Below are 57,671 nucleotides of genomic sequence, written 5' to 3'. Positions count from 1 at the left end.
ACGGCGCTCGCGACCGTGCCGCGGACCCGCTTGGCCAGCAGCGCGCCGCGCGCGCCCTCGGCCTCGCCCGCGTCGATCAGTGCCGAGGCCTCGTCGAGCGCGCGCCGCCCGGCGGACAGGGCGGTGTCCACCGCGCCGAGGTGCGCGAGCAGGTGCGGGTCCTCGCGGCGGGCGGCCGCCCGGGCCAGCGTCGCGGCGACGCCACGAGCCCCGCCGAGCCAGCAGGCGGCCACGCCGATCCCGCCCCAGCCGAAGCCGGGTCGCGAGAGGTACCAGCCGGGAGCGCCGACCTCCTGGGCGCGCGCACCGGCGAAGCGCACCGGCCCGCTCGGGATCTCGGTCAGCCCGCGGGGGTGCCAAGCGTTCTCCTCCGGGGTCGCGGTGCCGTCGCCGAGGCGCACGGCGAAGAGGCGGCGCTCGCCGGAGCCCTCGCCGACGTGCGCCGTGATCAGCGCCGCGTCCAGGCGGCCGGCCAGCGAGCACCAGGGCTTCACGCCGTCCAGCCGCCAGGCGTCGCCCTCGGGAGTCGCGACGAGCGGCTCGTCGCCGCCCTCCGCCGCGAAGACGCCCCAGACCGCGTCGTCCTGGACGCCGAGGTCCGCGGCCGACAGGCCCGACTCGCCGAGGATCGCGAGCGCGTCGAGGTGCGGCTCGATCGCGCGGGCGACGCCGAGGTCGTGCCGGGCCAGACGCTCGAGCAGGCCGTGCAGCTCGGCGGTGCGGCCGGTGCCGGGCCGCGGCGGATCGGCGGAGAGGGTGCGGGCGAGGGCCAGAGCGCCGTCGACGTCGCCGGGAAGGGAGGCAGGAGCGAGCGATTCCATCCCCCTGGACGCTACGCGGTCGGCGCCGCGCCCGCCCCGGATTGTCCGGGGGAGGGCTCGGTGGTAGCGCCGCGCATGTCCAGGGCGGTGATGCGGCGCAGGAGGACGGCGAAGAGCTCGACGTCGCCCGCGTCCCAGCGGCGCAGCTCCTCGTGCATCAGCGCCTGGCGGGAGCTGCGGATCGCCCGCATCCGCTCGGCGGTCTCCGGCGGCACCGAGAGGATCGTCGCGCGCCCGTCGTCCGGGTCGGGGGAGCGCTGCAGCAGACCGAGGCGGTCGAGTGCGGAGATCTGCCGGCTGATCGAGGACTTGTCCGTCTCGAGCAGCTCGGCCAGGGCGCCGGAGTGCATCGGGCCGCGCCGCTCCAGGGTGGCGAGCGTCCGGTACCCGGCGGTGCTGAGGTCGGGGTGCAGGCGCTCGGCGGCCGAGCGCATCGCGTCGCGCACCCGGTTGAAGAGGGTGCTCAGCTCGCCCTCAACGGCGGCGATCGCGGCGTCGGTCGCGCTCACGGTCTCGCGGTCGCCTTCGGCGTGCCCGCCGGGCTCGGGGAAGGAAGGGGAGGACGGGCCGGTCATCCCTCCAGCATCCCGTGTCGATCCGACTTGCGCACGGCGCCGTCCACGTCGTACGCTTCCCGAAGCCAAAGACCGCCGGTTTCCGGTGTGCGCACGAGCAGGGCCCAGGCCCAGCGGATCGCCGCCGGACGAAGGATTCGCGAAGCGAATGGCCCGCGCAGGTGTGCAAGAGATGTGTTCCGCGTTCATCGCGTTCCCCAGGCTCCCGCGCCCCTGCGCCGGAGCCTTTTTCTTTGCGTGCCTTCGGGCTACCGGCACGAGAATTCACAGGAGTAGCCATGGCGAACAAGGAAGCCTCGGTCGCCGAACTCACGGAGAAGTTCCAGAGTTCGACCGCCGTTCTGCTGACCGAGTACCGCGGTCTCACTGTTGCTCAGCTCAAGACGCTGCGCAAGGACATCAGTGAGCACGCGACCTACGCCGTGGTGAAGAACACGCTGACCAAGATCGCGGCGAACAACGCCGGGATCTCGTCCTTCGACGCCGAGCTCGCTGGCCCTTCGGCCATCGCGTTCGTGCACGGCGACCCCGTCGCCGTCGCGAAGTCGCTGCGTGCCTTCGCCAAGGCAAACCCTCTCCTCGTGGTCAAGGGCGGTTACTTCGACGGTAACCCGCTGACCGCGGAAGAGGTGGGAAAGCTCGCCGACCTCGAGTCCCGTGAAGTGCTGCTCGGCAAGCTCGCCGGCGCCTTCAAGGCCTCGCTCTTCGGTGCCGCTTACCTGTTCCAGGCGCCGCTGTCCAAGGCCGTTCGCACGGTCGAGGCACTGCGCGAGAAGCAGGAGTCCGCGAGCTGACGCTTCCCTCCGGGAGGCAGTGCGCACGCGGTTCGTAGACAAGAAACAACAAGGAGAAAAATCATGGCAAAGCTCACGCAGGACGAGCTCATCGAGGCCTTCAAGGAGCTCACGCTCATCGAGCTCTCTGAGTTCGTGAAGAAGTTCGAAGAGGTCTTCGAGGTCACCGCCGCCGCGCCCGTCGCCGCTGCTGGTGTCGCCGGCCCGGCCGCCCCGGCCGAAGAGGTCGAGGAGCAGACCGAGTTCGACGTCGTGCTCGAGGCCGCCGGCGAGAAGAAGATCCAGGTCATCAAGGAGGTCCGCGCGCTCACGAGCCTCGGCCTCGGCGAGGCGAAGGCTGTCGTCGACGGCGCCCCCAAGGCTGTCCTCGAGGCCGTCAACAAGGAGACCGCCGAGAAGGCCAAGGCCCAGCTCGAGGCCGCCGGCGCGACCGTCACCGTCAAGTAATCCCCTCGCACCCGTCAGGGTGCACGGGGCCTCCCTCGGGCGGGCCCACCGGCGCAGGGCGTCGTCTCCTCGGAGGCGGCGCCCTGCGTCGTTCCCGCTCGTCGTCTCCCTGTTCTCCCTGCGCTGTCGTCGCCGCCCCGGCGTCCCCGACCGGGGGTGACCGGCCTCCCCGGTGCCGCGCGACGCAGCCTCTAGAATCAGCGGGTGACTGCTATCGATCCGCTCGCAGGCCTGCCGGCCCGCGACGTGCCGCCCAGCGAGGTGTCGCTGAGCGAGCTGCTGAGCGACTTCGTCTCGGTGACGCACCGGATCACCCGCCTCGCCGCGCAGGCCACCGACAATCAGGAGTCGCAGGCGGTCTGGCGCACCCTCTCGGTGCTGCTGTCGATGGGGCCGATGCGCCTGGGTGAGCTGGCGACCCAGAGCCGCGTATCGCAGCCGACGATGACCAAGATCGTGAAGAACCTCGTCGAGACCGGCTGGCTCGACCGCATCGCAGACCCCGCCGACGCGCGGGCCTGGCAGATCCGCCTCGCCCCCGACGGCGCCGCGGCGCTCAGCGCGTGGCGCACCCAGCTGGGCGACGCCCTCACGCCGATCTTCGCCGACCTCCGCCCCGAGGACCGACGCGTCCTCGAGCGCGCCGTCGAGATCATGCACGAGCGCCTCGTCGTCGCCCCGCGCGACTGATCTCGCCCTCTCCCTGCTGGTCGAGTAGCCCCGGAGGGGCGTATCGAGACCCGCGGTCGTCAGCAGTGAGTGCCGACGGTGGTGGATCTCGATACGCCCGCTGCGCGGCCTACTCGATCAGCATGGCGGGCCGGCGTTCGTCCGACGGCGCACGTGCGCATCCATGCTGGTCGAGTAGCCCCGGAGGGGCGTATCGAGACCCGCGATCGTCAGCAGTGAGTGCCGGCGGTGGGCGATCTCGATACGCCCGCTGCGCGGGCTACTCGATCAGCATGACGGGCTGCGCCGCTCCGGACCGGGTCGGCAGGGGGTGCAGGATGAGCGCGTGCAGATGCGACTCGAACTCGTCCCCGTGCCCGTCTCCGATGTCGATCGGGCGCTGGCGTTCTACGCGGACGTCGTCGGCTTCCACGTCGACCACGACGTCCGGCCCTCGCCGTCGATGCGGGTCGTCCAGCTGACGCCGCCCGGCTCCGCGTGCTCGATCGTGATCGGCACCGGCATGGGGCCCGGGCCGGAGGACGGCGTCGTCCGCGGGCTGCACCTCGTCGTCGACGACATCGATGCCGCCCGTGCCGAGCTGGTCGAGCGCGGTCTCGAGCTGTCGGACGTCCAGGACATGGGCGGCGTGAAGTACGCCCACTTCGCCGACCCGGACGGCAACACCTGGTCCCTGCAGGAGATCGGCTCCCGCACTCCGCCCGCCTGAGCGGCGGCGCTCGCTTCCATGCTGGTCGAGTAGCCCCGGAGGGGCGTATCGAGACCCGGCGTCGTCAGTACGGCGGGTCTGCAGACTCCTGTTCTGATGCTGGTGGATCTCGATACGCCCGCTGCGCGGGCTACTCGATCAGCAAAGAAGCGCGCGCTGCGAGGCGCGTCGGCATGAGGGCGCGCGCCGTGAGGCGCGTCGGCAGGGGGTGCGCGCACCGCCGGACGCGTCCGCCCCGCGTCAGTCCTCGGGCCAGCGGACGCGGGCGCCCGAGTCCGGGTGCTTGCGGAGCCAGGCCGCGATGAAGGGGCAGCGGGGGACGACCGTGCCGCCCGCCTCCGTCACCGCGAGGACCGCGGCGCGGGCGAGCACGCTGCCGAGGCCGTGCCCCTCCCAGGCGTCGTCGACGACGGTGTGGGTCAGCACGACCTCGTCACCCTGGCGGACGTAGGCCGCGAAGCCGGCCGTCTCGCCGCCGACGGAGATCTCGAAGCGGGAGCGCTCGGGCGCATCGCGGACGACGGGGGAGGGGGACTCGGAGTCGCTCATGCTCCGATTCTCGCGCCCCGCGGCGCCGACGTGCTGGTGCGGATGACGAGCGAGGCGGGGATGGTCGTGTGCCGGGCGGGCGGCGGCGCCTCGCCCCGGGCGATCGCGGCCAGCGCCTCCAGCACGAGGGCGACGGCGAGCTCGCCCTGCTGCCGCGGGTCCTGCCGGATCGAGCTCAGGCCGAACAGCTCGGCCAGCGGGTGGTCGTCGATCCCGATGATCGAGACGTCCTCCGGCACCGAGAGCCCGAGCTCGCGCGCGGCGAGGATGATCCCGATCCCGATCTCGTCGGAAGCGGCGAAGATCGCGGTCGGCCGGGTCCTCGGATCGCCCAGCACCTGACGTCCGGCCCGGTGCCCGCCGGGGATGTCGAACCGGGTGGGCACGAAGTGGCCGGCTCCGCGCTCGAGTCCCGCCGCGGCGAGGGCCTGGGAGAAGCCCTCGTGGCGCTTGGTGTGCACGTGGAAGTCCATCTCCTCCTCCGCCAGCCCGCCGATGTGCACGATGCGCTCGTGCCCGAGGGAGAGCAGGTGCTCGGTGGCGAGCCGGGCAGCGGCGACGTCGTCGATGCTGAAGGTCGGGATGCCGGGGAGCGAGCCGCCGATCCCGACGATCGGCTTGCCCAGGGCGAGCAGCGCCTCCGTCTCGTCGGGCGAGATCTCGAGGGTCACGGCGACGATCGCGTCGACGCGCTTGCGGACGAGGTAGTACTCGAAGACGCTGCGGCGCGCGTCGTGGTGCTTGTCGATGTTGTAGAGGAGCAGGTCGTAGCCGGCGGCGAGCAGGGCGCGCTCGATGCCCTCGATGATCCCGCCAAAGAACCACTGGTTGATCACCGGGATGATCACCGCGACGTTGTTGCTGCGGCCGGTGACGAGGCTCGAGGCGTTGGCCGACACGACGTAGCCGAGGCTCGACGCGGCGTGCTCGACCCGCTGCTTCGTCCCGGCGGAGACGTAGCCGCGGCCGCTCAGCGCGCGCGAGACGGTCGCCTTCGACACTCCCGCGAGCTCGGCGACCTCTTCGATGCCTGGCACGGCGTTCCTCCCGGACCGTCCGGCGTCGGTGCTGGAAACGGTTCCAGAAAGTTATACCCCGCGCGCGGGGCGGCCGGAGCATCGAGATCGATCTCCAGCCGTCCGCCGGCCCGGATTCCCGCGGTTCGTCGCCGGATCGTTATCTCAGAGAGCGCTCTATCACCGCCGTTGTGCTTTCATCGATCTTGTGGAAAGGTTTCCCTCCGTGGAGGCCCGAGCCACACGAACCCGGTGTTCCGCTCGGAGAGTCTCCGCACGGAACCACCAACAGCATCCGAGTCGTCGCAGCACCTGCTTCGAGTCGCCTCAGCCCGCCGGCCTGCCGGACGGCACCGGCCCTCGGCTGAACCACCACTCAATGAGGAGGAACCATGCGGTCATCCCTGCACCGCCGTATCACCCTTCCCGTCGCCGTTCTCGCAGCGGCCGGGATCGCCCTCGCCGGCTGCTCGAGCAGCAGCGACCCGAACGACCCGAACGCGGGCGGCGGCAGCTCCGCCGGCACCGTGGGCACCGCCGACGGCGTCGTCAACATCTACGGCACCATCAACGGCGACGAGGCCACCCTTCTCGAGCAGTCCTGGGCGGACTGGGAGAAGGAGTCGGGCATCGACATCAAGTACACCGGCGACAAGGAGTTCGAGAAGCAGATCGGCATCAAGGTCCAGGGTGGCGACACCCCCGACCTCGCGATCTTCCCGCAGCCGGGTCTGCTCGCCGACACCGTCGCCTCGGGCAAGGTCCAGGAGCTGCCCGAGGGCGCCCTGACCAACGTCCAGAACAACTGGTCCGAGGACTGGCAGAAGTACGGCCAGGTCGACGGCACCCAGTACGGCGCGCCGCTGATGGCCTCCGTCAAGGGCTACATCTGGTACTCGCCGAAGAAGTTCGCCGAGTGGGGCGTCTCCGTTCCCACCACGTGGGACGAGATGGAGGCGCTGGGCAAGACCATCGCCGAGAAGACCGGCGGACCGTCCTGGTGCGCGGGCTTCAACTCCGGTGAGGCGTCCGGCTGGCCGGGCACCGACTGGATCGAGGACGCCGTCCTCCGCGAGGCCGGCCCCGACGTGTACGACTCCTGGGTCGCGGGCGACACCCCGTTCACCGACCCCGAGATCAAGGCGGCCTTCGACAAGGTCGGCTCGATCCTCCTCGACCCGACGCTGGTGAACGCCGGCTACGGCGACGTCTCCTCGATCAACTCGACCGCCTTCGGCGACGTCGCGCAGAACGTCGCCAACGGCACCTGCGCGCTGACCCACCAGGCCTCGTTCTTCGAGGGCTTCCTGATCTCGGCCGGCGCCAACGTGGCCGAGGACGGCGACGTCTGGGCCTTCCTCACCCCGCCGGCGGAGGCGGGCGACGCCCAGGCCGTCACCGGTGGTGGCGAGATGGTCGCCGCGTTCTCGAACGACGAGGACACCGCGAAGGTCCAGGAGTACCTGGCCAGCGCCGACTGGGCCAACAGCCGCGTCAAGCTCGGTGGCGTCATCTCGGCGAACACCGGCCTCGACGCCGCCAACGCCGGCAGCGACATCCTGAAGGACTCCATCGGCATCCTCCAGGACCCGGAGACCACCTTCCGCTTCGACGGCTCGGACCTCATGCCGAAGTCCGTCGGCGCTGACAGCTTCTGGAAGGGCATGGTCGACTGGATCGACGGCTCGAGCACCGATCAGGTCCTCGAGGAGATCCAGGCCGGCTACACCTCCTAGCAGTCGCGGAGAGGGCCGTCGCTCCCCGGAGCGGCGGCCCTCGACCGATGCCCGTCCGGCCGGATCGCACCCGCGGTCCGGCCGGACCGGGCCTCACCAGAGTTCAGAGTCGCACTCGAAAGGGCGTCCATGTCCGGCTTCTTCCAGTGGCTGGCGAGCATCCCCCCGCTCGCGCAGATCCCCATCATCCTTCTGGCGTTCGCGGCGGTCGTCGCGATCATCCTCTTCTTCGTCGAGATCGCCCCGCGGCGCGGCACCGGCTACACGATCCTCCGCCTCGCCGTCACGGTCCTCCTCCCGGTGGTTCTCCTCCTCGCGTTCGGCCTCTACAACTCGGTGATGTGGGTCGCGGTCGTCGCGGCGGTCATCGGCGGCATCCTCTTCCTGCTCGACTTCCGGTCCCGCAAAGGCGCGGGCTACGGACTGCAGCTGATCGCGTTCATGGCCCCGGCCGCCTTCTTCATCCTGATCGGCCTGATCTACCCGACGATCACGACCGCGCTGAACGCCTTCATGAAGAACGACGGCTCGGGATTCGCCGGCCTCGACAACTTCATCTGGGTCTTCACCAGCCCCGACGGCGTGACCGCCTTCCTCAACACCGTGGTCTGGGTGCTCCTCGCCCCGATCACCGCCACCGCGATCGGACTCGCCTACGCGGTCTTCATCGACAAGAGCCGCGGCGAGAAGTTCTTCAAGCTGCTGGTCTTCATGCCGATGGCGATCTCGTTCGTCGGCGCCTCGATCATCTTCAAGTTCTTCTACGACACCCGCCAGGGCGAGCAGATCGGTGTCCTCAACGGCATCCTCACCGCGTTCGGCGGCGCTCCCGTCGACTGGCTGGGCCTCGAGCCGTGGAACACCCTGTTCCTCGTCGTCGTGCTGATCTGGACGCAGGCCGGCTTCGCGATGACGGTCCTCTCGGCCGCCATCAAGGGCGTCCCGTCCGAGCAGCTGGAGGCGGCGTCGCTGGACGGCACCAACGCCTGGCAGTCGTTCTGGAACGTCGTCGTCCCGGGCATCCGCTCCTCGATCGTCGTCGTGCTGACCACGATCTCGATCGCGTCGCTGAAGGTCTTCGACATCGTCTCGGCGATGACCGGCGGCCGCTCCGACACCACCGTCCTCGCCTTCGAGATGGTGCGCCAGTTCCAGCTCGGCGCCCGCAGCGGCTACAGCGCGGCCCTCGCGGTCATCCTGTTCCTGCTCGTGCTCCCGATCGTCGTCTACAACGCCCGCCAGCTCGCCAAGCAGAGGGAGATCCGATGAGCGTCACGCCCACTCCGATCCAGGTTCCGGTCGACCGCAGCACCGAGCGCGCGCTCGCCCGCGGCGAGTCGAAGATCGAGGCGGCCAGCGGCAAGGTCCGCAAGGCGACGACCTCGCGCGGAGCGACCCTCGCGGCCGCGATCATCGCGGCGATCTGGACCATCCCGACCCTCGGGCTGTTCATCTCGTCGTTCCGCCCCGCGAACGACATCAAGACGACCGGCTGGTGGACGATCTTCGCCAACCCCGGCTTCACCCTCGACAACTACGCGAACGCGCTCAACTCAGGAGACAGCCTGACGCTGGGCAAGGCGTTCGTGAACTCGCTGGTCATCACGCTGCCCGCGGCGCTGATCCCGATCACGATCGCCAGCCTCGCGGCCTACGCCTTCGCGTGGATCGACTTCAAGGGCCGCAACACGCTCTTCGTTCTCGTGTTCTCGCTGCAGATCGTGCCGATCCAGATGGCCCTCGTGCCGCTGCTGCAGCTGTTCTCGGACGGCCTGCGCATCGGCAACCTCTACATCCTCCCCGGACTCGGGGTGAACGGGTTGGACGGCTCGTACGCGAAGGTGTGGATCGCGCACACGATCTTCGCGCTCCCGCTCGCGATCTTCATGCTGCACAACTTCATCTCGGAGATCCCCGGCGAGGTCATCGAGGCCGCCCGCGTGGACGGAGCCGGCCACGGCCAGATCTTCTTCCGCATCGTGCTGCCGCTGTCGGTCCCGGCGATCGCCTCGTTCGGCATCTTCCAGTTCCTCTGGGTCTGGAACGACCTGCTGGTCGCGACGGTCTTCACCTCCGGGCAGGGGCTGCCGATCACGAAGGCGCTGCAGGACCTCTCGGGCTCGTACGGCCAGTCGTGGGAGCTCCTCACGGCCGGCGCGTTCATCTCGATCATCGTCCCGCTGATCGTGTTCTTCGCCCTCCAGCGCTTCTTCGTCCGCGGCCTGCTGGCGGGTGCGACGAAGGGCTAGACGCTCTCACCGGAGGCCCGGGTCCTGCTCACGCGGGGCCCGGGCCTTCCGCCGTCCCAGACATGCTGATCGAGTAGCCCGCGAAGCGGGCGTATCGAGATCCACCACCGTCAGAACGCGAATCTGCAGACCCGCCGTGCTGGTGACGTCGGGTCTCGATACGCCCCTGCGGGGCTACTCGACCAGCATGGGTCGGCAGGACGCAGCCCGGTGAGGCGGGGTCTCGATACGCCGCCTGCGGGGCTACTCGACCAGCATGAGTGAGGGCGCTGGCCCGGCGGTGGACCGATCGGCGGGATGCGAACGGTCGGCGCTCCATGCTGGTCGAGTAGCCGCGGGACGCGGCGTATCGAGACCCGGTGAGTCGAGTCCGCGAACGCGGCCCGTCATGGCCGGCAGGGTCGCCGCCGAGGGCCCGCCGCTGAGCACATCTTCGCCGTGGGCGGAAGCCGCGGGCGGTGTCGGCGGCCGGGGTTATGGTCGAGCGATGAGCAGGATGGGTGACGTCGCGAGCGGCGGCGGGATGCGCGCGGGCGCGGTGCGCGGGAAGATCTCCAGCAGCGACCCCGACGCCCAGCGGCGGAAGAACTCCGACGCTCCGAGGATCGACCACCTCTTCTCGCGGATCGCCTCGCTCTTCCGCGCCCACCGCACCAAGCTCACGCTCACCGTCGCCCTGGTGCTCGTCGGCGCCGCGCTCACCGTCGTGCCGCCGCTGCTCACCCAGCTGGCCTTCGACCGCGGGCTCTTCCCGCCCGGCGGCCGCCCGAACCTCCCCGTCCTGCTCGAGCTCGTCGGCGTGATGGTGCTGATCTGGGTGGTCTCCGCCGTGCTCGGCGTCTGGCAGACCTTCCTCACCGCCACGGTCGGCAACAGCGTGATGGGCGAGCTGCGCATCCGGCTGTTCCGCCACCTCCAGGCGATGGAGCTCGGCTTCTTCACCCGCACCCGCACCGGCGTCATCCAGTCGCGCCTCGCCAACGACGTCGGCGGCGTGGCCAGCGTCCTCACCAACACCGTCTCGAGCGTGCTCGGCAACACCGTCACCGTGATCGCGGCCGTCGTCGCGATGCTCCTGCTCTCCTGGCAGATGACGATCGTCGCCGTGGTGCTCACCCCGGTGCTCGTGATCGCGCAGCGCCGGGTCGGCCAGGTCCGCGCCCGGATCGCCACGAAGACGCAGGAGTCGCTGTCCGAGATGACGGCGATCACGCAGGAGACGCTGAGCGTCTCGGGCATCCTGCTCGCCAAGAGCTTCGGCCGCCAGGAGTCGGAGGTGACCCGCTACGCCGACGAGAACGGCCGGCAGATCGACCTCCAGGTCCGCCAGCAGATGTCCGGGCAGTGGTTCTTCGCGACCGTGCAGATCTTCCTCTCGGTGATCCCCGTGGTCGTCTACCTCGTCGCCGCCTGGCTGATCCTCGGTGGGACGACCGTCACCGCGGGCACCGTCGTCGCCTTCACCACCGTGCAGGCGCGGCTGATGTGGCCGCTGCTCGGGCTGATGCGCGTCGCGCTCGACCTGCAGACCGCCGGCGCGCTCTTCGCCCGCATCTTCGAGTACCTCGACCTGCGGCCCGCCATCGCCGATCGCTCGAGTGCCCGCGACGTCGACGGCGAGCTCGGCCGCGTCGAGCTGGACGAGGTCGTCTTCCGCTACCCCGACCAGACCGACGACGTCCGGCCGACCCTCGACCACGTCTCGGTCTCGATCGCGCCGGGCGAGTTCGTCGCCTTCGTCGGTCCCTCCGGCGCCGGCAAGACGACCATCTCCTACCTCGTGCCCCGGCTCTACGACGTCACCGAGGGCTCCGTCCGCTTCGCCGGCACGGACGTCCGGGAGCTGCGGCAGGAGTCGCTCGTCTCGCACATCGGCATCGTCAGCCAGGAGACCTACCTCTTCCACGCGACGATCGCCGACAACCTCCGTTACGCGCGCCCCGGCGCGACGCAGGAGGAGCTGGAGGCGGCCGCGCGGTCCGCGAACATCCACGACACGATCGCGTCCTTCCCCGACGGCTACGACACCCTCGTCGGCGAGCGCGGCTACCGGCTCTCCGGCGGCGAGAAGCAGCGCCTCGCGATCGCGCGGGTGCTGCTGAAGGACCCGGCCGTCCTCATCCTCGACGAGGCGACCAGCGCGCTGGACACCGTCTCGGAGCGGATCGTGCAGACCGCCCTCGACGACGCCGCCCGCGGCCGCACCACCATCGCGATCGCGCACCGCCTCTCGACGGTCGTCTCGGCCGACGTCATCCACGTCGTCGACGGCGGCCGCATCGCCGAGTCGGGCACCCACCTCGAGCTGCTCGAGCGCCGCGGCCTGTACGCCTCCCTCTACGCCCAGCAGGTCGAGACCGCCCTCAGCTCCTGACGACGCCGTCGGGCGTCCCGTCGCTCCCTCTGTCGCATCCGGCCGAGAGGACTCGCAGCGGCGTCAACTCTCGGTCGTCTCGCCGCTGAGACACCGGTCGGCTCCGTCTCAGCCGTGAGACGGACCGAGAGGGGGGATCACCCGGTCGTAGTGCGGGGTGATCGTGCAGAACATCAGCTGAGACGGTTTCTCATCACCGATGGCGGATGAGCACGGTTCTCCGCTGACGTTCTGCACGCAGGACGCCGGTCAGACCGCCGGGCGGTCGGCGAGCATCTGCTCCATCAGGGAGATCTCGGCCTCCTGGGCCTTCACGACGGAGGAGGCGAAGTCGGTGGCGACGGTGGCGCGGCTGCGGGCGAGCAGGGCCTCGGCCATGTCGATCGCGCCGCGGTGGTGGGCGATCATCAGCTCGAGGAACCTGCGGTCGAAGTCGCGGCCGGTGAGCGTGCTCAGCTCGGCGATCTGCTCGGGCGTCGCGAGGCCCGGCATGCTCTCGGGGACGACGTCCTCCTCGGTGGACATGCCCATCGACGAGTGCTCGTCGGCGGCGCCGGCGAGGGTCGGCCGGCCCATCCAGGTCATCGACGGCTCGGGGGCCGCCTGCGGGAGGCCCCAGGAGTTCAGCCAGCCGAAGAGCTGACCGGCCTGCTGCTGCTGGGTGAGCAGGATGTCCTTCGAGACGGTGAGGACCTCGTCGTCGGCGCTGCGGTCCCGCGCGATCATCGCCAGCTCGGCGCCCTGGAGGTGGTGCACCTGCATGTCGCGGGCGAAGCCGGCCTCCGCGCTCGTCGTCGACGGGGTGGCCGAGGACGAGAACGGGGCGAGGGCGCCGAAGAGGTAGCCGCCCGCCGCGCCCAGGAGCAGGGCGACGACGGCGACGGCCGCGACGAGGAGGCGGCCCCTACTGCTTGCCGGGCGCATCGATGCCTCCGGTGCACGGGGCACCGGGCTCGGGCGCGGTCGAGGACTGCCAGAAGCGCTCGATGAACGCGTCGATGCGCGGGTCCTCGGGGGAGTCGATCGCGACCTGGGCGTCCCAGGCGCTGAGCACGATCGGGGAGTCGAGACCCTCGTAGGGCGAGACGACCGCGTAGGTCTCGGGCATCGCGGCGATCAGGGCGTCGACCTCGCTCTGCGGGAGGGACGGGTCGTAGGTCGCCCAGACGGCGCCGTGCTCGAGGTCGTGCACGGCGTTCTCGTTGGGGACGGGCTCGTTGTAGACGCCGCAGTTCATCCAGACGGCGTTGTGCGGGCCGCCCGCGGGAGGGGTCTGCTCGTAGTCGACGGTGCCGGCGACGTGGGTCGCGTCGTTCTCGAAGGTCTGCAGGCCGTCTATCTGCCGGGCCTCGACGATCTGCTGGTTGCCGAAGACGGTGACCGCGACGATGCCGCCGATCGCGACGACGGCGAGGGCCGAGAGCGACCAGATCCAGATCCGGCCGCTGCGCTTGCGCTTGGCCTGCTCGCGCTTGTAGGCCTCGACCTTGTCCTGGCGGGCGCGGTTCTTGGCGGACATCGTGTCTTTGGGCACGGTGGCGTCTCTCGTTCTGATCGCGGGGTGGCGCGCCGGGGGAGGCGCAGGCGCCTGAGAGGCGCTCTCAGAGGATAACGAGCGAGGCTCCGGATCGGATCAACGCGGGGTGGGAGTGCTTCGGTGGGCGGGTCTCGATACGCCCCTCCGGGGCTACTCGACCAGCTTGCAGCGCCGGGCGATCGAGCCGCCCTCGCAGAGGGCGTCGCCTCATGGTGATCGAGCCGCCCTCGCGGAGGGCGTCGCCTCATGGTGATCGAGTAGCCCTCGGAGAGGGCGTATCGAGATCCGCCGTTCTGCAGGGGGCGGGTCTCGATACGCCCCTCCGGGGCTACTCGACCAGCATGTTCCGCTTTCATGCTGATCGAGTAGCCCTCGCAGAGGGCGTATCGAGATCCGCCGGGCTCAGCCGGTGAAGGTCAGCCAGAGGAGCAGGCCGTTCAGGACGATCAGGAAGAGGGCGGCGAGGATCGCGCCGAGGGTGGTGAACCAGCGGTTCGCCTGGTCGCCCATCAGGGCGCGGTCGCGGGTGAGGGCGACGAGCGGCACGAGCGCGAACGGGATGCCGAACGAGAGCACGACCTGGCTGAGCACGAGCGCGCGGGTGGGGTCGAAGCCGATCCCGAGCACGATCAGCGCCGGGATCAGCGTGACGAGGCGGCGGGCGACGAGCGGCACGCGCAGGTTCAGCAGCCCGTGCATGATCTCGGCCCCGGCGTAGGCGCCGACCGAGGTCGAGGCGAGTCCGGAGGCGAGCAGCCCGACCGCGAAGAGCGTTGCCACGACCGGGCCGAGGGCCGCGCCGATCGCGGCGTGCGCGCCCTCGAGGCTGTCGGTCCCGGCGACGCCGGACAGCGAGTGCGCGGCGAGCAGGAGGATCGCGAGGTTCACGGTGCCGGCGATCGCGAGCGCGACGGTGACGTCGATCCGAGTGGCCGTGAGGATCCTCCGGCGGGCGGTCACCCCGTCGACGCGGCCGAAGCGGTCGCGCGCGAGAGCCGAGTGCGCGTAGATCGCGTGCGGCATCACGGTGGCGCCGAGGATCGACGCGGCGAGGAGCACCGACTCCGAGCCGTCGAAGCGGGGGAGGAGACCCGCGGCGGCGGCGCCCGCGTCCGGCGGATCGACGACCACGCCCACGGTGAAGCCGACGGCGATGACCACCATCAGCGCCGTGATCACGCGCTCGAACGGCTGCGCGCCGCCGCGGGTCTGGATCACCAGCAGCACCAGCGAGACGGCCCCGGTCACGAGCCCGCCGGCGAGCAGCGGCAGCCCGAACAGCAGATTCAGCGCGATCGCGCCGCCGATGACCTCGGCGAGGTCGGTGGCGATCGCGACGGTCTCGGCCTGCAGCCAGTAGGCGCGTCGGCCCCAGCGGCCGCGCAGGCGCTCGCCGAGCAGCTCGGGCAGCGACTTGCCCGTCATCAGGCCGAGCTTGGCCGAGAGGTACTGGATCAGCCAGGCCATCAGGTTGCCGAGGACGACCACCCAGACGAGCAGATAGCCGAAGCGGGCGCCCGCCGTCATATTGCTGGCGACATTGCCCGGATCGAGGTAGGCGACTCCGGCGACCATGGCGGGGCCGAGCAGTCTGAGCAGGCGCGCATCGGCCGGACCCCGCGTCGTGGCGGTGATCGGAGGGGTCATTGCAGGCGGTGTCCGTTCCGGTCGGCGGTGACGCGAGGACCCCCACGATAGGGCACTCGTCTGCGCTCGACCACTCTCCCGCGGACCGCGCAGGGGCCGCGTCCGGGGGTCTCGGCGACCCCCGTCATCCGCCGATCCGCGGTTGATACGCTGGCCGCATGACCCTCGATCGAGCCCTTCCCGCACGCCCGGACACCGGGATGGCGTACGCCGATTCGGTGCTCGACCTGATCGGCGACACCCCGCTCGTGAAGCTCGGCCCGGTCGCCTCCGGCGTGCAGGCCACCGTCCTGGTCAAGGTGGAGTACCTCAACCCCGGCGGCTCGTCCAAGGACCGCATCGCGACCCGCATCATCGACGCGGCCGAGCGCGACGGACTGCTGAAGCCCGGCGGCACCATCGTCGAGCCGACCAGCGGCAACACCGGCATCGGCCTGGCCCTCGTCGCGCAGCAGCGCGGCTACCGCTGCGTGTTCGTCCTGCCCGACAAGGTCGGCGAGGACAAGCGGAACGTGCTCACCGCGTACGGCGCCGAGATCGTCGTCACCCCGACGGCCGTCGCTCCCGAGGACCCCGACTCCTACTACTCCGTCTCGGATCGGCTGGCGCGCGAGATCCCGGGCGCCTTCAAGCCCAACCAGTACGCGAACCTCAACGGCCCGCTCAGCCACTACGAGACCACCGGTCCCGAGATCTGGCGCGACACCGCCGGCAAGCTCACCCACTTCGTGGCGGGCGTCGGCACCGGCGGCACCATCAGCGGCGTCGGCCGCTACCTCAAGGAGGTGTCGGAGGGCCGCGTGCAGATCGTCGGCGCCGACCCGGAGGGCTCGGTCTACTCCGGCGGCGGCGGGCGCCCGTACCTCACCGAGGGCGTCGGCGAGGACTTCTGGCCGAGCGCCTACGACCCGAGCGTGGTCGACCGGATCATCGCCTCGAGCGACGCGGAGTCGTTCGCGATGACCCGCCGCCTCGCCCGCGAGGAGGGCCTGCTGGTCGGCGGCTCGAGCGGCCTCGCCGTCTCGGTCGCGCTCAAGGCCGCCGCCGAGCTCGGACCGGACGACGTGGTCGTCGTGCTGCTGCCCGACGGCGGGCGCGGCTACCTCGGCAAGATCTTCAACGACCGCTGGATGCGCTCCTACGGCTTCCTCGAGCACCGCGAGGAGGGCACCGTCCGCGACGTGCTCTCGGCGCGGGCCGCGAACCCCAGCACGGGCGACCTGCCGGCCCTCGTGCACGTGCACCCCAGCGACACCGTCCGCGACGCGATCGAGATCATGACGACCTACGGCGTCTCGCAGCTGCCCGTCCTCACCGCCGAGCCGCCCGTGGTGATGGGCGAGGTCGTCGGCGCGGTCGACGAGCGCGAGCTGCTCGACCGCGTCTTCAGCGGCGCGACCTCGATGACCGATCCGATCGGCGCCTCCGCCGGCGACGCGCTCCGGCTCATCGGCCTCGGCGAGAGCATCACGGCGGCCCGCGCCGCGCTGAGCGAGGCGAACGCCCTGCTCGTCACCGACGAGGGCAAGCCCGTCGCCGTGATCACCCGGCAGGACCTCCTGTCGTTCGCGACCGCCTGAGCGCCGCTCCCTCCCCTTCTTCTCCACCCCCTCGACCAGGAAAGCCCCGCGATCATGCCCAAGAAGCAGCACTTCGACACCCGCGCCATCCACGCCGGTCAGGAGTTCGACCCGACCACCGGCGCGGTCGTCCCGCCCGTCTACATGACGTCGACCTTCGTCCAGGACGGGATCGGCGGCTTCCGCGGCGGCTACGAGTACGCCCGCTCGGCGAACCCGACCCGCGACTCGCTGCAGGAGCTGATCGCCTCGCTCGAGGGCGCCGACGTCGCCTACTCGTTCTCCTCCGGCCTCGCCGCCGAGGACACCCTGATCCGCGCGGCGCTCGCTCCCGGCGACCACATCGTGCTGGGCAACGACGCCTACGGCGGAAGCCACCGCCTGATCGACCGGGTGCACGCGGCGTGGGGCATCAGCAACACCGCGGTCGACATGTCGAACCTGCGCGAGGTGCAGCACGCGATCCGCCCCGGTGAGACCAAGATGCTCTGGGTCGAGACGCCGTCGAACCCGCTGATGACCATCAGCGACATCGCGGAGCTGGCCGACCTGGCGCACGCGCACGACCTGATCGTGGTCGTCGACAACACCTTCGCCTCCTCGGCGCTGCAGCAGCCGCTCGCGCTCGGCGCCGACGTGGTCGTGCACTCGACGACGAAGTACCTCGGCGGGCACTCGGACGTGGTCGGCGGGGCGCTCGCGCTGCGCTCCGGCCCGCTGGCCGAGAAGGTCGCCTTCCTGCAGTTCGCGGTCGGCGCGATCTCCAGCCCGATGGACGCCTGGCTGACGGTGCGCGGCATCAAGACGCTCGCGATCCGGATGGAGCGGCACTCGAAGAACGCGCAGGCGGTCGCTGAGTTCCTGGCCGGGCACTCCGCCGTGACCGCCGTGCACTACCCGGGGCTGCCCTCGCACCCGGGCCACGAGCTGGCGAAGCGCCAGATGTCGGGGTTCGGCGGCATGCTCTCGGTCGAGCTGGCGACCCCGCGCGCGGCGCGCAAGTTCGCGGAGTCGACCGAGCTGTTCCAGCTGGCGGAGTCGCTGGGCGGCGTGGAGTCGCTGATCGGCTACCCGAGCGAGATGACCCACGCGTCGGTCAAGGGCACGCCGCTCGAGGTGTCGGAGTCGCTGGTGCGGCTGTCGGTCGGCATCGAAGACGCGAGCGACCTGATCGCGGACCTCGCGGCGGCGCTGCCGAAGAAGTAGCGGCGCAGCCGGGTCGGCCTCCGTTCGGCGCAGCCTCGGCGTCTGCTCGCACCTCCGGCTCGCGGAATCGCCTCCGGCTCGCAGGAGTCGGCGCATTCCGCGAGCCGGAGGTGCTTTCGCGTGCCGGAGGTGCTTCAGCGAGCCGGAGGTGCGCTCGGCGCTCAACCGGGCATGTTCGGCTCGTGGTTCGCGGTTCGGCTCGCCGGATCCGGTTGTTTCCGCGTGCCGGCGGTCGTTCCGCGTGCCCGAGGTGGCCGACGGCTGGCCATATTCGCGCGAGGGTTGGCAGTTCTTCGAGGGGCGCGGTGATCCTGCCACTGGCACGATCGGAGGCATGACCTCCTCCGCGCGCCGCCTCGTCGACCTCAGCCACACCGTCGCGGACGGGCTGGTGACCTACCCCGGGCTGCCCGCGCCGCGGATCCGGCCGCACCTCACCCGCGAGGAGTCGCGCGCCGCCTACGCCCCGGGCACCGAGTTCGCGCTGGACGTCATCGAGATGATCGGCAACACCGGCACCTACCTCGACAGCCCGTTCCACCGCTACGCGGGCGGCACCGACCTGGCCGGGCTCGACCTCGAGACGCTGGTCGACCTCCCCGCCGTCGTCGTCGATGCGCGGGCGGCCGACGGGCGCGGGATCGACCGCGACGCGTTCGACGGCGTCGACGTCTCCGGCGCCGCGGTCCTGCTCTCGACGGGCTGGGACGCGCACTTCGCCACGCCCGAGTACGCAGCCGGCGCGCCCTTCCTCACCGCTGCCGGGGCGCAGGCGCTGATCGACGCCGGCGCGGTGCTCGTCGGCATCGACTCGCTCAACATCGACGACGTCGAGGGCTCGCGCGAGCGGCCCGCGCACAGCCTCCTCCTCGCCGCGGGGGTGCCCGTCGTCGAGCACCTCACGGGCCTGGACGCCCTGCCCGCGACCGGCGCCCGCTTCACCGCGGTGCCGCCGAAGGTGCGCGGCTTCGGCACCTTCCCGGTGCGGGCCTTCGCCGTCGTGGGCGGCCGCTGACGCCCCCGGGTGCTCGAGCGCGCCGAGCCCGTCCGGGAGGGACGCGCACGACGCCCCGGACGCCGGCGCCCTCCGCGTCAGGCCGGGACGGCCGCGCGGGCCAACAGCTCCGCGATCCGGCCCGTGCAGCCGCCGCAGCCGGTGCCGGCCCGAGTGGCCGCGCCGATGCAGGCGACGGTGTCGTGGCCCGCGGAGGCTGCCTCGGCGATCGCGCCCGCCGAGACGCCGTTGCACCAGCAGACGGTGGCGTCGGGAGCGAACGGGTCGCCGGTCGGGGCCGCTCCCGCGTCGGGGGCGTCGAGGCGCAGCAGGCTCGAGCGGTCGGCCGGCAGCTCGGAGCCGCGCTCGAACAGCAGCGTCAGCTCGGCGCCGACCCGCGGCAGGCCGACCGAGACGAAGCCGCGCAGCACCCCGCCGACCGTCACGAGCTTGGCGTACCCGCCCCGTGCGGGGTCGGCCCAGACGGTGACCTCGGGGTGCGGGGCGCCGTCGCAGGCGTCCCAGGGCTCGGCCGTCGGATCGCCGCCCGCCACCAGGTCGACGCCCTCGGCCTTCAGCATCACCACGGCGGGGCGCGCGGCCGGCATGCGCTCGTCGGCGAGGCGGCCCGCCGCCTCCGCCGCGATGCGGGCCGCGAGGCGGTCGGCCTGCTGCCAGCCCGGGCCGATCAGGCCGCTCGGCCCGCCCGGCACCCGCCCGTCCGGCAGCGCCGAGCCGCGGGCCGCGACGTGGGCGCAGTCGCCGATCGCGAAGACGCGCGGGTCCGTCCAGCTGCGCTGGTGCTCGTCGACGAGGATCCCGGTCGACACGGCGAGGTCGGCGCTCGCCGCGAGCTCGGTGCGCGCCCCGACACCGCAGGAAAGCACGAGCAGATCGCCCTCGATCTGCTTGCCGTCCGCGCAGACCAGCGCCTGGAAGTGCGCGCGGCCGAGGTCGTCGTGGGCGAGCAGGATGCTCTCCGAGCGGGCGTGCGACACCATGTCGACTCCGGCGGCGCGGGCGGCCGCGGCGAGCATCCGCCCGCCGCCGTGATCGAGGTTCCGCCCCATCGGGATGTCGCCGTGGTAGACGACCACGACGTCGGCGCCCTGCTCGGCGGCGGCGAGCGCGAACTCCACCCCGAGCACCCCGGCGCCGAGCACCACGATGCGGGAGCGGGCGCGCACCGCGTCGAGCACCACGTGCGCGTCGTCGAGGTCGCGCAGGGCGACCACGCGCTCGGGCAGCGGGCTCGCGCCCTGATCGAGCGTCGCGGGCAGCGCCGAGCGCACCCGCCGGTCGCGCCGCGAGCGCTCCATCCCGGCGAGGGTCGGCACGTTCGCCCGGGCCCCGGTCGCGAAGACCAGGCGGTCGTAGGGGAGGCGCTCGTCGTCGTGCAGGCGGACGACTCCGCGCGCGCGGTCGAGGCCGACGGCGGCGGCACCGAGCCGGAAGACCACGCCGGCCGCCTCGGCCGTGGCGCGGTCGCCGAGATCGAGGCGCTCGCGGGTCGCCCGCCCGACGGCGTACTCGGCGAGCAGCACGCGGTTGTAGGCGTCGGCCGGCTCCGCGCCGACCACAGTCAGCGCGACCGATCCGGCGCGGACGGCCGGCAGCAGCTCCTCGACGAAGCGCGCGCCCACCGGCCCGTAGCCGAGCAGGACGACCCGCTCGGGCGCGGCGATCCCGTTCTCGGCCGTCATCGGCTCAGACATCGAGCACCCCTTCCGCGCGGATCCAGACCCGCGTCCGCTTGAACTCCGGCATCGAGGAGATCGGATCGACGACCGCCTCGGTCAGCAGGTTGGCGCACTGCTCGCCCGCGTAGTGGAACGGCAGGAAGACCGTGTCGTGCCGGATGTCGGCCGTGACGCTCGCGCGCGCCCGCACCACTCCGCGCGCGTTGCCGACCGAGACCGGTCCGCCGTCGCGGACGCCGAGCCGGGAGGCGGTGGCCGGGTGGATCTCCAGCCGCGCCTCGGGCCGCGCCGCGTCGAGCTCGGCGACCCGCCGGGTCTGCGTGCCCGACTGGTACTGCTGCAGGTAGCGGCCGGTGATCAGCGTCAGCTCGGCGCCGACGTCGACCGGCGCCGGGGGAGCGGTGCTGACGGCGACCATCCTGGCCCGCCCGTCGGGGTGGCCGAAGCACTCGCCGAAGAGCCGCGGAGTCCCGGTGCTGCCGACTGGGTACGGCCAGTAGGCGGCGACCCCCGTGTCGAGCAGCGCGTGCGAGAGCCCGGAGTAGTCCGCGACACCGCCGGCCGAGGCGCGGGCCAGCTCGTCGAACACCTCCGCCGGGTCGGTCGACCAGGTCGACGGCGCGGCGAGGCGGCGGGCGAGCTCGCTCAGGATCCACAGCTCGCTGCGGACGCCGGCGGGCGGATCGAGCGCGCGGCGGCGGCGCAGGACGCGGCCCTCGAGCGAGGTCATCGTGCCCTCCTCCTCCGCCCACTGCGGCACCGGCAGCACGATGTCGGCCAGCGCCGCGGTCTCGGAGAGGAAGAAGTCGCAGACGACCAGCGTGTCCAGCGCGGAGAGCCCGGCCCGCACCGCGTCGACGTCGGGTGCCGAGACGACCACGTTCGAGCCGTGCACGAGCAGGCAGTGCACCGAGCGGCCGAGCTCGGCGAGCAGCGCGACGGCCGGCAGCCCGGGTCCGGGGATCGTCGACGGGTCCACGCCCCAGACGCCGGCGACGTGGCGCCGCGCCTCCGGATCGCGGATCGAGCGGTAGCCCGGCAGCTGGTCGGCCTTCTGCCCGTGCTCGCGGCCGCCCTGGCCGTTGCCCTGGCCGGTGAGGGTGCCGTAGCCGGAGCCCGGCCGCCCGACCAGCCCGAGCACGAGGGCGAGGTTGATCGCGGCGGTCGCCGTGTCGGTGCCGTCCACGTGCTGCTCGACTCCGCGGCCGGTCAGCACGAAGGCGCGACCGGCGGCGAGGCGGCGGGCGGTGCGGCGGAGCAGCTCGGCCGGCACGCCGGTGATGGAGGCGGTGCGCTCCGGCCACCAGGACGCGACGCTGCGGCGCACCGCGTCGAACCCGGTCGTGCGCGCGGCGAGGTAGTCGCGGTCGGCCAGCTCCTCGGCGAGCACGAGGTGGGTGAGGCCGAGCAGCAGCGCGAGGTCGGTGCCCGGCGCGGGCTGCAGGTGCAGTCCGGCGCCGTCCTCGGTGAGCCGGGCGGTGGCGGAGCGGCGCGGATCGACGACGATCAGCCCGCCGCGCGAGCGCGTCCCGGCCAGGTGCGCCAGGAAGGGCGGCATGGTCGCCGCGACGTTCGAGCCGAGCAGGAGGATCGTGTCGGCCTCGTCGAGGTCGGTCACCGGGAACGGCAGCCCGCGGTCGACGCCGAAGGCCCGGTTGCCGGCGGCGGCGGCCGAGGACATGCAGAACCGGCCGTTGTAGTCGATCCGCGAGGTGCCGAGCGCGATCCGGGCGAACTTGCCCAACTGGTAGGCCTTCTCGTTGGTCAGCCCGCCGCCGCCGAAGACCGCGACCGCGTCGGCGCCGTGCCGCTCCTGGGCGGTCGTGACGGCCGCCGCGACCGCGTCGAGCGCCTCGTCCCAGGAGACCTCGACGAAGGTGCCGTCCGAACCGCGCATCAGCGGCGCCCGCAGCCGCTGCCCGCTCGCGAGCAGCTCCGCGGCCGTCCAGCCCTTCGCGCAGAGCCCGCCCCGGTTGGTCGGGAACTCCCGCCCCGCGATGCTCACCGGCGTCGGGTCGTCGACCCGGGTCAGCGTCATGGCGCACTGCAGGGCGCAGTACGGGCAGTGCGAGTCGGTCGGGGCGGGAGCGGCGGTCATCGTCAGATCCGGGTCCCGGTCTTCGCGGCCAGGCGGAGGTAGACGCCCGCCGTGATCGCCAGCATCACCGCGTAGGCCGCGACGAACCAGCCGAGCGCCGTCGTGTAGTCGCCGAAGGTCGTCTTCGAGTAGCCGAGCAGCTGCGGGATGACGAAGCCGCCGTAGGCGCCGATCGCCGAGATCAGGCCGAGGGCCGCGGCCGCGGTGCGCTGAGCGCCGACCCCGTCGTCACCCTTCTGCCGGGCGCGCAGGGCGAAGACGGTCGGGATCATCCGGTAGGTCGCGCCGTTGCCGATGCCCGCCGAGGCGAACAGCACGAGGAAGCCGACGAGGAAGAGCCAGAAGCTGCCGAGCGGCAGCGTCGCGATGACGAAGAGGATGCCGGCGCCCATGGCGACGAAGGCGGCGATCGTCACGGGTGCCCCGCCGAAGCGGTCGGCGAGACGGCCGCCGTAGGGCCGCGAGAGCGAGCCGACCAGGGCGCCGAGGAAGGCGAGCGTCAGCGTCGCGGAGCCGACGGAGAACTGCGAGAACTCGGGGAAGGTGTCGGCGATGAGCTTGGGGAAGACGCCCGCGAAGCCGATGAACGAGCCGAAGGTGCCGATGTAGAGCACCGCCAGCAGCCAGAGGTGCGGCTCGCGCAGCGCGGCGAGCGAGGCGGCGACATCGGCTTTCGCGGTCGAGAGGTTGTCCATCCGCTTCCAGGCCCCGATCATCGCGACGATGATCAGCGGCACCCAGATCAGGCCGGCGAGCGGCAGGTTGACCGTGGCCGCGGCGCCGATCGTGACGGCGATCGGCACGATGAGCTGCGCCACCGAGGCGCCGAGGTTGCCGCCCGCGGCGTTCAGGCCGAGCGCGTAGCCCTTCTGGGCGTGCGGGTAGAAGAAGGTGATGTTGGCCATCGAGCTGGCGAAGTTGCCGCCGCCGAAGCCGGCCAGCGCCGCGACGAGGAGCATCACGCCGAAGGGCGTGTCCGGGTTCCCCACCGCGAGCGCGAGTCCGATGCTCGGGATGAGCAGGAGGCCGGCCGAGACGATCGTCCAGTTCCGCCCGCCGAAGCGGGGGACCATGAAGGTGTACGGGATCCGCAGCGTCGCGCCGACGAGGCTCGGCATCGAGATCAGCCAGAAGATCTCGCCGGTGCTGAAGTCGAAGCCGGCCGCGGGCAGCTGGACGACCACGACCGACCAGAGCTGCCAGACGACGAAGCCGAGGAACTCGGCGAAGATCGACCAGCGCAGGTTGCGGCCGGCGACCTGTCTCCCCTCCGCCTGCCACTGCGCGGGGTCCTCGGGGTTCCAGCCGTCGATCCAGCGGCCGGGGCGGCGGGTGATGCCCGACGGGGTGGTCGTCGCGGCGCTCGTGGTGGCGGGGGCGGTGGTGGGCGGTGCAGCAGTCATCGGATCCTCCGGGGAGTGGGCGCGGGCGCGCCGAAGAGAGTGCGGGGAGAGAGAGCAGGGAGAGAGCGGGGCGAGCGGCCGGGCGCCTAGGCGCTGCGGCCGAAGAGCTCGGAGACGATGTCGACCAGCTCGCGCGCGGGCGGGTCGACGGCGGTGAGCAGCGGGGCTGTGGCGAGGTCGGCTCCCGCCGAGGCGGCGAGCGAGGCGAAGTAGCCGGGGGCGAGGAGGTAGGTGGAGACGAGCACGCGGGCGCCGGGGTGGGTGGCGCGCTCGGCGGCCACCGCCTCCGGGACGCGCGGCTCGGCGGCGGAGATGAAGGAGACGGCGACCTCGCGGCCGAGCTCGGCGGCCAGGAGGCGGCCGGTGGCCCAGCAGTCGGCGACCGCGCCGGCGTCGCTCGAGCCGGCCGCGGCCAGCACGACGCGGTCGCCGTCGGCGAGTCCCGCCTCGCGCAGCCGGCGGGCCAGCACGCGGGCGAGCCGCGGATCCGGGCCCAGGGCGCCGGTCACGCGGACGGGGCGCTCCGCCTCCGCCGCGGCCTCGGCGAGGTCGACGTGCACGTGGTAGCCGGCCGAGAGCAGCAGCGGCACGACGACGGCCGGGCGGTCGGGCTCGAGGGTGCCGAGGGAGGCCGGCACGTCGGGTTGCTGCACGTCGACGAAGGAGTCGAGGACGTCCGCCGCGGGGTTCGCCTCGCGGACCGCCTGGACCAGCGCGGCGACCGCGGTGCGGCCGTCGTCGTCGGAGGTGCCGTGCGAGGCGCAGACCAGCGCGGTCCGCTGGGCGACCTCGATCACTCCGGCCGTCTCCCGCACGCTCCAGGTGGCGAGGTGCAGCCGCGGCGAGGTGTAGCAGACGCCCGTCTCGAGGTCGAAGACGTCCTTGTGCAGGGGCGAGGCGATCGTCGCGCGCTGCACGCCGTCGACCGCGCGGGAGCCGACGATGCCCCGGGAGAGCACGGCCGCACCGGTCGCCGGGTCGAGGTTCGAGACGGCGAAGACGCGGCCGTCGGGCAGGAGGAACAGCGCGAGCTGCACGCCGCCGACGAGCGCGGCCTCGCCCCAGAGCGGCTCGAGCTCGAGCCGGTTGCAGACGGGGACCCAGGTGCCGGCCGGAGCGGTGCGGGCCGTCGCAAGGCCTGCGGTGACGTGCTGATCGAGGAGGGTCATCGTCCCGCCTTCCGAGAGGAGTGCTGCCCGCGGCCGGTCGGCGGCGGTGAGCCCCACGGTAGAGAGCGCAGGTTTCGCGGGAGCACCCCTCCGGAGTCACGGGCGTAACGAAGCCCTCACGATGCCGGTCCGCTGTCGTGAGAGGTCGGTCACACGACGTTACGCAGGGGCAACGGGGGCGAAACCGCGCCTGCCTACGGTGGAGCCCATGACATCCCGAGGTGCGATCCCCACCGGCCCCCGACGCGTGCTCGTCGTCGGCGCCGGCCCCGCCGCCCACCGCCTGGTCGACGCGCTCGTCGCCCGCGCCGGCGCCACCGCCCTCGCGATCACCGTCTTCGGCGAGGAGTCGCACCACCCCTACGACCGCGTCGCCCTCTCCAAGCGCCTCGAGGGGATGACCGACCTCACCCTCGGCGACGTCGCGCTCTGGGAGTCGGCGACGCTCGTCACCTCCTCCCGCGTCGTGGCGCTCGACCCGGAGCACTGCCGCGTGCAGCTCGCCGACGGCCGCTGGTTCGAGGGCGACGAGATCGTGCTGGCCACCGGCTCCTCCGCCACCGTGCCGCCGATCGAGGGCGCCGAGCACGGCCGCGTCTACCGCACCCTCGAGGACGTCGACGGCCTCGTCGCCGACCTCGCCGCCTTCCGCGCTCGCCGCGGCCGCCCGGCGAGCGTCGTCGTGGTCGGCGGCGGACTGCTCGGCCTCGAGGCCGCGGGCGGCGCGCACCGGCTCGGCGCGCGCACCGCGCTGATCCACTCCGGCCGCTGGCTGATGAGCGCCCAGCTCGACGAGGGCGCGGGGCAGGCGCTCGGCCGCATCATCGCGGCGCAGGGCGTCACCCTGCACCTCGGCAACCGCCCCACCGCCGTCCTCACCTCGCCGCAGGGCACGGTGCTCGGCGTCACGATGACGGACGGCACCAGCATCGGCGCCGACATGGTCGTCTTCTCGATCGGCATCACGGCGCGCGACGAGCTCGCCCGCGCGGTCGGCATCGAGGTCGCGCCCCGCGGCGGCGTCGTCGTCGACGAGGCCTGCCGCACCAGCCGCCCGCACGTCTGGGCGATCGGCGAGGTCGCCGCGATCGACGGCCGCACCGTCGGCCTCGTCGCCCCGGCCAACGCGATGGCCGAGGTCGTCGCCGACCGCCTGCTGGGCGGCGACGCCACCTTCCCCGGCGTCGACGACGCCACCAAGCTCAAGCTCTCCGGGGTCGAGGTCGCCAGCTTCGGCGACGCGCTCGGCGCGGGGGAGGGAGCGCTCGAGGTCGTCTACGCCGACCCCGCCCGCGGGCTCTACCAGAAGATCGTCGTCTCGGACGACGCGCGCACCCTGCTGGGCGGCATGTTCGTCGGCGACGCAGGCCCCTACTCCTCGCTCCGCCCGCTGCTCGGCCGCGAGCTTCCCGCGGAGCCCAGCGCCTACCTCGCGGCGGCCGGCGGCGAGGCGCCCTCGGGCGACCTGCCCGACGACGCTCAGCTCTGCTCCTGCAACAACGTCTCGGTCGGCGACGTCCGCCACGCGATCGGCGAGGGCTGCACCGAGCTCGGCCCGCTGAAGGCCTGCACCCGCGCCGGCACCCAGTGCGGCTCCTGCGTGCCGCTGGTGAAGAAGCTGCTCGACACCGAGCTGACCCGCGCCGGCGTCGAGGTGTCGCGCGCGCTCTGCGAGCACGTCTCGCTCAGCCGCAGCGAGCTGTTCGAGTCCGTCCGGATCCTCGGCCTGTCCTCGGCCGAGCAGGTGATGGAGCGCTTCGGCTCGGGCCTGGGCTGCGACGTCTGCAAGCCGGTGATCGCCTCCGTGCTCGCGACCCAGACCAACGGCTACATCCTCGACGCCGGCCAGGCGCCGCTCCAGGACACCAACGACCGCGCGCTCGCCAACATGCAGAAGGACGGCACCTACTCTGTCGTCCCGCGGGTGCCGGGCGGCGAGATCACGCCGGCGAAGCTCAAGGTGATCGCCGAGGTCGCCGAGCAGTACGGCCTCTACACGAAGATCACCGGCGGCCAGCGGATCGACATGTTCGGCGCGCGCCTCGAGCAGCTCCCCGAGATCTGGCGCATCCTCGTCGACGCCGGGATGGAGTCGGGCCAGGCCTACGGCAAGTCGCTGCGCACCGTGAAGTCCTGCGTCGGCTCGACCTGGTGCCGCTACGGCGTGCAGGACGCGGTCGGCATGGCGATCTTCCTGGAGGAGCGCTACCGCGGCCTGCGCTCGCCGCACAAGTTCAAGCTCGGGGTCAGCGGCTGCGCCCGGGAGTGCGCCGAGGCGCGCGGGAAGGACATCGGCGTGATCGCGACCGACACCGGCTGGAATCTCTACGTCGGCGGCAACGGCGGCTACCAGCCCGCCCACGCCCAACTGCTCGCGCAGGACCTCGACGACGAGACGCTGGTGCGCTACATCGACCGCTACGTCATGTACTACGTCCGCACCGCCGAGCGGCTGCAGCGGACCGCACGCTGGCAGGAGGACCTGCCCGGCGGCCTCGACCACGTCAAGGAGGTGGTCTGCGAGGACTCGCTCGGGATCGCGGCCGAGCTGGAGGCGGCGATGGCGACCCACGTCGACACCTACGTGGACGAGTGGGCGGCGACGCTCGCGGACCCGGACCGGCTGCGGCGCTTCCGCTCCTTCGTCAACGCGCCCGACACCGCGGATCCGCGGGTGAGCACCGTGCGCGAGCGCGGGCAGAGCCGGCCGGCGGGGCGCGACGAGCGCTCGGACGGGCCGGTTCTCGTGGCCGGGACGTCGATCCCGATCGGGCCGGGAGCGGTCTCGGTCGTGGGGCCGTCGGCCTCGGTGCCGGCGCCGGCGACGCTCGCGCCGTTCGCTCCCACCGGCTCCGCTGGGTCCTCCGCCTCCTCCGCCTCCTCCGCCGCCTCCGCCGCCTCCGCGGTGCCCGGATCGGAGGCGTGATGCAGCTCTCCGTCGATCTCACCGGCCGCCGCGTCCTCGTCGTCGGCAGCGTCGCCGGCACCCGCCGCGTCCTCGCCCGCTACCGCGCGGCCGGCGCGCGGGTCGAGCGCTGGGACGCGGACGACGCGCTGTGCCTGCGCCTCGCCTCCGCGTCGCTCCTGCCCGCGGCCCGTCCCGCCCTGCTCGCCTGGGTCGAGGGGGCCGCGTCCCTCCGCTCGGCCGCGGCCGCGGAGGCCTCCCGCCACGGCGTCTGGGTCGTCGACGAGGCGCCCGCCGCGCAGCGCCCCGTCGGGCACGTGAGCATCGTCGGCGGCGGACCCGGCGACCCCGAGTTGATGACCGTCGCCGCTCGCCGGGCCCTCCGCGAGGCCGACGTCGTGCTCTTCGACCGCCTCGGCCCGCACGACGGCCTCGCCGACTGGGCGCCCGGCGCCGAGCTGATCGACGTCGGCAAGACCCCCGGCCACCACGCCGTGCCGCAGCACGAGATCGAGCGGCTGATGGTCTCCCGCGCCCTCGACGGGCTCGACGTCGTCCGGCTGAAGGGCGGCGACCCGTTCGTCTTCGGCCGCGGGTCGGAGGAGGTGCGCGCCTGCCGCGTCGCCGGCGTTCCGTTCACGATCGTCCCCGGCGTCACCAGCGCGATCTCGGTCCCCGCCGCCGCCGGCATCCCGGTCACCCACCGCGAGGTCAGCCGCGCGTTCACCGTGGTCTCGGGCCACGCGCCCTTCAGCGAGGTCGAGCTCGGGCACCTGGCCGGGCTCGGCGGGACCCTGGTCGTGCTGATGGGCGTGAACACGCTCCCGCACCTCGTCGCCGGGCTGCAGCGCGCCGGGATGCCGGCCGACATGCCGCTGGCGATCGTCGAGCGCGGCTGGTCGCACGCCCAGCGCACCACGATCTCCTCCGTCGGCGGGGTGCTCGGCCTGCTCGCCGAGCTGGCGCCCCGCTCGCCCGCGGTCATCGTCATCGGCGAGGTCGTGCGCCAGGCGGCGTGCGATGATGCTCAGGATCCCGAGAGCATCGCCCGCGCGGTCGATGCCCTCACCCTGTGACCGCCCGAGGGGGCCGCTGATGACCGGCACCGACGCGAGCGGCGAGCCGACCGGCGCTGTCGCGAGCGCTGCTGCCGCGACCGGTGCCGTCGTGACCGCGACCGCCGCGTCCGGCGCCGACGGGCCCGACGCCGACGCCGCGTCGCCCGGCTTCCGGCCCGACCAGCTCGTCGGCTTCCGCATCGGCGTCACCTCCGACCGCCGCTCCGAGGACCTGATCGCCGCCTTCGAGCGCCGCGGCGCCGACGTCACCCACGCCCCCACCATCCGTATGCGCGGCGTCGACACCGAGGGCGTCCTCGAGGCGGAGACCCGCGCGATCGTCGCCGCCCGCCCCGACGTGCTGCTCGCGACCACCTCCTACGGCATGCGCCGCTGGCTCGAGGCGGCCGACGCCGCCGGCCTCGGCGACGACCTGACCGACGCGCTCTCCGACGCCCGGATCCTCGTCCGCGGCCCGAAGGCGCGCGGGGCGATCCGCGCCGCCGGCCTCGACGACCACGGCATGAGCGAGCGCGAGACCACCACCTCCCTCGTCGACCTGGCCCTGCGCGAGGGCGCCGCCGGCCGCACCGTCGCGGTCCAGCTGCACGGCTTCACCGACCCGGCGCAGCTGCAGCGCCTCACCGACGCCGGCGCGACCGTCCTCACCGCCGCCCCCTACCGCTGGAGCGCCCACGAGGACTCGGCCCGCGTCCTCCGGCTGATCGAGGCGATCTGCTGCGGCGGCCTCGACGCCGTCACCTTCACCAGCGCGCCGGCCGTCGAGGCGCTGTTCACCGTCGCGGAGGCGGCCGGCCGGCTCGACGAGCTCCAGGCCGCCTTCCGCGAGACCGTCGTCGCGGCCGCCGTCGGCCCGGTCACCGCCGCCCCGCTCGTCGAGGCGCAGATCCTGCCGATCGTCCCCGACCGCTTCCGGATGGGCGCGCTCATCCGCCTCACCTGCGAGCACCTCGAGCAGTCCGCCCCCCGCATCGACACCGACTACGGCCCCCTCGAGCTGCGCGGCCGGCACGCCCTCCTCGCCGGAACCCGTGTCGCCCTCACGCCCGTCGCCCTCGCCCTGTTCCGCACCCTCGTCGCCGCCGAGGGCGCCACCGTCGCCCGCGCCGTCCTCGCCGCCGCCGCCCCGGAGCCCCTCGACGACCACGCCGTCGACGTCGCCATCAGCCGCCTCCGCCAGGCCCTCCCGGAGCCGCGCCTCGTCGCCACCGTGATCAAGCGCGGCTTCCGCCTCGCCACCCCCCTGTAGGCCCGCGCGCCTCCGCACGGCCGCCTGCGGCGTTGTCGTCGGGCGCGATACCGCCGGTATCGCTTCCTCCTCCGCCTTGCATCCGACCGCGCGGAGCCCCGCGGGTCGGTGGGTGTCCGCACGGCGATCCGCGGCGTTGTCGTCGGGCGCGATACCGCCGGTATCGCTTCCTCCTCCGCCTTGCATCCGACCGCGCGGAGCCCCGCGGGTCGGTGGGTGTCGGCACGGCGATCCGCGGCGTTGTCGTCGGTTGCGATACCGCCGGTATCGCGCCCTCCTCCGCCTTGCGGCTCACCGCGCGGAGACCCGCGGGCGGTTCGGCTTACGTGTGGCCGTCATTCGGCACTTTCTGCTGGAGTGCGGGGGGCGAAGCAACGGAAAGTGGCGAACGGGTCAGGGGTCCGGGCGCCAGCCCGCGTCGAGGAGGCGGGCGCGGACGCGGGCGGCGCAACCTGCGGGGTCGCGCAGGAACGAGGCCCCGGCGATGCGGACGATCGAGAAGCCGGCGGCCGCGAGGCGCTCGTAGCGGATCAGGTCGCGGTCCCACTGCACGCGGTCCGTGCGGTGCTGGTCGCCCTCGTACTCGCCGCCGACCTTCCAGCGCGGGTAGAGCGTGTCCAGCCGGCCGATGAAGCCGGCCGCGTCGTGCACCGGGACCTGGAGCTCCGGCTCGGGCAGGCCCGCCTCGAGGAGCGCCAGCCGGAACTCCGTCTCCTTCCGCGACTCCGCACCTGAGCGGACGAGGGTGAGCGCCCGCCTGGCCGCGGGAGCTCCCGGTCCGCGGTACGCGCCGACGCGAGCCTCGAGGGCGCCGCGGGCGACCCACGGTCGACGGTCGCCCGCGGCCTGGCGGAACGGCTCGCGGAGGAGCGCGTCGCCGACTGCCACCAGGTCCACGAGCCGGAGGATCGGCGCGAGGTGGCAGAACAGGCTCGCGCCGTCGGTCAGGCGGAGCCCGTGCCGGACCACGGCGCGCACCTCCGGATCGGCGATCGAGTGGCCGATCACGCCGCGGCGCCTCGGCGCTCGCCCTGGGTGGCGGACGGCCACGTGGAGCGGCTCGTCGTCCTGTTCGCGCGGGAGCTCGAGCGGCCAGAGCCTGGCGGCGGTGAGGTGACTGAAGACGAGGCCGTCTCCGAGCACGGTCGAGAGCGCCCGCGCCCGCGCCGCGACGGTCGTCGCCGATCCTCGCGGCACGCGGACCCCCGAGAAGGGAGCCTCGAGGTCCGCTGCTCTCAGCCGGGCGCCCGATACCCCTTCCGTGCCGGCGCGAGCGGTCGAGAACGGCCGTCCTTCGAGCTCGCGGGGGAGAGGTGCAGGTCGACGCATCGCAGCAGAGTGCCCGGTCCCGGGCCCTCCCCGCTCGAGTTCTCCACAGGCCGACCCATGAGCGCACCGCTGCCAGACTGGAGCGCATGAGCAGCGGAGCCCAGAGAGTGATCATCGCGCCCGACTCCTTCAAGGGGTCGGCGACGGCCGTCGAGGTGGCGGAGGCGCTCGCCGAGGGCTGGCGCGGCGAGCGGCCGGACGACGAGCTGGTGCTCGCGCCGATGGCCGACGGCGGCGAGGGCACCGTCGACGCGTTCGCGGTCGCGGTGCCGGAGGCGGAGCGCCACGCGCTCACCGTGGTCGGGCCCGACGACCGCCCCGTCGAGACGTCCTGGCTGCTGCTGCCGGACGGCACCGCGGTCGTCGAGCTCGCCTCCGCGAGCGGCATCACGCTGCTCGATCCGCTGCGCCCGCTCACTGCGCACACCCGCGGCTTCGGCCGGGCGATCGCCGCCGCGCTCGACGCCGGCGCGCAGGCGCTCCTGCTCGCGATCGGCGGCAGCTCCTCGACCGACGGCGGAGTCGGGGCGCTGCGCGAGCTCGGCGCGCGCTTCCTCACCGTGTCCGGGCACGACCTCGGCGACGGCGGCGGCCCGCTGCACGAGCTCGCGGTCGTCGACCGGCACGCGCTGCGCCCCGTCCCCGTCGGCGGTGCCCGGATCCTCAGCGACGTCACCAACCCGCTGCTCGGCGACTCCGGGGCAGCGCACGTCTTCGGACCGCAGAAGGGCGCGAGCCTCGACGACGTGCTCCGCCTCGACGACGGCCTGCGCCACCTCGCCGCGCACCTCGACGCCGACCCGGAGGAGGCCGGCACCGGCGCGGCCGGCGGCACCGGCTTCGGCCTGCTCGCGTGGGGCGCGCGGCTGGCTCCCGGCTCGGCCGCGGTCGGCGAGGCGCTCGGGCTTCCGGCCCTCGTCGCGGGCGCGGACGTGGTCCTCACCGGCGAGGGGCGCTTCGACGCGCAGTCGATGGCGGGGAAGGTCCCCTCCTACCTGCTCGGGCTGGCGGAGGCGGCGGGCGCCCGCACGATGCTGGTCGCGGGGGCGATCCAGGCGCCGGTCACCGCGTTCGCCGCGGCGGGCTCGCTCACCGAGGCGGCGGGGTCGGCGGCGGCGGCCATCGCCGATCCGCTGCCGCACCTGCGGGCCGTCGCGGCGGAGCTGGCGCGCCGCGCGTCCTGACGGCGCGTGGCGGCGGTGTCGGCCCTGCCGGTGCGGCTGCCGGAGGGCTCGGGGCGGTGCGTGGCGGCTGCGTGGAGACCCCGCCGCGGCCACTCCGACGGCGTCCGCCCGCACCCGCGGGTGTCGGTGGTCGGCCGTAGCGTCGAGCCATGGACCTCGCAGCACCCCGACCCCTAGATGTAGTGGTCGGCGTGCGTCCCGGCACCCGCATGTCGGGCATGCCGACACGCCGGGGAGCGTTGTACCCAGGGAACGGATCGCGACTGTCCACAGCGGTGGATAACTCCGGAAGATCCGCGTCCTTCCGCGGGTCCGCGGGCCCCGGCCTGTGGATGGATCGGGGGAGGACCGGTGGATAACTACACGGATGTAACTACTACTCCTAGTGGGCTCCCGCCGGGCCGCCCACTATATGTAGTATTGCTGAGCAGGTCGGGCCGAGAGGCCCATCGGCACCGTCGCTCGGTCTCCGAGCGCCCCGCACCACTCCACATCAGAACTCCCCACGACCGTCTCCCCGCCCGCCCGGACCCCCGGCGCGGCACCGGATCCGGCCCTCGGGACACCTCCTTCCGAAAGGACGACACCCATGGCTGTGACGGTCTACACCAAGCCCTCCTGCGTGCAGTGCACCGCGACCTACCGGGCCCTCGACAGCAAGGGCATCGACTACGAGATCTTCGACCTCTCCGTCGACGAGAAGGCCCTCGACGCCGTCAAGGCCCTCGGCTACCTCCAGGCGCCGGTCGTCATCACGGACGACGATCACTGGTCCGGCTTCCGCCCCGACAAGATCTCCGCTCTCTGAGGCGTCTGAACGGCGATCTGCGGCGTTGTCGTCGGGCGCCGTAGCGCCGCTACGGCTTCCTCCTCCGCCTTGCAGCTCACCGTCCAGCCGCCTCAGAGCAGGTGCTGACGGAGATGCGGCGGCAGGAGCAGAGCACACAGCTTCGCCGGTCCGGGTGCGCAGGTTCTGCCCCGGGCCGGCGGAGGATCCGCGGGAGCGGGTCCGCAAGCGCCCGCGAGGGCGGACGACGGAAGGACGGGGGAGGCGCGCGATGAGCGGACTCGTGTACTTCTCGAGCAGCTCGGGCAACACCCACCGCTTCATGCAGAAGCTCGGGCGGCCCGCGCAGCAGATCCCCCTGCACTCCCGGCGGGACGGTGCCGCGGTCGACACGCTCCACGTCGATGAGCCGTACGTGCTCGTGCTCCCCACCTACGGCGGGGGCAACGGCGGGGGAGCGGTCCCCAAGCAGGTCATCCGCTTCCTGAACGTCCCGCGCAACCGCGCCCTGCTCCGCGGCGTCATCGGCGCCGGCAACACCAACTTCGGCGAGGCCTACTGCCTCGCCGGCGACATCATCGCCCGCAAGTGCGAGGTGCCGCATCTCTACCGTTTCGAAGTATTCGGCACACCCGACGACGTCCGCGCCGTCGACGAAGGATTGGACTCGTTTTGGACGCAGCAGTGATCGACGCCCCCCGGGACGCCGCGCAGATGGACTACCACTCGCTCAACGCGATGCTGAACCTGTACGGCCCGAACGGGGAGATCCAGTTCGACAAGGACCGCGAGGCGGCGCGCGAGTACTTCCTGCAGCACGTCAACCAGAACACCGTCTTCTTCCACTCCCTCAAGGAGCGCCTCGACTACCTGGTCGAGAAGGAGTACTACGAGAAGGCCGTCCTCGACCAGTACTCGTTCGACTTCATCCAGGAGCTGAACGACCTCGCCTACTCGAAGAAGTTCCGCTTCGCGACCTTCCTCGGCGCCTTCAAGTACTACACGTCGTACACGCTGAAGACCTTCGACGGGAAGCGCTACCTCGAGCGCTTCGAGGACCGCGTCGTCATGTCGGCCCTCGGCCTCGCCCAGGGCGACGAGAAGCTCGCGATCGCCCTCGTCGAGGAGATCGTCGCCGGCCGCTTCCAGCCCGCGACCCCCACCTTCCTCAACACGGGCAAGGCGCAGCGCGGCGAGCTCGTCTCCTGCTTCCTCCTCCGCATCGAGGACAACATGGAGTCGATCGCCCGCGGCATCAACTCCGCGCTGCAGCTCTCCAAGCGCGGCGGCGGCGTCGCCCTCTCGCTCTCCAACATCCGCGAGGCCGGCGCCCCGATCAAGCAGATCGAGAACCAGTCCTCGGGCATCATCCCCGTGATGAAGCTCCTCGAGGACAGCTTCAGCTACGCGAACCAGCTCGGCGCCCGCCAGGGTGCGGGAGCGGTGTACCTCTCGGCGCACCACCCGGACATCCTGCGCTTCCTCGACACCAAGCGCGAGAACGCCGACGAGAAGATCCGCATCAAGACGCTCTCCCTCGGCGTCGTCGTGCCCGACATCACGTTCGAGCTCGCGAAGAACAACGAGGACATGTACCTCTTCTCCCCGTACGACGTCGAGCGCGTCTACGGCCTGCCCTTCGGCGACATCTCGATCTCCGAGAAGTACCGCGAGATGGTCGACGACCCGCGCATCAAGAAGACCAAGATCTCGGCGCGCGAGTTCTTCCAGACCATCGCGGAGATCCAGTTCGAGTCGGGCTACCCGTACATCGTGTTCGAGGACACGGTGAACAAGGCGAACCCGATCAAGGGCCGCATCAACATGTCCAACCTGTGCTCCGAGATCCTCCAGGTCAACACCCCGACGACCTACAACGAGGACCTCTCCTACAACAGCATCGGCAAGGACATCTCCTGCAACCTCGGCTCGCTGAACATCGCGCTGACGATGGACTCGCCCGACTTCGGCCGCACCATCGAGACCGCGATCCGCGGCCTCACCTCGGTGTCCGACCAGTCGCACATCACCTCGGTGCGCTCCATCGAGGACGGCAACGACAAGTCGCACGCCATCGGCCTCGGCCAGATGAACCTGCACGGCTACCTCGCCCGCGAGCGGATCCACTACGGATCCGAGGAGGGCATCGACTTCACCAACATCTACTTCTACTCGGTGCTCTTCCACGCCCTGCGCGCGTCGAACAGCATCTCCATCGAGCGCGGCACGACCTTCGAGGGCTTCGCCGACTCGAAGTACGCCTCGGGCGAGTTCTTCGACACCTACACCGAGAAGGAGTGGGCGCCCGCCACCGAGCGCGTCTCCCGCCTCTTCTCCGAGGCCGGCATCGCCGTCCCCACCCAGGACGACTGGCGCGCGCTCAAGGCCTCGGTCATGGAGCACGGCATCTACAACCAGAACCTGCAGGCCGTCCCGCCGACCGGCTCGATCTCGTACATCAACAACTCGACGTCCTCGATCCACCCGATCGCGTCGAAGATCGAGATCCGCAAGGAGGGCAAGCTCGGCCGCGTCTACTACCCGGCGCCGTTCATGACGAACGACAACCTGGAGTACTACCAGGACGCGTACGAGATCGGCTACGAGAAGATCATCGACACCTACGCCGCGGCGACGCAGCACGTCGACCAGGGCCTCTCGCTGACGCTGTTCTTCAAGGACACCGCGACCACCCGCGACATCAACCGCGCGCAGATCTACGCCTGGCGCAAGGGCATCAAGACGATCTACTACATCCGTCTCCGCCAGCTCGCGCTGGAGGGCACGGAGGTCGACGGCTGCGTCAGCTGCATGCTGTAACGTCCCCCGTCGATCCCCCGACAGTCTCGAACGACCTATCCGCACGAAGAAGAGATCATGACTCCCCCTGAGAAGCTCAAGCTGGTCAGCCACGTCGACGCCATCAACTGGAACCGCATCCAGGACGACAAGGACGTGGAGGTCTGGAACCGCCTGACGAGCAACTTCTGGCTGCCCGAGAAGGTCCCGCTGTCCAACGACATCCAGTCGTGGAACACGCTGACCCACGACGAGCAGCAGCTCACGATGCGCGTGTTCACGGGCCTGACCCTGCTCGACACCATCCAGGGCACGGTCGGCGCCGTCTCGCTGATCCCCGATGCGCTCACCCCGCACGAGGAGGCCGTCTACACGAACATCGCGTTCATGGAGTCGGTGCACGCGAAGTCGTACTCCTCGGTGTTCTCGACCCTGTCGAACACCCAGGACATCGACGAGGCGTTCCGCTGGTCGGTCGAGAACCCGAACCTGCAGAAGAAGGCGTCCATCGTCATGGACTACTACCGCGGCGACGACCCGCTGAAGCGGAAGGTCGCCTCGACGCTGCTCGAGTCTTTCCTCTTCTACTCGGGCTTCTACCTGCCGATGTACTGGTCCTCGCGCGCCAAGCTCACCAACACCGCGGACCTGGTGCGTCTGATCATCCGCGACGAGGCCGTGCACGGCTACTACATCGGCTACAAGTTCCAGAAGGGACTCGAGCTGGTCGACCAGGCCAAGCGCGACGAGATCAAGGACTACACGTTCTCGCTGCTCTACGAGCTCTACGACAACGAGGCGCAGTACACCCAGGACCTCTACGACCAGCTCGGCCTGACCGAGGACGTCAAGAAGTTCCTGCACTACAACGCCAACAAGGCCCTGATGAACCTCGGCTACGAGCCGATGTTCCCCAAGCAGGTCACCGATGTGAACCCCGCGATCCTGTCGGCCCTCTCGCCCAACGCGGACGAGAACCACGACTTCTTCTCGGGCTCCGGCTCCTCCTACGTGATCGGCAAGGCCGTGAACACCGAGGACGAGGACTGGGACTTCTAGGCGTCGACACCACGTCCCGGCCTCCACGGCGAACGGCTCCTCCCCTCCCGGGCGAGGAGCCGTTCCTCGTTTCACCGACTGAGAAGCATGACTAGAGTTACTCGCAACATCTTGTAGAGGGAAACCGGAACTTGGAGGACGAATCGTAAACGAGTAAAAGTTACTATAGAAAACCGGCACCAAAGGCGCTAGATTTCGGTCGTGACTCACTCTCTCGACTCTTCGAACGCCTACGTATTATCACCCGGGCGCGTAGGTATTGGCAGCGGCGCCACCCCAAGTGCTCGGGATCTCTTAAATTTCTTAGAGACAGAAGCACGCTTGACGCTCTGCCTGCTACTTCCTTTGGCACTTGAGGGATCACAATGTTCTGTCCGAGTGCCCCTGAGATCGGGGTACGGATCGTACATAACGGCCCTCGAGGGCCTTCGGGAATCTTACCCATGGGATACTTCAGTCAAGAATTTGCTTGATAAGCAGATTGCTGCGTCGGGTGTAAGCCTCGGAGGCAGAACCATTTACGAGTTGCGGAACTATCTCAGTCATGGGGGAATTACGCCGCGCGAGCAGGACCTGAATTTTTCGCTACTTTTAGGTCTTGTCGAGGGGATATACTCCGATCTTTCTCTAGTCATTAACACGTCGTTCGCCATTACTCATGAAGTCGGTAGTTTTCCAGAGGTTGCGTTCGACGGCATCGGCGTCGTCAACCCGTTGATCGCTGTAGCAAACGGTATTATTGGCTTCCTTCAGGACGTCGTCAATGAATCTGGGCAGATTGTCGTCACATACTGTATTTTGGATCAGGAAAGTCCTGAGATGGTGCAAGAGTTGTCAACAGAGGAGAGTACGTTGCTGCGATCATATGTCGCGAGTAACTCGCCCCCTCAAGACCCTGCCGTGAAATATTTGAGGCAATCGCTAATTGAAGATATTCGCGCGTTCTCAGAAGCGGATTCAGCAATAACCTTTGATGTCGCTTCTTCGATAAGTCCTGTCGTAGTTAGTTGGAAGCGTCGGACGAGCGAAGGTTTTCAAGATCGAGTTGACATATTCCGGATATCTTCCACAGACCATGCTCGCCAGTGGGCAAAGGAGGGTCAACAACTCGAGTACTCTTCGTATAGTAACTTTCTTAAAGAAATTTCAAATTGGGATATTCTAGTTCCAAGACTTGTTGCGCTACTCGATAATCAGATTACGAGAAAAAAGGCGTGGGATCTCCAAACATTCGGACAACTCTCGCTCGACGCTGCGGAAATTCCTGCGGTTCCACGCGTCCGTGAACTGGACGCCCGAGGGGAAAGTTTTCGCATGCGACAGACCACCGGGGGCGACGGGTTGGCCGAACGGTTGGATGAATCGGTATCCGAGCACTCGGGAGTGTCTCAGATCTTCTTTTTCTCCGGCGAAGCGGGTGTGGGAAAAACCCATGGCCTTCTTGAAATGACTCGGGCGCGGATGTTGTCCGTAATTGGTCAAAACTCGGACCGTCCACTGTTCGTCTACTTCGATTGTGCCAATGTTCGGCTTTCTTCGATCAAAGAGGCTATTGACGCCGCCGTCGCCGGCACGTTCTTACTTGATGCAGATAGAATAGCTGCGCTGTGTAGAAACGGCCTAATGGTTTTAGTTATTGATGGTTTCGACGAATTGCTTGGCGGAGCGGGTTACTCGGACGCCCTTCAGACGCTCAAGCCAATTCTCAGTAGGTTGAGGCATAGAGGTACCCTTCTTATTTCTGCGCGCTCTTCCTATCTTGCGAATCAATACAGGGAAAGTCTTAATCGCGGCGAAAATCCCCTCGATACGCCCGAGCATTTACTGCTCGAGATGGAACGTTGGCCTGGTAATGTTGTAGAAAGCTTCTTCCGGGAAAGCAGCGAATGGTCGCAGTACCGATCGCTTCTAAATGCTCAGGATTTGGACCTCTTGAGGTTGCCCTTCTTTGCACGTGTATTCGATAGCTTCGTGCGTGAAGCAGGAGACTTCAACCCTGCGAGGGGGCGGGTCGATCTTGTGCAGATGCTTCTGAATGCATACATCGATCGAGAACTTGAAAAGATCCATCAAGTTACTCAGGGTGAGGTCACAAACGAGCAGCTTCGTGAGTTGCTAACGGAGAGCGCTGGTTCGATGTGGGTCGTCGGCGAGCGGGAGTTAGCGCAAAACGATTTCCTAGAACTTGCGGGCGTCATTTTGGACCGCGATCTTCTTGGCGGGCAGTATCGGTACCTCGGTGACCGCCTTACCGTTCTTTGCGGAGTGGCGGTAAGCAGTGGCGAGAATGAAGCCGTCAAGTTTGCGTTTGATCATGAGAAATACTTCGATGCATTATTGGTCGATTATTTATGGGAGCGTTACTTTAGTCGAGCGGATAGTGAATCATCCGCCACGGCGTTCGAAAAGGAAGTTTTTGCGGAAGCTATCTTCAGGTCGCTGACGCTCCGGGATCCAGGTAACTTGATGCGCACACTGGGCGAGCTTGGCGGTTCAGGTGTGTCGCTCGGTTCAAATATTTCTTCAAACCTTGGAGCCCTAGCGTGTCAGTTGGCGGCAGAAGAATACTGGCCGAATGGCGGAGTGGCACTTGTCGGTCTTCAGCTGAATAAGCTTGACTTCAGTCGATCTGCACTTGGGTCAACGCAATTCTCGAATTGCCACATCGCGGAGCTAACAGTAGGATCGACAACGACAGGGTCGCTAACGCTAGACCAAACACACATTGACCTTCTAAGGGTGATCCGGTCGGGCGCAGCGGAGAGCCCGAGGCTAGTTTTTGCAGCCGACCGGGGTTTCGATGTGGGTGAGCTTCACGTTTTGTCTGAGGATGGAACCTCGGTGGTCGAAGTCGTGGTGGGGCGAGCTGACGTCGTCGATGCTGTGATCGGCGCAGGCTACTTAGGGCTAGAGGCTTTGGTTGAGTCCAATACCGGCATGTCTGAGCTGGAGGAGTTCGCAATCGAGGTGCTGTATCGGTTTGTCGGACGAAGGGCGATGACCTTCGTAATTGAGGATCGAACGTCAGTTCCTGGCCAGACTGCTTCCAACTGGATGCCGCGCGCTAACGACTCAAGCTGGGCGCAGTTTGTGCACTCACTTGTAGCTGCTGATCTCGCAAGACGTTCCCGAATAACGGCCGCCGGACCGGCGAAGGCGCAGATTTCATTTGTGGTGACCCCATCGTTGATTCTCGGTGAAGAGACAGGCGACGTTCGGATTGCAGACTTCTGGGAGCGGATCAGAGACTAACGAGAAGTTCCGCGCCGGATAGGGCGCAGCGGCAGCCGCATCAAAACGCGCGGGAAGCCGTTCAGCACCGAGGTGGTGTCGGCCGCGTGCGAGAAGCCGGCCCTCTCGAAGAGGGCGCGAGTGCCGACGTAGGCCATCGTCTGCTCGACCCGCGCGCCGGCGTTGTCGACGGGGTAGCCCTCGATCGCGGGAGCGCCGTGCGCGCGGGCGAAGTCGGCGGCGCCGGCGAGCAGGGCGTGCGAGATCCCGCGCCTGCGGAAGCCGGGGCGGACGCGGAGGCACCAGACGCTCCAGACGTCGAGGTCGTCGACGTGCGGGATCCTCCGGTTCTTCGCGTAGCTCGTGTCGGCGCGACGGTGCACGGCGGCCCAGCCCGCCACCTCGCCGCCGTCGTAGGCGAGGACGCCGGGCGGAGGATCCTCGGCGACGAGCTCGCGCATCCGCTCGCCGCGCGCCGGGCCGCGGAGGGCGTTGTTCTCGGTGGAGGAGAGCAGCCGGTAGCTCAGGCACCAGCACACGCTCGCGTCGGGCCGCTTCGGGCCGTTCATCGTCGCCAGGTCGTCGAAGACGGTGGCCGGACGCACCTCGATCGTCATGGCGGCAGCCTCCCACCGCGGCCTCTCCCCGGCAAGGCGTGCGATTCACCACTCCGGCGCATGAATCGCACCAGCACCCCCTGTTGGACGGCGCACAGGCGGCGCCCGTACCGTGGACGAGGTATCCAACGAAGGAGCACTCCCTTGAAGCACGTCCCCCTCGGCGCCTCCGGCCTCGACTCCCCGAACGTCGTCCTCGGCCTCATGCGCATCCCCGACATGACCGACGACGCCATCCGCGACCTCGTCCGCACCGCACGCGACTCCGGCATCGACTTCTTCGATCACGCCGACGTCTACGGCGGCGAGCTGCACCGCTGCGAGGAGCGCTTCGCCGAGGCGCTGGCGCTCACCCCGTCCGAGCGCGAGCAGGTCGTCCTGCAGACCAAGGCCGGCATCGTCGGCGACGGCCCGTACTTCGACTTCTCGTACGAGCACCTGATGCAGTCGGTCGAGGGCTCGCTGAAGGCGCTGCGCACCGACTACATCGACGTGCTCCTGCTGCACCGCCCCGACGCGCTGGTCGAGCCCGACGAGGTCGCCCGCGCCTTCGACGAGCTGCACGCGGCCGGCAAGGTCAAGCACTTCGGTGTCTCCAACCAGACGCCGTACCAGATCGAGTTGCTGAAGAAGTCGCTGAACCAGCCGATCGTCGCGAACCAGCTGCAGCTCTCGATCACGCACTCGCCGATGATCGCGCAGGGCGTGGCCTCGAACATGATCGCCGAGGACCAGTCGGTGATGCGCGACGCGGGCATCCTCGACTACTGCCGCCTGAACGACATCACCGTGCAGGCCTGGTCGCCGTTCCAGAGCGGCTTCTTCACCGGCGTCTTCCTCGACAACCCCGAGTACGGCGAGCTCAACGCGGTCCTGGACCGCCTGGCTGCCCAGTACGACGTCCCGCCCCTCGCCGTCGCGACCGCCTGGATCACCCGCCACCCGGCGAAGATGCAGGTCGTCCTCGGCACGACGAACGAGCAGCGCGTGCGCGATGCAGCCCTCGGCTCCGACCTGCCGCTCACGCGGCCGGAGTGGTACGAGCTGTTCCGCGCCGCGGGCCACATCGTCCCCTAGAGCTCCCACCCCGGAGAAACGCGCGTCGGCGCACACGGAGGCACGGACCGGACAGGGTCCGTGCCTCCTCTCCGTCTGCCCCCCCGCGAGATGCCACTTGCGTACGCGACACGCCGTGAGAGGCGTGCACAAGTGGCATCTCGCGGGCGGGAATAGGGGAGGGCTCCCTGCGTTGAACTTGAGTGCAAGTGACTCAACTCTTTCAGGAGGACTGGTGCCCGACAACTTCAACGAGGCCGGAGCGAGCTCGTTCGACGACTTCCTCGCCCGCTACCTCGACGGTGAGCGCGCCCGCGCGGCGCGGTCCATCGACCTCAGCCGCTTCCTCAGCGCACGCACCCAGAGCATCCTGCAGTCCGCAGGGCGCTTCGCCCTCGAGCGCGGCCAGACCGAGCTCGACGCCCTGCACGTGCTGCGGGTCCTCGTCGACGACGAGGCCGTGTCGCAGGCGGTCCGCCGCATCGGCGTCGACCCCGGCGCCATCGCGACCGCCACGGAGGCGCGCCTGCCGCAGGCGAGCGAGGCTCCGGCCTCGCAGAACGCGGCGACCATCACCCCGAGCGCCCAGCGCGCGCTCTTCCACTCCTACCAGGTCGCCCGCTCCAGCGGCTCGACCTACATCGACCCCGAGCACCTCTTCTTCGCGCTCGTGCTCGGCCAGGACGCGCCCGCCGGGCAGGTCCTCGCCCGCGCCGGCGTGACCGCGGAGGCGCTCACCCAGGGCCTGCGCGAGACCGTCGCCGGCGAGCAGACCGTCCCGGAGCAGGGCGCACCCGCGTCCGAGACCCCGATGCTCGACAAGTTCGGCACCGACCTCACCGAGCTCGCCCGCGAGGGCCGGCTCGACCCGGTGATCGGCCGCTCCGACGAGATCGAGCAGGCCGTCGAGATCCTCAGCCGCCGCACCAAGAACAACCCGGTGCTCGTCGGCGAGGCCGGCGTCGGCAAGACCGCCGTCGTCGAGGGCCTGGCCCGCGCGATCGTGGCCGGCGAGGTCCCGGAGCAGCTGCGCGACAAGCGCGTCGTCTCGCTCGACCTGCCCGCCATGCTCGCGGGCACCCGCTACCGCGGCGACTTCGAGGAGCGCCTCACCACGACGATGGACGAGATCGCGGCCCACTCGGGCGAGCTGATCGTCTTCATCGACGAGGTGCACACCGTCGTCGGCGCCGGTGGCGCGGGCGAGGGCGGAATGGACGCGGGGAACATCCTCAAGCCGCGGCTGGCCCGCGGCGAGCTGCACCTGATCGGCGCGACCACGCTCAAGGAGTACCGCACCATCGAGAAGGACCCGGCCCTCGAGCGCCGGTTCCAGCCGGTCCGCATCGGCGAGCCGAGCATCGAGGACGCCGTGGCGATCCTGCACGGCCTCCGCGGCGCCTACGAGGAGCACCACCGCGTCGCCTTCACCGACGACGCCCTGCGCGCCTCCGTCGAGCTCTCCGCTCGCTACCTGCCCGACCGGGTGCTGCCCGACAAGGCGATCGACCTGATCGACCAGGCCGGCGCGCGGCTGCGCCTGAAGCTCGGCGCGGGGGTCGACACCGACGCGCTGCTCGCGCGGCTCGCCACCCTCGAGGGCGACAAGAACGCGGCCGTCTCGGCCGAGCACTACGAGGAGGCGTCGCGCCTGCGCGACGAGATCACCGCGGTGCAGGCGTCGCTCGATGCGGCGACCGTCGGGGGAGCCGTCTCGCAGGAGGCGGTCGTCGGTGAGGCCGAGATCGCGGCGGTCGTCGCCCGTGCCACCGGCATCCCGGTGTCGCGGCTGACCGAGGGGGAGCGCGACCGGCTCGCGCAGCTCGAGACCGAGCTGCACCAGCGTGTCATCGGCCAGGACGCCGCGGTCGCCGCGGTCGCCCGCGCCGTGCGCCGCAGCCGGACCGGGATGGGCGACTCGTCGCGGCCCGTCGGCTCGTTCCTCTTCCTCGGCCCGACCGGCGTCGGCAAGACCGAGCTGGCCCGCACCCTCGCGGGGTCGCTGTTCGCCGACGAGCAGTCGGTGATCCGCTTCGACATGAGCGAGTTCGGCGAGCGGCACACCGTCTCGCGGCTGGTCGGCTCCCCTCCCGGGTACGTCGGCTACGACGAGGCCGGTCAGCTGACCGAGCGCGTGCGCCGGAACCCGTACTCGGTCGTCCTCTTCGACGAGATCGAGAAGGCCCACCCGGACGTCTTCAACCTGCTGCTGCAGGTGCTCGACGACGGACGCCTGACCGACGGTCAGGGCCGCACGGTCGACTTCCGGAACACCGTGATCATCATGACCTCGAACCTGGGGTCGGAGTTCCTCGCCTCGCGCTCCGGCGCGCTCGGCTTCGTCGCGCAGAGCGACGAGTCGGCCGAGGGCTTCGCCTCGGAGAAGGACCTGCACGATCGCGTGATGGGCCGGCTCCGCGAGGCGATGCGACCGGAGTTCCTCAACCGAATCGACGAGATCGTGCTGTTCCGCCGGCTCGGCCGTGCGCAGCTGCGCGAGATCGTCGGGCTGGTGCTCGAGGCCAGCCGTGCGCGGCTCGCCTCGCGCGACGTCTCGCTCGAGGTCTCCGAGGCCGCGGTCGACTGGCTCGCCGAGCACGGCTACGAGCCGCAGTACGGCGCCCGGCCGCTCCGCCGCCTGGTGCAGCGCTGGGTCGACGACCGCATCGCCGACCTGTTCGTCTCCGGCGACGTGACCGACGGCGGCGCCGTCCGCGTCGACGCCGTCGCCGGCGACCTCGTCGTCACTTCGAACGCGACCCTCCCCCTGGCAGCCTGACCCCGCACCTTCTGGTGAGGTGACGCCCCCGGCGTCCCTCCCGCGAGATGCCACTTGTGCACGCTTTTCACGGCGTGTCGCGTGCACAAGTGGCATCTCGCGGAGGGGGAGGCCGGGGGTCTCGTGCGTCCGGGGGCGGTACGGGGGCCGGTGTCGAGTGGTTGCGAGGGGTGGCGCGGGTGGGTAGACACGAGGGACGAGAACCGGAGGCACGATGACGAACCCGCGCTACTACGACCCGGTCGGCAAGGCGGTCCGCGCGCTCCTGGTCATCAGCTTCGTCTGCTTCGGACTCGCGGTCGGCTTCTTCGCCCTCGACATCGTGATGCCCGGCAGCATGACCGACGCGCACCGCCCGTGGTCGGAGGCGAGCGGCGGCCTGGCCTGCTTCGGCATCGCGGCGCTGATCGTGCACTACGCGACGGTGGCCATCGTCGGCGCGCTGCGCGGCCGCGGCTGACGCCCCCTCCTTTGCTGATCGAGTAGCCCGCGCAGCGGGAGTATCGAGATCGACCAGCTTCAGAAGCTGAGTCTGCAGACCCGCCCTGCTGAGGACGGTGGGTCTCGATACGCCCCTGCGGGGCTACTCGACCAGCATGCTCGCGGTGCTGCTGCAGGCTCGGCCGCACCACGTCCATGCTGATCGAGTAGCCCGCGGAGCGCGCGTATCGAGATCCGCCAGCGTCAGAAGCTGAGTCTGCAGGCCCGCCCTGCTGGCGACGGTGGGTCTCGATACGCCCCTGCGGGGCTACTCGACCAGCATGGGGCGCGCGGAGACGGCTCCGGCTCGCGGGAACCGGGGGGGTTCTGCGAGCCGGAGGCGGATTCACGTGCCGGGGGTGGGGCTACGGGCACTTCTTGGCGGTGATGGCGACGCGGAGGGTGGCGTCGGGGGAGACGCCCGTGCCGCCCGCGGGGTCCTGGCCGGTGACCTGGCCGGCATCCGGGGCGTTGCCGTTCTCGGTGCAGGACAGGGTGATCTTCGAGAAGCCGGCCGAGGCGAACGCGGCCTTGGCGGTCTCGAGGTCCTGGCCGACGACGTTCGGCACCGTCTGCTGACCAGCCGCGGGGGCGGCCGGAGCGGCGGGATCCGCGGTCGGGGCCGGGGCGGGCGCGGGACCCGAGCTCGGGATGATCGTCACCGTGGTGCCGCGGGTCGCGGTGCCGGAGGGGCTCTGGCGGACGACGGTGCCGGACGCGGCGGAGTTCGCCTCGGCGGCGCCCTCGCTCACGCTGAAGCCGGCCGACTCGAGCTTCGCCCGGGCGTCGCTGACCGAGAAGCCGGTCACGTCGGGGACGTTGACGCGCGGCACGACCTGCAGCGAGCCGTCGGCCTCGGGGAACGTGGTGCCGCCGTACTTCGCATTGGCGGCGGCCATGACCACCGGCCAGATGCGGTGACGGGCAGTCGCTGCGGATCCGGAGTCGAAGGAGTAGCGCGGGGCACGGAGACTCGCGGCACCCTTGATGTTGAAGACCCCGACGGCAGTCGCGACGCGGGTGCTCGCTCCGGTCATCCAGGTGGCGACGGCGTCGTCGGTGGTTCCGGTCTTGCCGATCAGCGGGATGCTGTCACCGGTCCTCGAGGCGACGGCGGTGCCGCCGGACGTGAAGGTCGACTGCAGTGCGACGGCGGCCGTCGCCGCGACGTTGCGGTCGATCGACTGCCGGCAATCCGCCGACGGGACCGGCTGCTCGGCTCCAGTGGCATCGGTGATGCGGTCGATCGCGATCGGGTTGCACGTCGATCCGCCCGAGGCGATGGTCGCGTACGCGCCGGCCATCGACAGCGGCGAGACGTAGTTGGTGCCGAGGATGGTCGCAGGGTACTTGTCGAGCTCGCCGTCGCCACCCTGCACCACGCCCATGTCCTTCGCCGTGTTGCGGATGGCGCAGAGGTCGAGCTCACGAGCCATACCCACGAAGCCGGTGTTGAGCGAGGTCTTGGTGAAGGTCACGGGCGTGCCGACCTGCCCGTTGCCGCCCTCGTCGTTGCGGGCGGCGGTGTCGGAGCTGGTCGTCGAGCCGCCCGGCTCACAGGAGTCCTCGAATGTGCCCCAGGTCGCCTTCCGGGTCCCGTCCACGGACTCGTTGATGCTGTGCCCCTCCTTCAGCCATTCCACCAGGGTGAAGAGCTTGTAGGTCGAGCCGGGCTGGATACCCGAGGAGCCGCCGTAGGCGCGGTCGGTGCTGAGGTTGATGGCGCTGTAGGAGGGGTCGGCCGCGAGGACGTCCGGGTCCTGCGAGTACTTCTTGTTCTGCGTCATCGCGAGGACGCGGCCGGAGCCGACCTCGACGCTGACGGAGACCGCTCCGACGTCGAAGTTCCAGGTCTGCGGGACCTGCGCGTTGACGGCCGCGACGGCCGCGTTCTGCAGGTCGACGTCGAGCGTCGTGTAGACGTCGAGGCCGCCGCGGCGGAAGTTCGTCCAGCGGGTGTCCTCGTCGTCGCCGAACACCGGGTCGTTCTTGAGGATGTTCGTGACGTAGTCGCAGAAGTAGCCCGCGTCGCCGGCGGTGGAGCAGCCGGTGCTCGGCTCGGTGATCTGCGGCTCGATCGGCGACGCGATCGCGGCGTCGTGATCCTCCTGCGAGATCTTCCCCTCCTCCAGCATCTTGCCGATGATGTAGTCGCGGCGGTCCTTGTTGCGCAGGTAGCCGTTCGCGGCGCCGTTGTCGGGGTTGTCCGGCTGGTCGAGGCGGAGCACGGCCGGGTTGTTCACGATCGCGATGAGGCTGGCGGCCTGGGCGACGGTGAGGTTCGCGGCGGTGGTGTTGTAGTAGTAGTTCGCGGCGGTCTCGATGCCGTAGGTGGTGCCGCCGAAGAAGGCGATGTTCAGGTAGCCCTGGAGGATCTGGTCCTTCGAGTACTCCTTCTCGAGGCCGATAGCGAGCTTCATCTCGCGGAGCTTGCGCTCGGGGGAGGTGCGCGTCGCGGCGTCGATGGCGGCGGCGCGCTCGGCCTCGTCGGTGATGTTGCGGACGGCCTTCTCGACCAGCACGTTCTTCACGTACTGCTGGGTGATGGACGAGCCGCCCTGGGTGTCGTTGCCGAGGACGTAGGTCTGCGCGACGGCGCGCAGGGTGCCGGGGAGGTCGACTCCGCCGTGCTCGTAGAAGCGGGGGTCCTCGCCGGAGACGGCGGCGTCCTTGGCGAACTGCGAGATCTGGTCCAGCGGGACCTCGATGCGGTTCTCGACGTAGAAGGAGGCGAGCAGCTGCGGGGAGCCGTCGGCGCGGGTCGAGTAGATGTTGCTCTTCTCGGAGAGCTTGTCGACCTCGAGGTACTCGGGGAGACCGTCGAACACTCCGATGGACTGGTTCGCGGCGACGCCGGCGATCGCCACGGCAGGAGTGACGGTGGCGGTCACGAGGACTCCTGCCACGACACTCATGCCGAGGAAGCCCACGACCGCCTTGATCACGCCACCGGTTGTCCTGCTGTCGGACGCCAAACCTTCTCCTTCGGGTAACCCCCGATCATCGCGACGGCCGCCGCCGACGCCCCGGACGCCCATCTGCGCCGGGTCAACCCCGACAGACTAACCCGAGACCCCGGAATGACGAAGGGCCGGTCCGGGGCCTGAAAAGGGCCTGTGCGCGGGCGAAGCGCACTCCGTGCTCCGCTCGAGCGTCGGCGGGCGTCCGGATCGGGCTCCTGCGGCGGGTCGTCAGCCGGTGACCGGCCAGACGTAGTCGAGCCCGGGCAGGGTGTCCGGGAAGAGCGGCGCGTAGTGCTCCGGGTCCTTCTCCACCAGCTTCGAGCGGTGCGAGAGGTGCACGTCGTCGCGGCCGAACCAGGGCGGCAGCTCGATCTCGCCGGCCCGGTAGCGCGCGGCGTCCTCGGGGTCGAGCGCCAGGGCCGCCTCGGTCTTCTCGAGGCAGGTGTCGGCGTAGCCGCGGTCGATCCAGGCGTCGCAGGTCTCGCGCTGGTACGCCATCACCGCCGGCCGGTAGCCGCGCCACATCCGCACGGCGGGGTGGTGCTGCCAGCCGTAGCCGGGCACGGTGAGCGCGCGCATGATCTGCAGCGTCTCGATCCGCTGCTTCCCGAGCCGCTTGCTGTCGAGGGCGCGGGCGCTCGCGCGGAGATCGGGGACGGGGAGGAACGTCTGCACCCGCCCCATTCAAGACGACGCGGATGCTCCCCGGCTGTGTCCGCCCGGACGCCGCCCGGCCACCGGCCCGTCACGCCGATGTCGCCTGCGCGGCGTACCGTGCGGCGCATGACCGGTCTCCCTCTTCTCGCCACCGACAACGTCCAGCTGCGCTGGGCGCGCCCCGAGGTGCTCGACTCCGCCCGGCACCGGATGCTGCGGCTGCTCACCCTCGCCGAGCGCCTGCGCTACGAGGCCACCGGCCGCCGTGAGGCGCGCGACGGCTTCCTCCTCGGCCGGGTGCTCGTCCGCGAGCTCGCCGCCGAGACGCTCGGGATCGATCCGCTCGACGTCCGCGTCGACGCGCGCTGCGAGCAGTGCGGCGGGCCGCACGGCCGCCCGGTGCTCGGCGGCGACCACCCGGCGCTCGAGCGGATGCGAATCAGCATCGCCCACTGCGACGGCGCCGTCGTCGCCGCGCTGGCCACCGGTCGCGAGATCGGCATCGCCGCCGCCCGGACCCGTGCGGTGCGCGAGCGGATCGCGTCCGGGAGCGCGAACGCGGAGCAGGTGCTGCAGGAGCTGCGGACCCGGGCCGTGACCAAGGCCGACGGCCGCGGATCCTCGAGCGGGGACGCGGTGCTCTTCCGCACCCGCGAGGGCGCGACGGAGGCGTGGATCGAGGGCGCGGAGGGCTATCTCGCGGTCTCGGAGCCGGTGGTGCACTCGGCGCTCGTCGTCACGGTCGCGGTCGCCTAGGACTGAGAACCCGCCGCCCTGCGGCTTGCGGAAGCCGCGCGGGCCTCACTCGAAGAGCGAGAGGGTGAGCGTCGAGCGGTAGGCGCCCGCGGCGACGGTCGGCTCGGTGGCGAGGATCAGGTCCGCGGTCGCGGACCAGGATCCGGCCTGCGCGGGGGAGTCGTCGTCGGCGCCGACGAGCACCGCGTCGCGCACGCCCGAGCCGCCGTCGAGGATGCCGAAGACGCGGGGGCCGGCGGAGACCGCGCCGCCGGAGCCGGCGAGCTCCGGGGTCCAGCCGAGGTGCGCCGCGCCGATCGAGGCGCCGCTCGCTCCGGTGAAGTCGCTCGCGGTGCCGAGGACGTACCAGCCGGAGGCGGCCGGGCTCTGCGCGGGGTCGCGGGTGTCGGTGACCGTGACGGTGGGCAGGGCGCCGAGGAACTGCCGGCGCAGGGGAGTGGAGCCGGACTCGACGAGCGTGGCGGCCGATCCGCCGACGGTCATCGAGAGGGCTCCGGGGGCGATCGGCGGGTCGATGCTGACGCCGACGTCGACGCCGCCGGCGTCCTGCTGCTCGGGGACGCGCTCGGGGTCCTGGGGCGCGGGAATCGCGGTGGGGGTGGCGCCGTCGGAGGAGCTCTCCGGGTCGTCGTCCTCCACCGGTACGGCGGGGGCGGCGGTGCTCTCGGCCGGCGGGACCGTGCAGCAGGCGGTCGCCGCGTCCGTGTCGGAGTCGCGGCCGCTGCGAATGGCGGACGACGGCCACGGCAGCACCGTCGGGGAGGCGGTCGCCGTCGGGACGGGGACGGGCGCGGAGGTCGGCGTGCTCTCCGGTGCGGTGACCGCCTCCGGAGCGAGGGCCGCCGAGGCGAGGAGGACGCTCAGCGCGAGGGCGGCGGTGGGGACCGCGGTCGCGAGGACGGCGCGGGTGGTGCGGATCACTGAGGTTCCCGTTCTGCCGGCCGCGGCGGTGCGCCGACTCGAGATTCCTATCAGTGCGGGGACGGCGGGGGAGACCCCGCTTCCGGGTGCAGCCGGTGGGTGGGTCTCGATACGCCGCGTGCCGCGGCTGCTCGACCAGCATGGAGAGGAGGGGCTGCGGCTCGGCAGGCGAGGGCAGCGCTCCATGCTGATCGAGTAGCCCGCGCAGCGGGCGTATCGAGATCCACCACCGTCAGAACGCGAGTCTGCAGACCCGCCCTGTTGAGGGCGGCGGGTCTCGATACGCCCCTGCGGGGCTACTCGACCAGCATGAGGGCGCCCCTGCGGGGCTACTCGACCAGCATGAGGGCGCCGCTGCGCGGCTGCTCGACCAGCATGCTGGTGGGCTGCGGCGCAGCAAGCGAGGGCGGCAGTTCATGCTGATCGAGTAGCCCGCAGAGCGGGCGTATCGAGATCCACGTGCGTCAGAAGGACGAGTCTGCAGACCTGCCTGCTGAGGACGGTGGGTCTCGATACGCCGCTGCGCGGCTACTCGACCAGCATGAACGGGGCCGCTGCGCGGCTACTCGACCAGCATGAACGGGGCCGCTGCGCGGCTACTCGACCAGCATGGGTGGGCCGGGTCAGCAGGTGTGGGCCGGGTAGCTCACCTTCTGCTCGAGGGTGGACGGGCCGGACGTCGCGGTGACGGTGACCTCGCCGGACGGCATCGACGCCTGGCGCGTGGTCCAGCTGTGCGTGGCGTTCGCGCCGGCCGCGACGCTCGCGAAGGCCTTCTGCCCGTACGCGGCCGAGACGGTGACGCCGATCGGTGCGGTCTCGCCGTTGGTCGCCGTCACCGACAGCACCGCCTTGCCGGCGATGCAGCGCGAGGACACGACGGCCGGGACCTTCAGAGCGGGAGCGGCCGCCTCGGGCACGACGATCTCGGTGATCTTCAGGTACGAGTTCGGCGTCGAGAAGCTGAGCTTCAGCCCCGTGGCGTCGACCGCGGTGAAGGGGATCGTCGTCAGCGCGCCGTTCGCCGCCGGAGCGACGTTCTGCGCGGACGTCGGGCGCCAGACGCCGTCGGTGCCGCGGTACGCGATGCTCACCGAGGCCAGCGTGCCCTCGGTGTTCGTGAACGACAGCCCGGCGACGCGGTGCGCCTCCGTGTTGGTCAGCGTGAAGTCCGCACTCCCGGCGAACGCCTGGTCGGTCCAGGTCGACCACGCCGTCGCGACGCTCCCGTCGCAGGCGTTGCCGGCGGGCAGGGTCGCCCACTTCGTCTGGCTGAACGACGCCGAGACGGCGGCGCCCTTCACCCGGCAGACGTTCACGGGCGGCGCGGTGCCCCAGATCTGCACCTCGGCGATCGACTGCCAGGTGTTCGCGGCGCTCGTCAGGTGCAGGCGGAGGCCGATGGTGTCCGGCAGCGCGGACAGGTCGAGGGCGACCGTCGGCGCGGCGTCGGTCGCGGCCTGCGAGAGGGTCGCGGCGACGGTGCTCGTGGTCCAGGCGCCGTTCACCTGGTACTCGACCTCGATGCGCGAGGGCCAGGTCGCCGTCGCGCCGTCCTTGAAGGCGTCCACCGTCACCGAGTCGAGGTTCTGCGGGCTGCTCCAGGAGAAGGCGAGCCGGCTGTCGCGGGGATAGCCGGTGCCGGTCCAGTCGTCCCAGCCCTTCGCCTTCACGTTCCCGTCGATCAGCGTCGGCGCGAGGTCGGCGCGGCTCGAGACCGTCAGCGAGGCGCCGGGCGCGAGGTTCGCGATCCCGGGCTCCGCGACCTCGATCGTGCGGGTGAAGCTGCGGCCGCGCGCGAACTCGGAGTCGGCGGCGAGCGTGCCCGTCACCGTCAGCGTACCGAGGAGCGCGGGGCCGGTCGGCGCCCAGGTGACCGCGACGTCGCGGGTGGCGGTGTCGGTCTTCACCGAGACCGTCGCGGGCAGGACGGCGGCGACGTCGGCGTTCCGGCGCACCGCGTCGGGGAGGCGGTCGTCGACGACCGACCAGGTGCCGGCTCCGACGCCCTTGTCGTCCCAGTAGGACTCGTTCCAGCCCGCGGCCCAGCGCGCCGGGTCCTCGCCGGCCGGGTTGCGCATCTCGAGGCGGCCGTTCTCGCCGATGGTCATCGGCAGCCAGACGTAGTTGGAGTTCGACTCGCCGTCGGCCCAGCGGTCGCCCATGTAGACGTACTTCCCGGGCGCGAGAGTGAGCACGTTGGTCGACTGCGAGCCGAAGGTGGTCTTCCGGGTGTCGCCGACGGAGAGCAGTCCGTCGCCGCCCTCGGGGATCGCGTTGTAGGCGACGTTCTCGTTGACGTCGCCCTTCTCCACTCCGCGGATCCACGAGCCGAGGATCGAGTCGGCCGTGTAGTAGGTCTGCGGGTTGGGCGCCCAGCCGGTGGCTCCGGAGGCGATCGTGTAGTACTTCCCGCCGTTCGCGAAGATGGCGGGCGCCTCGAGGTGGCCGCACTCCTTCACGATCTGGAAGTCGGTGCCGCGGACCGGCGCTCCGGCCTTCCCGTCGGCGAAGACGTAGGGGTAGGTGCCGTCGGCCGAGTACTGGCCGGCGTCGAGCGTGTCCGTCGTGGTCGTGCGCTCGACGTTCGTGTAGTCGGCGTCGAGCTTCGCGATGTAGAGGGAGTAGTTCTCCTCGGAGGAGTAGGAGATGTACGCGGTGCCGTCCTCGTCCTGGAAGACGGTCATGTCGCGCGCCTGGCCGGGGACCGCGGAGGTCGTGCAGGCCTGGTAGTCCGAGCGGTTGTAGAGCCGGTAGACGCCCTGCATCGTGAAGGGGCCGGTCGGGCTGTCGGAGGTGGCGACTCCCGCCATCGATCGGGCGTAGGTGCTGCCGCCGGGGGTGATCCGGCCGTCGGAGTGCCACCACATGACCCACTTGCCGGTCTTCTCGTTGAAGAGCACCTTCGGCCGCTCGAAGATCGCGGTGTTCGGCGAGGCCTGGGTGGTGTCCAGGTGGTAGTCGAGCTCGGCGATGCGGTCGGCGCGCGGCTGGCCGGCGTCGTCGACGGTGTCGTAGAGGGCGTCGAAGTAGGGCGACTTCAGGTCGTCGGGGGTGGCGACGCTGCGCAGCGCGACTCCCTTGTTCTCCCAGTTGTGGCCGTCGGTCGAGCGGTAGACGGCGACGCCGGGGCTGCTCCAGTAGCCCTTGGTGCGGTCCTCGCCGTACCAGTACTGCACCTCCTGGCCGTTCTCCTGCGTGGTGACGATCTGGCCGCCGTGCGCCTGGATGTGCCGGCCGTCGGTGTCGTACCAGGAGGGCTGGAAGTAGTCGGCGGCGGCGCGGCCCGGGTCCTGGATCGCGGGGTAGTCGGTGTAGACGGGCGGCGGACTCGTCCGCGGGACGCCGTCGTTCGGGTCGGTGACCACTCCGGAGGGGGAGGCCGCCGCGGGCGACGCTCCCGCTCCGAGGAGGACGGCCGCGAGGAGGGCCGCCACTCCCGCCGCCACGGATCGCTGTCGAGGACTCATGCTGTGCTCCTTTGCACGCCGGACCGATGTTCACGCAAACACCGCTTCTCGACCGTACATGGCGACGTCAACATTAAGCGAGGGGTCGGCGCTGCTCCGCTGGTGGCCGTGGGTCTCGAGACGCCCCTGCGGGGCTGCTCGACCAGCATGAGCTGCGTTCCGAGGGTCACTCCGCCGGAGGTTGGAAGTACATGCTGATCGAGTAGCCCGCGGAGCGGGCGTATCGAGATCCACCACCGTTCGGAGTCGGGTCTGCAGGCCTGGCCTGCTGAGGACGGTGGGTCTCGATACGCCCCTGCGGGGCTACTCGACCAGCATGCGGCGTGCGTCCCGAGGTCCGCCGATAAGGCGGCGGGGACTCCATGCTGATCGAGTAGCCCGCGGAGCGGGCGTATCGAGATCCACCACCGTCAGGAGTCGGGTCTGCAGGCCTGGGCTGCTGAGCGCGGCGGGTCTCGATACGCCCCTGCGGGGCTACTCGACCAGCATGCGGCGTGCGTCCCGAGGTCCGCCGACAAGGCGGCGGGGACTTCATGCTGATCGAGTAGCCCGCGGAGCGGGCGTATCGAGATCCACCACCGTTCGGAGTCAGGTCTGCAGACCCGGCCTGCTGAGGAACGCGGGTCTTGAGACGCCCCTGCGGGGCTACTCGGCCAGCAGGGAGCGCGGGGCGCGCAGCAGCGCGAGCGGGCCGTCGTGCAGGGGCTCCGTCTCCCAGTGCGCCGCGAAGGTGCCGGCGGTGGGGTCGAGCACGAGGTGCAGGCGGTGCGGCGTCTCGAGGAAGAGCACGTCGACCAGGAGAGCCCCGCCCTCGCCGGCGCCGGCGCTCGCCGCGAACGCGTCCGTGACGGTCCACTCGCCGGAGCCGGGGGCCAGCAGCAACCGCTCCTCGCCCTCGATCAGCGCGAGGGTCCAGCCGGCCGTGTCGCCCGCGATCTCCAGCGCGGTCAGCGAGCGGATCGCCGATCCGGCCGCAGGCGAGAAGCGCCCGGGCTCGGGAGCCGTGGGCAGCGCGGGGAGCGGCGCGAGCCCGAGCGAGCCGAGGCGCTCGAGCAGTCGCGCGTCGGCCTCAGCGGTCGAGCCGCGGCCGACCGCGGGTAGCAGGTGCTCCCAGACCGCGGCGAGGAGTGCGCCGGTGTCGGTGCTCTGCCCGGTGATCGCGACGACGAGGTCGTGCTCGGGCAGGATCAGGCTGAACTGCCCGTAGGCGCCGTCGGCCCGGTAGCCGTGCAGCGAGCGCCAGAACTGGAAGCCGTAGCCCTGCTCCCAGTCGGAGGAGTCGGCCGGGGGAGTGGCGACGTGGGCGGTCGACGCCTCGGCGACCCACTCCGGCGAGAGGATCGCCGCGTCACCCCAGCGCCCGTCCTGGAGGTAGAGCTGACCGAGCGCGGCGGCCGCCTCCGTCGGGGTGTGCAGCCCGCTGAAGCCGATCTCGCGGTCGGAGGTGTCGCGGATCCAAGCGACCTCGCCGATCTCCAGCGGGTCGAGCAGCCGCGGGCGGAGGTACTCGGTCAGCGGCAGACCGCTCACGCGCTGCACGATCGCGGCGGCGGCGAAGGTGCAGGGCTGGTTGTAGGCGAAGACGCTCCCCGGCTCCTGCTCCGGCGGCAGCAGCAGGAAGCCGCGGACCATGTCCACGGGATCGAGCTCGCGCGCCCGATCGATGGTCTCGGCGGAGTGCCCGCTGGCCATCGCGAGGACGTCGCGGACGCGGATCGCCCGTGACCGCGGATCCGTGATCTCGGCCTCCAGCTCCGGGAAGAAGGAGAGGACGGTCGCGTCGAGGTCGACGAGCCCCTCGCCCACCGCGAGGCCGACCGCCGCGGCGGTGAAGCTCTTGCTGAGCGAGTAGAGCAGGTGCAGCCGCTCGGCCGAGTACGGCGCCCACCAGCCCTCGGCGACCACGGCGCCGGCGTGCACGACCATCAGGCCGTGCAGCTCGACGCCGGGAGCGGCCTCGATCGCGTCGAGCAGATGGAGGACGCCACCGGCGTCGAGGGCGTGGGCGGAGGGGGAGCTTCTCGGCAGTGAGCGCGTCATGCCTCGATGCTACGCAGGCGTGCTCCCGGCCGAGGCGGGGCCGCTGCCGCCGAACGGTCTCGTCGTCAGCGGCCCTCGCTACCAGAGCTCGTGTCAGCCCGCTGCCGGTCCCGTCGGCAGGGTGAGGGTGCCGGTGAAGGGGGTGGAGTAGCGGGTGCCGCGCGGGGTGGTGCCGGAGAAGGTGCGGCTGAAGGTGATGCTCCCGGCGTCGAGGTCGGCCTGGGTGACCTCGGCTCGGACCTGGTAGTAGGGCGCGGGCTGGCCGGGGGTGAGGGCCATGGTGGTGTCGTTGATGTTGCGGAGTTCGACGTCGCCGCTGTTCACGGGGTAGGCGATCCAGGTGATCCGGGTGCCGACCTTGACGGCTTCGCCGTCCTTGAGTTCGAGGTGTCCCTCGAACTCTCCGGAGAGGCGGGGGCGCTCGGCGGGAGCGGGCAGGGTCAGCGTGCCGGTGACCGCACCGGAGGTGTAGCGGGTGCCGGCGACGGTGGTGGCGTCGTAGGTCCTGCTGACGCTGACGGTGCCGGCGTCGAGGTCGGCCTGGGTGACCTGGCTCCTCCAGGAGAAGTGGTCGGTGGTCTCGCCGGGGGCGAGGTCGACGTCGATGCCGTCGATGGTGCTCAGCTCGACGTCGCCGGTGTTGGCGAGCTCGGCGGTCCAGGTGATCCAGGTGCCGGCGGTGACGGGTTCGCCCTCCTTCGTGTCGAGGACGCCGGTGAAGTGCCCGTCGATGCCCGGGTGCTGAACCGGGAGGGTGAGGCTGCCGGTGATGGTGGGGGAGGTGTAGGGGGCGCCGTCGGGGGTGGTGGCGGAGAGGCGGGCGGCGTAGGTGGCGGTGCCGGCGTCGATCTCTTGCTGGGTCAGGCCGGTCTGCCAGTAGCCGTTGGTGGTGGTCTGGCCGGGGGCGAGGTCTTCGTCGCTGAAGTTGATGTCGTTGAGGGTGACGTCGCCGGTGTTGGTGGCCTCGATGCGCCAGGTGATCCGGGTGCCGGGGGTGGCGGGTGCGCCGTCCTTCT

Annotated in this window: 43 protein-coding genes (2 of these 43 running past the window's edge); 24 read left to right on the top strand and 19 right to left on the bottom strand. The window is 70.9% G+C overall.

Annotated elements, in window-relative coordinates; genetic code table 11:
• Positions 1 to 821: the 5' portion of an acyl-CoA/acyl-ACP dehydrogenase gene (locus EDF17_RS16850; protein ID WP_123447794.1), read on the bottom strand. It extends 178 nt beyond the left edge of the window; only the first 821 of its 999 coding nucleotides appear in the window; the start codon lies at positions 819 to 821; the stop codon falls past the left edge of the window.
• Positions 822 to 832: 11 nt separating this feature from the next.
• Positions 833 to 1,396 carry a MarR family winged helix-turn-helix transcriptional regulator gene (locus EDF17_RS16845; protein WP_166649724.1) on the bottom strand — a complete coding sequence of 188 codons (564 nt, stop codon included), beginning with the start codon at positions 1,394 to 1,396 and terminating at the stop codon, positions 833 to 835.
• Positions 1,397 to 1,674: 278 nt separating this feature from the next.
• On the opposite strand from EDF17_RS16845, the gene rplJ reads away from it, so the two are divergent.
• From rplJ to EDF17_RS16825, 4 genes are all read left to right on the top strand, one after another.
• Entirely contained in the window at positions 1,675 to 2,190 is a 516-nt protein-coding gene (rplJ, locus tag EDF17_RS16840; protein ID WP_123447792.1) for a 50S ribosomal protein L10, read from the top strand.
• A gap of 63 nt (positions 2,191 to 2,253) precedes the next feature.
• Complete coding sequence (gene rplL, locus EDF17_RS16835) at positions 2,254 to 2,637, top strand: 50S ribosomal protein L7/L12 (protein ID WP_055791021.1); 384 nt, start codon at positions 2,254 to 2,256, stop codon at positions 2,635 to 2,637.
• Positions 2,638 to 2,841: 204 nt separating this feature from the next.
• Positions 2,842 to 3,327, top strand: coding sequence for a MarR family transcriptional regulator (locus tag EDF17_RS16830; RefSeq protein ID WP_243732947.1), 486 nt, complete (start codon positions 2,842 to 2,844; stop codon positions 3,325 to 3,327).
• Between the two features lie 325 nt (positions 3,328 to 3,652).
• On the top strand, positions 3,653 to 4,036 hold the full coding sequence (locus tag EDF17_RS16825; protein WP_208110636.1) for a VOC family protein: 384 nt from the start codon (positions 3,653 to 3,655) through the stop codon (positions 4,034 to 4,036).
• Positions 4,037 to 4,276: 240 nt separating this feature from the next.
• Here EDF17_RS16825 and EDF17_RS16820 read toward each other — a convergent pair whose 3' ends face one another.
• On the bottom strand, positions 4,277 to 4,585 hold the full coding sequence (locus tag EDF17_RS16820; protein WP_123447791.1) for a GNAT family N-acetyltransferase: 309 nt from the start codon (positions 4,583 to 4,585) through the stop codon (positions 4,277 to 4,279).
• A complete protein-coding gene (locus tag EDF17_RS16815) occupies positions 4,582 to 5,622 on the bottom strand; it encodes a LacI family DNA-binding transcriptional regulator (protein ID WP_123447790.1) in 1,041 nt (346 codons plus the stop codon). Before EDF17_RS16815 ends, EDF17_RS16820 begins: the two co-directional genes overlap by 4 nt.
• Before the next feature lie 371 nt (positions 5,623 to 5,993).
• Here EDF17_RS16815 and EDF17_RS16810 point away from each other — a divergent pair, with 371 nt between their 5' ends.
• The 4 genes from EDF17_RS16810 to EDF17_RS16795 all read left to right on the top strand — a co-directional run bounded on the left by EDF17_RS16810 (position 5,994) and on the right by EDF17_RS16795 (position 11,960).
• Positions 5,994 to 7,337, top strand: a complete 1,344-nt coding sequence (locus EDF17_RS16810) for an ABC transporter substrate-binding protein (protein WP_123447789.1) — start codon at positions 5,994 to 5,996, stop codon at positions 7,335 to 7,337.
• A 129-nt stretch (positions 7,338 to 7,466) separates the two neighbouring features.
• Entirely contained in the window at positions 7,467 to 8,606 is a 1,140-nt protein-coding gene (locus tag EDF17_RS16805; RefSeq protein WP_123447788.1) for a sugar ABC transporter permease, read from the top strand.
• A complete protein-coding gene (locus EDF17_RS16800) occupies positions 8,603 to 9,586 on the top strand; it encodes a carbohydrate ABC transporter permease (protein ID WP_123447787.1) in 984 nt (327 codons plus the stop codon). The genes EDF17_RS16805 and EDF17_RS16800 overlap by 4 nt, the downstream gene beginning before the upstream one ends.
• A 496-nt stretch (positions 9,587 to 10,082) precedes the next feature.
• Entirely contained in the window at positions 10,083 to 11,960 is a 1,878-nt protein-coding gene (locus EDF17_RS16795; RefSeq protein ID WP_123447786.1) for an ABC transporter ATP-binding protein, read from the top strand.
• A 249-nt stretch (positions 11,961 to 12,209) separates the two neighbouring features.
• Here EDF17_RS16795 and EDF17_RS16790 read toward each other — a convergent pair whose 3' ends face one another.
• The 3 genes from EDF17_RS16790 to EDF17_RS16780 form a co-directional block, all read right to left on the bottom strand.
• Positions 12,210 to 12,884 (bottom strand): DUF305 domain-containing protein, encoded by a 675-nt coding sequence (locus EDF17_RS16790; RefSeq protein ID WP_123447785.1) that lies wholly within the window; start codon positions 12,882 to 12,884, stop codon positions 12,210 to 12,212.
• On the bottom strand, positions 12,865 to 13,494 hold the full coding sequence (locus EDF17_RS16785) for a DUF3105 domain-containing protein (RefSeq protein ID WP_243732946.1): 630 nt from the start codon (positions 13,492 to 13,494) through the stop codon (positions 12,865 to 12,867). Before EDF17_RS16785 ends, EDF17_RS16790 begins: the two co-directional genes overlap by 20 nt.
• A 405-nt stretch (positions 13,495 to 13,899) precedes the next feature.
• Entirely contained in the window at positions 13,900 to 15,144 is a 1,245-nt protein-coding gene (locus tag EDF17_RS16780) for an Nramp family divalent metal transporter (RefSeq protein ID WP_123447783.1), read from the bottom strand.
• A 200-nt stretch (positions 15,145 to 15,344) separates the two neighbouring features.
• On the opposite strand from EDF17_RS16780, the gene EDF17_RS16775 reads away from it, so the two are divergent.
• From EDF17_RS16775 to EDF17_RS16765, 3 genes are all read left to right on the top strand, one after another.
• Positions 15,345 to 16,724 carry a cystathionine beta-synthase gene (locus tag EDF17_RS16775; protein ID WP_123447782.1) on the top strand — a complete coding sequence of 460 codons (1,380 nt, stop codon included), beginning with the start codon at positions 15,345 to 15,347 and terminating at the stop codon, positions 16,722 to 16,724.
• Positions 16,725 to 16,778: 54 nt separating this feature from the next.
• Positions 16,779 to 17,930: a cystathionine gamma-synthase gene (locus tag EDF17_RS16770; RefSeq protein WP_123447781.1), complete on the top strand. Its 1,152-nt coding sequence runs from the start codon at positions 16,779 to 16,781 to the stop codon at positions 17,928 to 17,930.
• 334 nt (positions 17,931 to 18,264) lie between these two features.
• Positions 18,265 to 18,945 (top strand): cyclase family protein, encoded by a 681-nt coding sequence (locus EDF17_RS16765; RefSeq protein WP_123447780.1) that lies wholly within the window; start codon positions 18,265 to 18,267, stop codon positions 18,943 to 18,945.
• 77 nt (positions 18,946 to 19,022) lie between these two features.
• Here the strand turns inward: EDF17_RS16765 and EDF17_RS16760 are convergent, their stop codons facing one another.
• The 4 genes from EDF17_RS16760 to nirD form a co-directional block, all read right to left on the bottom strand.
• Positions 19,023 to 20,639 (bottom strand): FAD-dependent oxidoreductase, encoded by a 1,617-nt coding sequence (locus EDF17_RS16760; protein ID WP_243732945.1) that lies wholly within the window; start codon positions 20,637 to 20,639, stop codon positions 19,023 to 19,025.
• Positions 20,632 to 22,722 (bottom strand): molybdopterin oxidoreductase family protein, encoded by a 2,091-nt coding sequence (locus EDF17_RS16755; protein ID WP_123447778.1) that lies wholly within the window; start codon positions 22,720 to 22,722, stop codon positions 20,632 to 20,634. The genes EDF17_RS16760 and EDF17_RS16755 overlap by 8 nt, the downstream gene beginning before the upstream one ends.
• A gap of 2 nt (positions 22,723 to 22,724) precedes the next feature.
• The gene (locus EDF17_RS16750) at positions 22,725 to 24,125 is read right to left on the bottom strand and encodes an MFS transporter (RefSeq protein ID WP_123447777.1); all 1,401 of its coding nucleotides are present in this window, start codon (positions 24,123 to 24,125) and stop codon (positions 22,725 to 22,727) included.
• 86 nt (positions 24,126 to 24,211) lie between these two features.
• On the bottom strand, positions 24,212 to 25,294 hold the full coding sequence (gene nirD / locus EDF17_RS16745; RefSeq protein ID WP_123447776.1) for a nitrite reductase small subunit NirD: 1,083 nt from the start codon (positions 25,292 to 25,294) through the stop codon (positions 24,212 to 24,214).
• A 208-nt stretch (positions 25,295 to 25,502) separates the two neighbouring features.
• On the opposite strand from nirD, the gene nirB reads away from it, so the two are divergent.
• The 3 genes from nirB to EDF17_RS16730 are packed head-to-tail and all read left to right on the top strand — an operon-like array spanning position 25,503 to position 30,527.
• Positions 25,503 to 28,220, top strand: coding sequence for a nitrite reductase large subunit NirB (gene nirB, locus EDF17_RS16740; protein ID WP_123447775.1), 2,718 nt, complete (start codon positions 25,503 to 25,505; stop codon positions 28,218 to 28,220).
• Positions 28,220 to 29,275 carry a uroporphyrinogen-III C-methyltransferase gene (gene cobA / locus EDF17_RS16735; RefSeq protein ID WP_123447774.1) on the top strand — a complete coding sequence of 352 codons (1,056 nt, stop codon included), beginning with the start codon at positions 28,220 to 28,222 and terminating at the stop codon, positions 29,273 to 29,275. Before nirB ends, cobA begins: the two co-directional genes overlap by 1 nt.
• 19 nt (positions 29,276 to 29,294) lie before the next feature.
• On the top strand, positions 29,295 to 30,527 hold the full coding sequence (locus EDF17_RS16730) for a uroporphyrinogen-III synthase (protein ID WP_123447773.1): 1,233 nt from the start codon (positions 29,295 to 29,297) through the stop codon (positions 30,525 to 30,527).
• A 393-nt stretch (positions 30,528 to 30,920) separates the two neighbouring features.
• On the opposite strand, the gene EDF17_RS16725 is transcribed toward EDF17_RS16730, so the two are convergent.
• Entirely contained in the window at positions 30,921 to 31,724 is an 804-nt protein-coding gene (locus EDF17_RS16725; RefSeq protein WP_208110635.1) for a hypothetical protein, read from the bottom strand.
• A gap of 218 nt (positions 31,725 to 31,942) precedes the next feature.
• On the opposite strand from EDF17_RS16725, the gene EDF17_RS16720 reads away from it, so the two are divergent.
• The 6 genes from EDF17_RS16720 (at position 31,943) to EDF17_RS16695 (ending at position 40,937) form a co-directional block, all read left to right on the top strand.
• On the top strand, positions 31,943 to 33,040 hold the full coding sequence (locus tag EDF17_RS16720; protein WP_123447772.1) for a glycerate kinase: 1,098 nt from the start codon (positions 31,943 to 31,945) through the stop codon (positions 33,038 to 33,040).
• A gap of 589 nt (positions 33,041 to 33,629) precedes the next feature.
• On the top strand, positions 33,630 to 33,848 hold the full coding sequence (gene nrdH, locus EDF17_RS16715) for a glutaredoxin-like protein NrdH (protein ID WP_123447771.1): 219 nt from the start codon (positions 33,630 to 33,632) through the stop codon (positions 33,846 to 33,848).
• Positions 33,849 to 34,098: 250 nt separating this feature from the next.
• Positions 34,099 to 34,515: a class Ib ribonucleoside-diphosphate reductase assembly flavoprotein NrdI gene (gene nrdI / locus EDF17_RS16710; protein WP_123447770.1), complete on the top strand. Its 417-nt coding sequence runs from the start codon at positions 34,099 to 34,101 to the stop codon at positions 34,513 to 34,515.
• 26 nt (positions 34,516 to 34,541) lie between these two features.
• Positions 34,542 to 36,647, top strand: a complete 2,106-nt coding sequence (nrdE, locus tag EDF17_RS16705; RefSeq protein ID WP_123447869.1) for a class 1b ribonucleoside-diphosphate reductase subunit alpha — start codon at positions 34,542 to 34,544, stop codon at positions 36,645 to 36,647.
• A gap of 57 nt (positions 36,648 to 36,704) precedes the next feature.
• On the top strand, positions 36,705 to 37,685 hold the full coding sequence (gene nrdF, locus EDF17_RS16700) for a class 1b ribonucleoside-diphosphate reductase subunit beta (RefSeq protein ID WP_123447769.1): 981 nt from the start codon (positions 36,705 to 36,707) through the stop codon (positions 37,683 to 37,685).
• Positions 37,686 to 38,150: 465 nt separating this feature from the next.
• Positions 38,151 to 40,937, top strand: coding sequence for a hypothetical protein (locus tag EDF17_RS16695; protein WP_133672127.1), 2,787 nt, complete (start codon positions 38,151 to 38,153; stop codon positions 40,935 to 40,937).
• Here the strand turns inward: EDF17_RS16695 and EDF17_RS16690 are convergent.
• The gene (locus EDF17_RS16690; RefSeq protein ID WP_123447768.1) at positions 40,934 to 41,533 is read right to left on the bottom strand and encodes a GNAT family N-acetyltransferase; all 600 of its coding nucleotides are present in this window, start codon (positions 41,531 to 41,533) and stop codon (positions 40,934 to 40,936) included. The genes EDF17_RS16695 and EDF17_RS16690 overlap by 4 nt on opposite strands.
• A gap of 144 nt (positions 41,534 to 41,677) precedes the next feature.
• Here EDF17_RS16690 and EDF17_RS16685 point away from each other — a divergent pair, with 144 nt between their 5' ends.
• The 3 genes from EDF17_RS16685 to EDF17_RS16675 all read left to right on the top strand — a co-directional run bounded on the left by EDF17_RS16685 (position 41,678) and on the right by EDF17_RS16675 (position 45,828).
• Complete coding sequence (locus tag EDF17_RS16685) at positions 41,678 to 42,610, top strand: aldo/keto reductase (protein WP_260300739.1); 933 nt, start codon at positions 41,678 to 41,680, stop codon at positions 42,608 to 42,610.
• A 214-nt stretch (positions 42,611 to 42,824) separates the two neighbouring features.
• Positions 42,825 to 45,368, top strand: coding sequence for an ATP-dependent Clp protease ATP-binding subunit (locus tag EDF17_RS16680; RefSeq protein WP_123447766.1), 2,544 nt, complete (start codon positions 42,825 to 42,827; stop codon positions 45,366 to 45,368).
• Between the two features lie 214 nt (positions 45,369 to 45,582).
• A complete protein-coding gene (locus EDF17_RS16675; protein WP_123447765.1) occupies positions 45,583 to 45,828 on the top strand; it encodes a hypothetical protein in 246 nt (81 codons plus the stop codon).
• 385 nt (positions 45,829 to 46,213) lie between these two features.
• Here EDF17_RS16675 and EDF17_RS16670 read toward each other — a convergent pair whose 3' ends face one another.
• Positions 46,214 to 48,823 (bottom strand): transglycosylase domain-containing protein, encoded by a 2,610-nt coding sequence (locus tag EDF17_RS16670; RefSeq protein ID WP_166649723.1) that lies wholly within the window; start codon positions 48,821 to 48,823, stop codon positions 46,214 to 46,216.
• A 216-nt stretch (positions 48,824 to 49,039) separates the two neighbouring features.
• Positions 49,040 to 49,495 (bottom strand): MSMEG_6728 family protein, encoded by a 456-nt coding sequence (locus EDF17_RS16665; RefSeq protein ID WP_243732944.1) that lies wholly within the window; start codon positions 49,493 to 49,495, stop codon positions 49,040 to 49,042.
• A 99-nt stretch (positions 49,496 to 49,594) separates the two neighbouring features.
• Here EDF17_RS16665 and EDF17_RS16660 point away from each other — a divergent pair, with 99 nt between their 5' ends.
• On the top strand, positions 49,595 to 50,224 hold the full coding sequence (locus EDF17_RS16660) for a 4-phosphopantetheinyl transferase (RefSeq protein WP_123447762.1): 630 nt from the start codon (positions 49,595 to 49,597) through the stop codon (positions 50,222 to 50,224).
• Positions 50,225 to 50,269: 45 nt separating this feature from the next.
• Here EDF17_RS16660 and EDF17_RS16655 read toward each other — a convergent pair whose 3' ends face one another.
• From EDF17_RS16655 to EDF17_RS20510, 4 genes are all read right to left on the bottom strand, one after another.
• On the bottom strand, positions 50,270 to 51,145 hold the full coding sequence (locus EDF17_RS16655; protein ID WP_123447761.1) for a hypothetical protein: 876 nt from the start codon (positions 51,143 to 51,145) through the stop codon (positions 50,270 to 50,272).
• A gap of 623 nt (positions 51,146 to 51,768) precedes the next feature.
• Positions 51,769 to 54,615 (bottom strand): glycoside hydrolase family 43 protein, encoded by a 2,847-nt coding sequence (locus tag EDF17_RS16650; RefSeq protein WP_123447759.1) that lies wholly within the window; start codon positions 54,613 to 54,615, stop codon positions 51,769 to 51,771.
• Positions 54,616 to 55,260: 645 nt separating this feature from the next.
• Positions 55,261 to 56,655, bottom strand: coding sequence for a serine hydrolase domain-containing protein (locus EDF17_RS16645; RefSeq protein ID WP_123447758.1), 1,395 nt, complete (start codon positions 56,653 to 56,655; stop codon positions 55,261 to 55,263).
• A gap of 93 nt (positions 56,656 to 56,748) precedes the next feature.
• Positions 56,749 to 57,671: the 3' portion of a protease inhibitor I42 family protein gene (locus EDF17_RS20510; RefSeq protein ID WP_133672125.1), read on the bottom strand. It continues 349 nt past the right edge of the window; 923 of the gene's 1,272 nt are visible here — the last part of the coding sequence; its start codon lies beyond the right edge, outside the window — the gene reads right to left on this strand; it ends in the stop codon at positions 56,749 to 56,751.

The sequence above is a fragment of the Rathayibacter sp. PhB1 genome (assembly GCF_004362935.1).
Classification (GTDB): Bacteria; Actinomycetota; Actinomycetes; order Actinomycetales; family Microbacteriaceae; genus Rathayibacter; species Rathayibacter festucae.
The sequence above is the reverse complement of the archived record's forward strand: the minus strand, read 5'-3'. Positions and strand labels throughout refer to the sequence as shown.

What these genes read in the sequence shown, in the direction of transcription:
- EDF17_RS16845 (WP_166649724.1), bottom strand. Translation starts at nt 1,396, where the DNA reads ATGACCGGCCCGTCCTCCCCTTCCTTCCCCGAGCCCGGCGGGCACGCC.
- rplJ (WP_123447792.1), top strand. Translation starts at nt 1,675, where the DNA reads ATGGCGAACAAGGAAGCCTCGGTCGCCGAACTCACGGAGAAGTTCCAG.
- rplL (WP_055791021.1), top strand. Translation starts at nt 2,254, where the DNA reads ATGGCAAAGCTCACGCAGGACGAGCTCATCGAGGCCTTCAAGGAGCTC.
- EDF17_RS16820 (WP_123447791.1), bottom strand. Translation starts at nt 4,585, where the DNA reads ATGAGCGACTCCGAGTCCCCCTCCCCCGTCGTCCGCGATGCGCCCGAG.
- EDF17_RS16810 (WP_123447789.1), top strand. Translation starts at nt 5,994, where the DNA reads ATGCGGTCATCCCTGCACCGCCGTATCACCCTTCCCGTCGCCGTTCTC.
- EDF17_RS16805 (WP_123447788.1), top strand. Translation starts at nt 7,467, where the DNA reads ATGTCCGGCTTCTTCCAGTGGCTGGCGAGCATCCCCCCGCTCGCGCAG.
- EDF17_RS16800 (WP_123447787.1), top strand. Translation starts at nt 8,603, where the DNA reads ATGAGCGTCACGCCCACTCCGATCCAGGTTCCGGTCGACCGCAGCACC.
- EDF17_RS16795 (WP_123447786.1), top strand. Translation starts at nt 10,083, where the DNA reads ATGGGTGACGTCGCGAGCGGCGGCGGGATGCGCGCGGGCGCGGTGCGC.
- EDF17_RS16790 (WP_123447785.1), bottom strand. Translation starts at nt 12,884, where the DNA reads ATGCGCCCGGCAAGCAGTAGGGGCCGCCTCCTCGTCGCGGCCGTCGCC.
- EDF17_RS16780 (WP_123447783.1), bottom strand. Translation starts at nt 15,144, where the DNA reads ATGACCCCTCCGATCACCGCCACGACGCGGGGTCCGGCCGATGCGCGC.
- EDF17_RS16775 (WP_123447782.1), top strand. Translation starts at nt 15,345, where the DNA reads ATGGCGTACGCCGATTCGGTGCTCGACCTGATCGGCGACACCCCGCTC.
- EDF17_RS16770 (WP_123447781.1), top strand. Translation starts at nt 16,779, where the DNA reads ATGCCCAAGAAGCAGCACTTCGACACCCGCGCCATCCACGCCGGTCAG.
- EDF17_RS16765 (WP_123447780.1), top strand. Translation starts at nt 18,265, where the DNA reads ATGACCTCCTCCGCGCGCCGCCTCGTCGACCTCAGCCACACCGTCGCG.
- EDF17_RS16760 (WP_243732945.1), bottom strand. Translation starts at nt 20,639, where the DNA reads ATGTCTGAGCCGATGACGGCCGAGAACGGGATCGCCGCGCCCGAGCGG.
- EDF17_RS16755 (WP_123447778.1), bottom strand. Translation starts at nt 22,722, where the DNA reads ATGACCGCCGCTCCCGCCCCGACCGACTCGCACTGCCCGTACTGCGCC.
- EDF17_RS16750 (WP_123447777.1), bottom strand. Translation starts at nt 24,125, where the DNA reads ATGACTGCTGCACCGCCCACCACCGCCCCCGCCACCACGAGCGCCGCG.
- nirD (WP_123447776.1), bottom strand. Translation starts at nt 25,294, where the DNA reads ATGACCCTCCTCGATCAGCACGTCACCGCAGGCCTTGCGACGGCCCGC.
- nirB (WP_123447775.1), top strand. Translation starts at nt 25,503, where the DNA reads ATGACATCCCGAGGTGCGATCCCCACCGGCCCCCGACGCGTGCTCGTC.
- cobA (WP_123447774.1), top strand. Translation starts at nt 28,220, where the DNA reads ATGCAGCTCTCCGTCGATCTCACCGGCCGCCGCGTCCTCGTCGTCGGC.
- EDF17_RS16730 (WP_123447773.1), top strand. Translation starts at nt 29,295, where the DNA reads ATGACCGGCACCGACGCGAGCGGCGAGCCGACCGGCGCTGTCGCGAGC.
- EDF17_RS16720 (WP_123447772.1), top strand. Translation starts at nt 31,943, where the DNA reads ATGAGCAGCGGAGCCCAGAGAGTGATCATCGCGCCCGACTCCTTCAAG.
- nrdH (WP_123447771.1), top strand. Translation starts at nt 33,630, where the DNA reads ATGGCTGTGACGGTCTACACCAAGCCCTCCTGCGTGCAGTGCACCGCG.
- nrdI (WP_123447770.1), top strand. Translation starts at nt 34,099, where the DNA reads ATGAGCGGACTCGTGTACTTCTCGAGCAGCTCGGGCAACACCCACCGC.
- nrdE (WP_123447869.1), top strand. Translation starts at nt 34,542, where the DNA reads ATGGACTACCACTCGCTCAACGCGATGCTGAACCTGTACGGCCCGAAC.
- nrdF (WP_123447769.1), top strand. Translation starts at nt 36,705, where the DNA reads ATGACTCCCCCTGAGAAGCTCAAGCTGGTCAGCCACGTCGACGCCATC.
- EDF17_RS16690 (WP_123447768.1), bottom strand. Translation starts at nt 41,533, where the DNA reads ATGACGATCGAGGTGCGTCCGGCCACCGTCTTCGACGACCTGGCGACG.
- EDF17_RS16675 (WP_123447765.1), top strand. Translation starts at nt 45,583, where the DNA reads ATGACGAACCCGCGCTACTACGACCCGGTCGGCAAGGCGGTCCGCGCG.
- EDF17_RS16665 (WP_243732944.1), bottom strand. Translation starts at nt 49,495, where the DNA reads ATGGGGCGGGTGCAGACGTTCCTCCCCGTCCCCGATCTCCGCGCGAGC.
- EDF17_RS16660 (WP_123447762.1), top strand. Translation starts at nt 49,595, where the DNA reads ATGACCGGTCTCCCTCTTCTCGCCACCGACAACGTCCAGCTGCGCTGG.
- EDF17_RS16650 (WP_123447759.1), bottom strand. Translation starts at nt 54,615, where the DNA reads ATGAGTCCTCGACAGCGATCCGTGGCGGCGGGAGTGGCGGCCCTCCTC.
- EDF17_RS16645 (WP_123447758.1), bottom strand. Translation starts at nt 56,655, where the DNA reads ATGACGCGCTCACTGCCGAGAAGCTCCCCCTCCGCCCACGCCCTCGAC.